50 protein-coding genes and 1 tRNA gene (1 of these 51 only partly in view) are annotated in these 57671 nt (G+C 50.6%); 27 read left to right on the top strand and 24 right to left on the bottom strand.

The features are described from left to right. The 4 genes in view from rsxG to gloA are tightly spaced (at most 44 nt apart) and all read left to right on the top strand, a layout consistent with a single transcriptional unit that may run on beyond the window. Nucleotides 1–185, top strand: partial view of an electron transport complex subunit RsxG gene (gene rsxG, locus BZG74_RS03790; protein ID WP_077771415.1) — the final stretch only. 454 nt of this gene lie to the left of the window's left edge; only the last 185 of its 639 coding nucleotides appear in the window; its start codon lies beyond the left edge, outside the window; it ends in the stop codon at nt 183–185. Beyond that, nucleotides 182–880 (top strand): electron transport complex subunit E, encoded by a 699-nt coding sequence (locus tag BZG74_RS03795; protein WP_077771416.1) that lies wholly within the window; start codon nt 182–184, stop codon nt 878–880. The genes rsxG and BZG74_RS03795 overlap by 4 nt, the downstream gene beginning before the upstream one ends. Before the next feature lie 17 nt (nt 881–897). Next, nucleotides 898–1539, top strand: a complete 642-nt coding sequence (gene nth / locus BZG74_RS03800; RefSeq protein ID WP_077771417.1) for an endonuclease III — start codon at nt 898–900, stop codon at nt 1537–1539. 44 nt (nt 1540–1583) lie between these two features. Beyond that, nucleotides 1584–2000 (top strand): lactoylglutathione lyase, encoded by a 417-nt coding sequence (gloA, locus tag BZG74_RS03805; protein WP_046075308.1) that lies wholly within the window; start codon nt 1584–1586, stop codon nt 1998–2000. Nucleotides 2001–2121: 121 nt separating this feature from the next. Here gloA and motY read toward each other — a convergent pair whose 3' ends face one another. Then, nucleotides 2122–3030, bottom strand: coding sequence for a flagellar protein MotY (gene motY, locus BZG74_RS03810; protein ID WP_077771418.1), 909 nt, complete (start codon nt 3028–3030; stop codon nt 2122–2124). A gap of 209 nt (nt 3031–3239) precedes the next feature. On the opposite strand from motY, the gene rnt reads away from it, so the two are divergent. The 3 genes from rnt to BZG74_RS03825 all read left to right on the top strand — a co-directional run bounded on the left by rnt (nt 3240) and on the right by BZG74_RS03825 (nt 7459). After that, the gene (gene rnt / locus BZG74_RS03815; protein ID WP_077771419.1) at nt 3240–3908 is read left to right on the top strand and encodes a ribonuclease T; all 669 of its coding nucleotides are present in this window, start codon (nt 3240–3242) and stop codon (nt 3906–3908) included. Nucleotides 3909–4408: 500 nt separating this feature from the next. Then, entirely contained in the window at nt 4409–5728 is a 1320-nt protein-coding gene (locus BZG74_RS03820; RefSeq protein ID WP_077771420.1) for a porin, read from the top strand. Nucleotides 5729–6136: 408 nt separating this feature from the next. Further along, nucleotides 6137–7459, top strand: coding sequence for a Na+/H+ antiporter family protein (locus tag BZG74_RS03825; RefSeq protein WP_077771421.1), 1323 nt, complete (start codon nt 6137–6139; stop codon nt 7457–7459). 104 nt (nt 7460–7563) lie between these two features. On the opposite strand, the gene grxD is transcribed toward BZG74_RS03825, so the two are convergent. Beyond that, a complete protein-coding gene (gene grxD / locus BZG74_RS03830; RefSeq protein ID WP_077599178.1) occupies nt 7564–7902 on the bottom strand; it encodes a Grx4 family monothiol glutaredoxin in 339 nt (112 codons plus the stop codon). Between the two features lie 282 nt (nt 7903–8184). Between grxD and sodB the strand changes: the two genes are divergently transcribed. Then, nucleotides 8185–8769: a superoxide dismutase [Fe] gene (gene sodB / locus BZG74_RS03835; protein ID WP_069362010.1), complete on the top strand. Its 585-nt coding sequence runs from the start codon at nt 8185–8187 to the stop codon at nt 8767–8769. Between the two features lie 151 nt (nt 8770–8920). Here sodB and asd read toward each other — a convergent pair whose 3' ends face one another. After that, on the bottom strand, nt 8921–10042 hold the full coding sequence (gene asd / locus BZG74_RS03840) for an aspartate-semialdehyde dehydrogenase (protein WP_077771591.1): 1122 nt from the start codon (nt 10040–10042) through the stop codon (nt 8921–8923). Between the two features lie 546 nt (nt 10043–10588). On the opposite strand from asd, the gene nhaC reads away from it, so the two are divergent. Next, a complete protein-coding gene (gene nhaC / locus BZG74_RS03845) occupies nt 10589–12028 on the top strand; it encodes a Na+/H+ antiporter NhaC (RefSeq protein ID WP_077771422.1) in 1440 nt (479 codons plus the stop codon). A 127-nt stretch (nt 12029–12155) separates the two neighbouring features. On the opposite strand, the gene yejK is transcribed toward nhaC, so the two are convergent. Next, nucleotides 12156–13175, bottom strand: coding sequence for a nucleoid-associated protein YejK (gene yejK, locus BZG74_RS03850; RefSeq protein ID WP_077771423.1), 1020 nt, complete (start codon nt 13173–13175; stop codon nt 12156–12158). A 77-nt stretch (nt 13176–13252) separates the two neighbouring features. Between yejK and BZG74_RS03855 the strand changes: the two genes are divergently transcribed. The 3 genes from BZG74_RS03855 (at nt 13253) to BZG74_RS03865 (ending at nt 15603) form a co-directional block, all read left to right on the top strand. After that, nucleotides 13253–13471, top strand: a complete 219-nt coding sequence (locus BZG74_RS03855; protein WP_069362013.1) for a YejL family protein — start codon at nt 13253–13255, stop codon at nt 13469–13471. A gap of 42 nt (nt 13472–13513) precedes the next feature. Further along, nucleotides 13514–15391, top strand: coding sequence for a DUF3413 domain-containing protein (locus BZG74_RS03860; protein WP_077771424.1), 1878 nt, complete (start codon nt 13514–13516; stop codon nt 15389–15391). Between the two features lie 135 nt (nt 15392–15526). Continuing rightward, nucleotides 15527–15603 (top strand) — tRNA-Pro (locus BZG74_RS03865). Nucleotides 15604–15664: 61 nt separating this feature from the next. On the opposite strand, the gene BZG74_RS03870 is transcribed toward BZG74_RS03865, so the two are convergent. Further along, complete coding sequence (locus tag BZG74_RS03870) at nt 15665–17731, bottom strand: alpha-amylase (RefSeq protein WP_077771425.1); 2067 nt, start codon at nt 17729–17731, stop codon at nt 15665–15667. A gap of 157 nt (nt 17732–17888) precedes the next feature. Next, entirely contained in the window at nt 17889–20834 is a 2946-nt protein-coding gene (locus tag BZG74_RS03875) for a bifunctional diguanylate cyclase/phosphodiesterase (RefSeq protein WP_077771426.1), read from the bottom strand. 225 nt (nt 20835–21059) lie between these two features. Here BZG74_RS03875 and BZG74_RS03880 point away from each other — a divergent pair, with 225 nt between their 5' ends. Beyond that, the gene (locus BZG74_RS03880) at nt 21060–21818 is read left to right on the top strand and encodes a sulfite exporter TauE/SafE family protein (protein WP_077771427.1); all 759 of its coding nucleotides are present in this window, start codon (nt 21060–21062) and stop codon (nt 21816–21818) included. An 88-nt stretch (nt 21819–21906) separates the two neighbouring features. Here the strand turns inward: BZG74_RS03880 and BZG74_RS03885 are convergent, their stop codons facing one another. The 3 genes from BZG74_RS03885 to BZG74_RS03895 form a co-directional block, all read right to left on the bottom strand. Continuing rightward, nucleotides 21907–23910, bottom strand: a complete 2004-nt coding sequence (locus tag BZG74_RS03885; RefSeq protein WP_077771428.1) for a DNA topoisomerase III — start codon at nt 23908–23910, stop codon at nt 21907–21909. A 112-nt stretch (nt 23911–24022) separates the two neighbouring features. After that, entirely contained in the window at nt 24023–24571 is a 549-nt protein-coding gene (locus tag BZG74_RS03890; protein WP_077771429.1) for an NAD(P)H nitroreductase, read from the bottom strand. 94 nt (nt 24572–24665) lie between these two features. Beyond that, nucleotides 24666–26678, bottom strand: a complete 2013-nt coding sequence (locus tag BZG74_RS03895; RefSeq protein WP_077771430.1) for an NADPH-dependent 2,4-dienoyl-CoA reductase — start codon at nt 26676–26678, stop codon at nt 24666–24668. A gap of 216 nt (nt 26679–26894) precedes the next feature. Between BZG74_RS03895 and sppA the strand changes: the two genes are divergently transcribed. The 3 genes from sppA to BZG74_RS03910 all read left to right on the top strand — a co-directional run bounded on the left by sppA (nt 26895) and on the right by BZG74_RS03910 (nt 30729). Further along, on the top strand, nt 26895–28781 hold the full coding sequence (sppA, locus tag BZG74_RS03900; RefSeq protein WP_077771431.1) for a signal peptide peptidase SppA: 1887 nt from the start codon (nt 26895–26897) through the stop codon (nt 28779–28781). Nucleotides 28782–28912: 131 nt separating this feature from the next. Then, nucleotides 28913–29926 (top strand): asparaginase, encoded by a 1014-nt coding sequence (gene ansA / locus BZG74_RS03905; protein WP_077771592.1) that lies wholly within the window; start codon nt 28913–28915, stop codon nt 29924–29926. Nucleotides 29927–30045: 119 nt separating this feature from the next. Beyond that, entirely contained in the window at nt 30046–30729 is a 684-nt protein-coding gene (locus BZG74_RS03910) for a glutathione S-transferase family protein (RefSeq protein ID WP_077771432.1), read from the top strand. A gap of 35 nt (nt 30730–30764) precedes the next feature. Here the strand turns inward: BZG74_RS03910 and BZG74_RS03915 are convergent, their stop codons facing one another. After that, on the bottom strand, nt 30765–31061 hold the full coding sequence (locus BZG74_RS03915) for a YeaC family protein (RefSeq protein WP_077771433.1): 297 nt from the start codon (nt 31059–31061) through the stop codon (nt 30765–30767). Nucleotides 31062–31214: 153 nt separating this feature from the next. On the opposite strand from BZG74_RS03915, the gene BZG74_RS03920 reads away from it, so the two are divergent. From BZG74_RS03920 to BZG74_RS03930, 3 genes are all read left to right on the top strand, one after another. Continuing rightward, entirely contained in the window at nt 31215–32081 is an 867-nt protein-coding gene (locus BZG74_RS03920; protein WP_077771434.1) for a DUF2989 domain-containing protein, read from the top strand. 360 nt (nt 32082–32441) lie between these two features. After that, nucleotides 32442–33437 carry a type I glyceraldehyde-3-phosphate dehydrogenase gene (gene gap, locus BZG74_RS03925; protein WP_077771435.1) on the top strand — a complete coding sequence of 332 codons (996 nt, stop codon included), beginning with the start codon at nt 32442–32444 and terminating at the stop codon, nt 33435–33437. A 138-nt stretch (nt 33438–33575) separates the two neighbouring features. Beyond that, a complete protein-coding gene (locus BZG74_RS03930; protein WP_077771436.1) occupies nt 33576–34460 on the top strand; it encodes a D-hexose-6-phosphate mutarotase in 885 nt (294 codons plus the stop codon). Between the two features lie 52 nt (nt 34461–34512). On the opposite strand, the gene BZG74_RS03935 is transcribed toward BZG74_RS03930, so the two are convergent. Beyond that, nucleotides 34513–35271, bottom strand: a complete 759-nt coding sequence (locus BZG74_RS03935) for a MipA/OmpV family protein (protein ID WP_077771437.1) — start codon at nt 35269–35271, stop codon at nt 34513–34515. A gap of 276 nt (nt 35272–35547) precedes the next feature. Between BZG74_RS03935 and BZG74_RS03940 the strand changes: the two genes are divergently transcribed. From BZG74_RS03940 to BZG74_RS03950, 3 genes are read left to right on the top strand one after another with little or no spacing between them, the layout of a single operon-like run. Further along, on the top strand, nt 35548–37482 hold the full coding sequence (locus tag BZG74_RS03940) for a PrkA family serine protein kinase (RefSeq protein WP_077771438.1): 1935 nt from the start codon (nt 35548–35550) through the stop codon (nt 37480–37482). Nucleotides 37483–37515: 33 nt separating this feature from the next. After that, on the top strand, nt 37516–38790 hold the full coding sequence (locus BZG74_RS03945) for a YeaH/YhbH family protein (protein WP_077771439.1): 1275 nt from the start codon (nt 37516–37518) through the stop codon (nt 38788–38790). 41 nt (nt 38791–38831) lie between these two features. Continuing rightward, on the top strand, nt 38832–40379 hold the full coding sequence (locus BZG74_RS03950) for a SpoVR family protein (RefSeq protein WP_077771440.1): 1548 nt from the start codon (nt 38832–38834) through the stop codon (nt 40377–40379). A gap of 78 nt (nt 40380–40457) precedes the next feature. Here the strand turns inward: BZG74_RS03950 and fadR are convergent, their stop codons facing one another. After that, complete coding sequence (gene fadR / locus BZG74_RS03955) at nt 40458–41309, bottom strand: fatty acid metabolism transcriptional regulator FadR (protein ID WP_077771441.1); 852 nt, start codon at nt 41307–41309, stop codon at nt 40458–40460. A 397-nt stretch (nt 41310–41706) separates the two neighbouring features. On the opposite strand from fadR, the gene nhaB reads away from it, so the two are divergent. Together nhaB and dsbB are read left to right on the top strand one after the other, a co-directional pair. Next, the gene (gene nhaB, locus BZG74_RS03960) at nt 41707–43299 is read left to right on the top strand and encodes a Na(+)/H(+) antiporter NhaB (RefSeq protein ID WP_235605703.1); all 1593 of its coding nucleotides are present in this window, start codon (nt 41707–41709) and stop codon (nt 43297–43299) included. Nucleotides 43300–43387: 88 nt separating this feature from the next. Next, entirely contained in the window at nt 43388–43927 is a 540-nt protein-coding gene (gene dsbB, locus BZG74_RS03965; protein WP_077771442.1) for a disulfide bond formation protein DsbB, read from the top strand. A 5-nt stretch (nt 43928–43932) separates the two neighbouring features. Here the strand turns inward: dsbB and BZG74_RS03970 are convergent, their stop codons facing one another. The 8 genes from BZG74_RS03970 to BZG74_RS04005 all read right to left on the bottom strand — a co-directional run bounded on the left by BZG74_RS03970 (nt 43933) and on the right by BZG74_RS04005 (nt 50477). Continuing rightward, entirely contained in the window at nt 43933–44388 is a 456-nt protein-coding gene (locus tag BZG74_RS03970; protein WP_077771443.1) for a (deoxy)nucleoside triphosphate pyrophosphohydrolase, read from the bottom strand. 4 nt (nt 44389–44392) lie between these two features. Further along, entirely contained in the window at nt 44393–45031 is a 639-nt protein-coding gene (locus BZG74_RS03975) for a YecA family protein (protein WP_077771444.1), read from the bottom strand. After that, nucleotides 45019–46020: a tRNA dihydrouridine(16) synthase DusC gene (dusC, locus tag BZG74_RS03980; protein WP_077771445.1), complete on the bottom strand. Its 1002-nt coding sequence runs from the start codon at nt 46018–46020 to the stop codon at nt 45019–45021. Before dusC ends, BZG74_RS03975 begins: the two co-directional genes overlap by 13 nt. A gap of 116 nt (nt 46021–46136) precedes the next feature. Next, nucleotides 46137–46868, bottom strand: a complete 732-nt coding sequence (locus tag BZG74_RS03985) for a DsbA family protein (RefSeq protein ID WP_077771446.1) — start codon at nt 46866–46868, stop codon at nt 46137–46139. Nucleotides 46869–46894: 26 nt separating this feature from the next. Continuing rightward, nucleotides 46895–47416 carry a protein disulfide oxidoreductase gene (locus BZG74_RS03990; RefSeq protein ID WP_077771447.1) on the bottom strand — a complete coding sequence of 174 codons (522 nt, stop codon included), beginning with the start codon at nt 47414–47416 and terminating at the stop codon, nt 46895–46897. Next, nucleotides 47413–49536 carry a protein-disulfide reductase DsbD family protein gene (locus BZG74_RS03995; RefSeq protein WP_077771448.1) on the bottom strand — a complete coding sequence of 708 codons (2124 nt, stop codon included), beginning with the start codon at nt 49534–49536 and terminating at the stop codon, nt 47413–47415. Before BZG74_RS03995 ends, BZG74_RS03990 begins: the two co-directional genes overlap by 4 nt. Nucleotides 49537–49585: 49 nt before the next feature. Then, complete coding sequence (locus BZG74_RS04000; protein WP_077771449.1) at nt 49586–49945, bottom strand: hypothetical protein; 360 nt, start codon at nt 49943–49945, stop codon at nt 49586–49588. A gap of 91 nt (nt 49946–50036) precedes the next feature. Further along, nucleotides 50037–50477, bottom strand: a complete 441-nt coding sequence (locus BZG74_RS04005; protein WP_077771450.1) for a YcgN family cysteine cluster protein — start codon at nt 50475–50477, stop codon at nt 50037–50039. Between the two features lie 162 nt (nt 50478–50639). On the opposite strand from BZG74_RS04005, the gene BZG74_RS04010 reads away from it, so the two are divergent. Further along, nucleotides 50640–50906 (top strand): YkgJ family cysteine cluster protein, encoded by a 267-nt coding sequence (locus tag BZG74_RS04010; RefSeq protein ID WP_077771451.1) that lies wholly within the window; start codon nt 50640–50642, stop codon nt 50904–50906. A 60-nt stretch (nt 50907–50966) separates the two neighbouring features. On the opposite strand, the gene BZG74_RS04015 is transcribed toward BZG74_RS04010, so the two are convergent. After that, nucleotides 50967–51827: a Tim44 domain-containing protein gene (locus tag BZG74_RS04015; RefSeq protein ID WP_077771452.1), complete on the bottom strand. Its 861-nt coding sequence runs from the start codon at nt 51825–51827 to the stop codon at nt 50967–50969. A 187-nt stretch (nt 51828–52014) separates the two neighbouring features. On the opposite strand from BZG74_RS04015, the gene BZG74_RS04020 reads away from it, so the two are divergent. Continuing rightward, nucleotides 52015–52410 carry an NINE protein gene (locus tag BZG74_RS04020; RefSeq protein ID WP_046075271.1) on the top strand — a complete coding sequence of 132 codons (396 nt, stop codon included), beginning with the start codon at nt 52015–52017 and terminating at the stop codon, nt 52408–52410. A 110-nt stretch (nt 52411–52520) separates the two neighbouring features. Beyond that, entirely contained in the window at nt 52521–54383 is a 1863-nt protein-coding gene (locus tag BZG74_RS04025) for an MFS transporter (protein ID WP_077771453.1), read from the top strand. On the opposite strand, the gene BZG74_RS04030 is transcribed toward BZG74_RS04025, so the two are convergent. From BZG74_RS04030 to menB, 3 genes are read right to left on the bottom strand one after another with little or no spacing between them, the layout of a single operon-like run. Further along, entirely contained in the window at nt 54380–55780 is a 1401-nt protein-coding gene (locus BZG74_RS04030; protein WP_131825619.1) for an AMP-binding protein, read from the bottom strand. The genes BZG74_RS04025 and BZG74_RS04030 overlap by 4 nt on opposite strands. Next, entirely contained in the window at nt 55777–56766 is a 990-nt protein-coding gene (menC, locus tag BZG74_RS04035; RefSeq protein WP_077771455.1) for an o-succinylbenzoate synthase, read from the bottom strand. The genes BZG74_RS04030 and menC overlap by 4 nt, the downstream gene beginning before the upstream one ends. A gap of 8 nt (nt 56767–56774) precedes the next feature. Then, a complete protein-coding gene (gene menB / locus BZG74_RS04040; RefSeq protein ID WP_077771456.1) occupies nt 56775–57641 on the bottom strand; it encodes a 1,4-dihydroxy-2-naphthoyl-CoA synthase in 867 nt (288 codons plus the stop codon). Nucleotides 57642–57671 lie beyond the last annotated feature (30 nt).

Below are 57671 nucleotides of genomic sequence, written 5' to 3' on the forward strand. Positions count from 1 at the left end.
CGGTCACCAGTGAGGATGATGCACGTTGGGCGGTGAAAAAAGACGGCGGACAGTTTGATCAGTTTACCGGTGCCACCATTACCCCGCGTGCGGTTGTCGGTGCCGTCAAAAAAGCGGCTTGGTTTGTGAGTCAACATCAAGAAGCATTGGTCAACCAACCGGTGAATTGCGGAGGAGCGTCATGAATAGCGCCCACAAAGAGCTAATGAAAAATGGCTTATGGAGTAATAACCCAGCGTTTGTGCAGCTACTGGGCTTGTGTCCACTATTGGCGGTATCCGCTACCGTCACCAATGCACTTGGCCTGGGGATCGCCACCTTGGCCGTCCTCGTTGGCTCTAATTTAATTGTGTCACTGATTAGGGATTGGGTACCCAAAGAGGTACGGATTCCCATTTTCGTGATGGTCATCGCCTCACTGGTAACATGCGTGCAATTGGTCATGAATGCGTATGCTTACGGCCTTTATCAATCACTGGGGATTTTTATCCCATTGATTGTCACCAACTGTATTATCATCGGCCGCGCCGAAGCCTTTGCCTCCAAAAACCCTGTTGGCTTGTCGGTGAGCGATGGTTTTTGGATGGGTACTGGTATGACAGCGGCCTTGGTGGTACTTGGCGCTATTCGCGAAATTATCGGCAATGGCACCTTGTTTGATGGCGCCGACCTCTTGCTCGGCGACGGGGCTGCCGCATTGCGGATTGAAATATTTCAATTCGACACCAAGTTTCTGTTAGCGATATTGCCACCGGGCGCGTTTCTCGCGGTCGGCTTTCTGATCGCATTAAAGAACATCATTGATACACACCTTGCCAGTAAAACAGAAAAAGACGACAAGCCGGTGATTGAGCGCGCACGGGTGACGGGTAGTCAGTGATCCACAGGATAGGGTAAATGAATAAAGAAAAACGACGACACATTCTGGAGCGCCTGCGCGATAACAACCCAAATCCGCAAACGGAACTCAACTGGTCAACCCCTTTCGAGTTACTGATCGCGGTGTTACTGTCTGCGCAAGCGACCGATGTCAGTGTCAATAAAGCGACCGACAAGCTGTATCCGGTGGCCAATACGCCCGAGGGGCTACTGGCATTGGGCGTGGATGGGGTGAAGTCCTATATCAAAAACATCGGCCTGTTTAATTCCAAAGCCGAGAACGTGATTAAAACCTGCCGCGCCTTGATTGAGCAACACCATGGCGAGGTACCAGAGAGCAGAGAAGCGTTGGAAGCTCTGCCTGGGGTGGGACGAAAAACCGCTAATGTGGTGCTTAACACCGCGTTTGGCTGGCCAACCATCGCCGTCGATACCCATATTTTTCGCGTGTCCAATCGTACTAAGTTCGCGATGGGTAAAAACGTCAATGACGTGGAAGAGAAACTAATTAAGGTGGTGCCGAAAGAATTTAAGGTCGATGTGCACCACTGGTTAATTCTGCATGGACGCTACACCTGCCTGGCACGAAAACCTCGCTGTGGCAGTTGCATCATTGAAGATTTATGTGAGTACAAAGAAAAAGTTTACCCAGATAGCTAACGCCATCGGAGGCGAGCACTGGCAAGCAAAAAAGGAGCAACGTCATGTCAAACGGCAGAATTCTACACACCATGATCCGCGTCGGTGATCTAGACCGTGCTATCAAGTTTTATACCGAAGTAATGGGAATGCGTTTGTTACGCACCAATGAAAACGAGCAGTATAAATATAGCCTCGCGTTTGTCGGCTATAGCGATGAATCAGAAGGTGCCGTGATTGAGCTGACCTACAACTGGGGCGAAAGCGAGTACGACCATGGTAACGCCTTTGGTCATATCGCCATTGGAGTAGATGATGTTTACGCAACTTGCGATCAAATCCGTCAAGCAGGCGGCAACATCACCCGTGAGCCAGGCCCAGTCAAAGGCGGTAGCACTGAAATCGCCTTCGTCACCGACCCTGATGGCTACAAATTGGAGCTTATCCAAAACAAAAGTGCTTCTGCGGGTCTGAACGGCTAACACAACAAGACACGTCACAAAGAAAAGCCCGGCATCGAGCGTATGCCGGGCTTTTTTGTACTGTCTTTGTATTATCGGGGGGGGGGTAAACGCTGTCTGTGATAACCTCTGTGGCCACCGCCTACAACAAGGTTCTTCCCAACGAAATCACCACACGGCGGTTTTTACTGCGTCCAATCGGGTCGTCGTTGTCAGCAATCGGGCGACGTTCGCCATAGGCCTCAACGGTAATTCTATCTTCAGGGAGGCCCAGCGAGGTGAAGTAGTCGCGCAATTTCTTCGCCCGCCGCTCTGACATTTGCTGATTGGCTTCACGTGTGCCACGTGCATCTGAATATGTCGCCACTAACACAAGGTCGATATCATCACTATAACGAACAAACTCCGCTATCTGTGTGAGTCGCTGGCGGCTGGCTTTGGTCAACTCATCGCTATTTTCTTGATAGCGCAACACCGTAAAAGAAATATCCTCAAACGCATAAGGCAATAACTTATTCAGGCACTGGCTGAATTCATTATATGGCGCGCCAAATGCCACCGCTGACAACGCCACATCTACTTGTCGCTGCTGACGCTGCCAATCTTTAAAGCTAAATGTCGGAAACCGACCTGCTTCTAGCTCACTCAGCATCGCCCACGCAGTTTGGCCGCCCACATAACCATCGAATTGCTTGAAAAACTTGAGCTGATCCATATAGCGTGCGGGTTCACCAGGCATCCAATCCGCTGGCATGGAAAGCAGTGACACCTGCGCGGTCTCACCCATAGGTCGCTGCATGTCGAGTGAGAAGTCAAGATTCATATCTTTGCTCGCGCGAGAGGTAAACGAGGCCTGCCCGTACCCTGGCACGTCATGCTCTAATCGGCACTCAATGGGTGTATCAATCGTCACAGTCCAGCTCGACTTTCCCAACGATGCCACGTATTGCTTGTTGGCAGACGCTTGGCTGGGCAAAAGCAGACCAACACATGACAACACCACCACTGGGGTAAAGCGCCATTTTATTAAATCAACAGGACAAAACGCCATTACAGACTCCGTACGTCGCGTGATTCTGTCTTCACGCACAGTTTACTGCTTGCAAGGTTGCGCACGCCACCGCTGGGACAGTGACCGAAACATGACTAAGACACAAACAAATGATTATAAAGTTATCGACGCGTTACACGCCGACTTTAGCTTAACGCCACTATTTGCGATAATCACGCTTTTCTTATTGTTAGTAAAGTGACATCAGCATGAGCCAAGCAAATGATCCAAACAGTCTCAAAGCCCGATTCCGTGGTTATTTCCCTGTCGTTGTCGACGTTGAGACAGCCGGCTTCAATGCCCAAACCGATGCACTACTAGAAATATGTGCCGTGACACTAAAAATGGATGAGCAGGGCTGGCTAATGCCAGACAAAAAACTGCACTTTCATGTCACCCCCTTTGAAGGCGCTAACCTTGAGCCAGCCGCCCTAGAGTTCACCGGCATCCGCGACCCTTATAGTCCACTGCGCGGCGCGGTTGATGAGGGCGAAGCCTTGCGGGAAATCTTTAAACTGATCCGTAAAGAGCAAAAAGCAGCGGAATGCCAACGCACCATTATGGTCGCTCACAACGCCAACTTCGATCATAGCTTTGTGATGGCCGCCGCCGAGCGTGCGCAATTAAAGCGTAACCCGTTCCACCCTTTCGCCACCTTTGATACCGCCGCACTAAGCGGACTGGCGCTCGGGCAAACGGTATTGGCGAAAGCCTGCCAAACAGCGCAAATCCCGTTCGATAATAAAGAGGCACACAGTGCGCTTTATGATACCGAGCGCACCGCTGAGCTATTCTGTGAAATCGTCAACCGTTGGAAACGCTTGGGCGGTTGGCCGCTTCCCTCTACTTCGGAGAGCACAGCGTCCCCCTCTACCTAATCACGCTAATGTAAAGGCTAGGGGCGCACCGTTAGGTCGACAACAACGCAACCTTTGCGTTGCTATCGACCCTGCATGATTGACACCAAACGTGCTCACTAACCACAAAAAGTTCCGCTTAGGCTTGTTAACAATTTGTTTGCGGTCACATTTTTGTGATCTTATTTTGGCCTTTATCTGGCTATCAGACTAACCACTATTAAACAGGCACATAAGGAGTGAGCGACAAAATATAAATGTAAAAATCACGTTAAATAGGGGCTGAGCATAGTGATTACTCAAATAGAGTTTTTACTTAAAACAACCGATAGAAACAATGTCAGCCTAACCAGGTGAAATACCGTGTTACCAGTTTTGAAACCAACCTTTAACAAACGGGAAATTGGTGCCACTATTGAACCTGTAGAACATCCGACCACTTCTCTCGCCCACGTAAGATGGGCACTGAAGCGGCGGCCCCAAAGAACAAGAAGCTAATTAACAAAGGAGTGAGGCGCGTTATGTCATCACTATTTAAGAAATCGCTAGTGGCAACCAGTTTATCTTTGTTAGCCGTGCAAGCACACAGTGCCGGCTTTCAAGTATCAGAAACCTCGGTATCCGGTTTGGGGCGTGCTTTTGCCGGTGAAGCCGCTATCGCAGATAATGCCGCAGTGGGTGCACGCAACGCCGCTGCCCTAACCCGTTTTAACACCACCGCTTTCTCGGGCGGCTTGAGCATCATTGACCCAGATGTGCATGCGGACGTGGAAGAGAGCGCTAGCCCAGGGTACGCTCAAGGCTCAACATCACTAGACGCCAAAGATATTGCCCCCACTGAATATGTACCTAACATTCATATTATTCAGCCGATTAATGACAAACTAGCGGTGGGCTTCTCTGCCTTCTCGAATTTTGGTCTATCAACCGACTATCCGAAAGACTTTTACGCGGGGTCTATTGCGGGGTCAACTGAACTCGTGACCATGAACTTTAACCCTAATATTGCCTATAAGCTTAACGATCAATGGAGCATTGGTGCGGGTATTAGCGCCATATATGCAGACGCAGAACTTAAGCGACAATCCGGCCCCTTATTTGCTGCTGTTTCTGCATTAGACAGCGCCACAGATCAGACAGCTAAGCTGACTGGCGATGGCTGGGGATTTGGCTGGAACCTCGGCGTGCTTTGGGAGGTTAACGAGGATAACCGTTTTGGCCTAACCTATCGTTCTCAAACCGACGTCACCCTTGATGGTAAGTTTACAGACGGTACAGGGGCGAAAACAGGTAGCCCGGGTTCCACCGTCGATGGCGAACTAGAACTGAACCTTCCTGATATTATTGAGTTCTCCGGCTTCCACCAGCTAAATCAACAAATCGCCCTTCACTATAGCGCCATGTACACTGGCTGGGATAGCTTTAAAGAACTCAAAGCAACAGGTTCTGGCTGTTCAGCAACTGATGGTGTGTGTTTCCAAAAAGAAGAAGGTTGGGACAACAGCTGGCGTTATGCGTTGGGTGCCACTTATACCATGAATGATAACTGGGCGTTCCGTGCTGGTTACGCTCACGATGAGAGCCCAGTACCGGCGGAAAAACGTACGTTAAGTATCCCAGACTCTGATCGCCAGTGGTGGAGCTTAGGTGCCACTTATACTGCTAATGAAAACCTCTCTATCGATGCGGGTTTCGCGTTCCTTGATGGTGAGCAAGTAGATGGTAGCGAAAAACTGACTGAAAACTCCTCTATTGAGGGCGCTTTGGGCGACTCAACTGTAGACTTCTCAGCCGGCGGTGATGCTTACATCTATGGTTTGCAGCTGAACTACTTGTTCTAAGCCCTGCAACTTAACCATAACCCAAAAGCTGGCCCACATAGGCCAGCTTTTTTCGATCTAGTGTCCCGCCCTGAAATACATTAGAAGCGATGGCTGGCCGCTAAGCAGGCCCTCCGCGCTAAGGGCGGCGCGGCGGAGCCCCCAGGGATGGGTTAATAGCGTGCCTGCGTGTGGCCTGCAATTGCTTTCCTCTTTCCCTCACACCACCAACATTTCCATCGCCCCTATTTGTCTACTTTACTGGTCGCGACTTTTAGCAAGGCTGACAAGCATGAAAGAAAGTAACCAAAAAAGCCGATTTCCCCTCGACATGGGCAAAATTTTGCGCAAACTGGGTAGCTTAATTACAAAACCATAGATATCCCTGCAGTGAAGCTGCAGTCACAACACCCATAACAGGAATGTTTAATGAACCCGGTAGTCATTTCAGTCTGCGTCATGCTGGCATTGGCGCTTATGCGTGTGAATGTCGTTGTCGCACTCACGTTCAGTGCCGTCCTCGGCGGTCTTGTCGGCGGCCTCAGTATTTCCGACACCATCAGTGCCTTTGAGGGCGGGTTGGGTGGCGGTGCCACCATTGCGCTCAGCTACGCGATGCTCGGCACCTTTGCCGTCGCCATTAGCCGCTCAGGAATTACGGATGTGCTGGCGCACTCGGTGATCCGCAAGTTAAATGCGCGTCCAACCGATGCCAATACCGCCACCTTTAAATACGTTGTTTTAGTCCTTTTAGGGCTGTTAGCGATTTCGTCGCAAAATGCGATTCCGGTCCACATTGCTTTTATCCCTATTGTGATCCCCCCACTATTGCATGTGTTCCAACGCTTAAAGCTCGACCGTCGATTGGTCGCTTGTGTGCTTACTTTTGGCTTGATCATGCCGTATATGGTGTTACCCGTCGGCTTTGGCGGCATCTTTTTGAACAATATTTTGCTCAAAAATCTCAATGACAATGGTCTTGATGTGGTCGCAAGCCAGGTTCCTACCGCCATGTTATTGCCTGCAGCGGGTATGGTCGTTGGCCTGTTGATCGCCACCTTTATTAGCTACCGTCAGCCGCGCCAATACAGTGAAAAAGAGGTCTTAAGCGCTGAGCCAGAAAACCATGGCATTCAGTCGCGCAACTTGTGGGTCGCCGCCATTGCGATTGTTGCCGCGCTAAGTGTTCAGCTAATGGCCGGCTCAATGATTGTCGGCTCGCTGGCTGGTTTTATGGTGTTTACCTTTGGTGGCGTGATCCGCTGGAAAGACACCCAGGATGTGTTTACCAAAGGCGTGCACATGATGGCGATGATTGGCTTTATCATGATCACTGCCGCGGGCTTTGCCGCCGTCATGAAAGCGACAGGTGGCGTCGAATCCTTGGTCGCGTCCCTGTCTGGCTCAATTGGTGAGAATAAGCCACTGGCGGCTTTTCTAATGTTGGTGGTGGGTCTACTGGTCACCATGGGGATTGGCTCGTCATTCTCGACCATTCCCATTATCGCGACGATTTATGTGCCACTTTCACTGGCATTCGGCTTTTCACCGATGGCAACGATTGCGTTGGTGGGCACAGCCGCTGCGCTAGGTGATGCAGGCTCACCGGCCTCTGACTCCACCTTGGGCCCCACGTCCGGGCTTAATGCTGACGGTCAGCACGAACACATTTGGGATACAGTCGTCCCCACCTTTATTCATTACAACTTGCCCTTGATTGCCTTTGGTTGGCTTGCCGCTATGGTGCTCTAAGCGGACGCTCTAAAGACGTAAAGTGCGCTTTAACGCATTGATGAATACTAAAAAGCCACGTCTAAGACGTGGCTTTTTCAATACCTGTCACATCAGTAACAGCGTTATTCGTTTTCGCTCGCATCACGGCGTTCGGCCGCTTCTTTGACCAGTGGCTGTAGCTCACCTTTTTGGAACATTTCCAAAATGATGTCACAACCGCCAACTAATTCACCTTCAATCCAAAGTTGTGGGAAGGTTGGCCACTGCGCGTATACAGGCAGCTCTGCGCGGATATCTGGGTTTTGTAGTACATCCACGTATGCGAACTTTTCACCACACGACATAAGCGCTTGAGAGGCTTGTGACGAAAAACCACAGCTTGGCAGTTTTGGCGACCCTTTCATGTAAAGCAGAATCGCATTTTCTTCGATTTGCTGCTTGATTTTGTCCGTTGTTTCCATTGCTTCCTCGAACACTGTCTGTGAATCTTGCCTTGATTCTACTGGTTAACAAGCCGGAAAAAAATGCCTAAATCTTTTGTGGGATTAGGCATAAAAATTTTACTGCGATCCTTTTAATAAAGTAAAAACTTGCTAAACTACACTCAGCAAAACGAAAATAGTAGCCACACCCGATGCTTAGGTGCTGAGTTGTTCGCGTGAGCATTCATGGCCAACAACACACACGAGCGCCGGTGATGGACTACAGGAAGCACTCTCACGATAAAAACGGAGATATAAGCAATGTCATTCCAACTACCAGAACTCCCTTTCGCAAAAGATGCACTAGAACCACATATCTCAAAAGAAACCTTGGACTATCACTACGACAAGCACCACAACACCTATGTTGTGAAGCTTAATGGTCTGATTGAAGGGACTGATTTTGAAGGTAAGTCACTCGAAGAGATCATCAAGAACTCTTCAGGCGGTGTATTCAACAATGCCGCGCAAGTGTGGAACCACACCTTCTACTGGCACTGCCTAAGCCCTAACGGTGGCGGTGAGCCAACTGGTGACGTTGCGGACGCAATCACTAAAGCGTTTGGCTCTTTCGACGAGTTTAAAACTCAATTCACCAACGCAGCAGTTACCAACTTTGGCTCTGGCTGGACCTGGCTGGTGAAAAAAGCAGATGGTTCAGTGGCGATCGTCAACACATCAAATGCCGAAACCCCACTGACTCACGACGGTGAAACGCCACTACTGACTGTGGACGTTTGGGAGCACGCTTACTACATCGATTATCGTAACGTACGTCCAGACTATCTGGCTGCCTTCTGGAAGCTGGTTAACTGGGACTTCGTCGCGAAAAACTTCGCAGGCTAAGTCAACTGACGACAATAAGCTAAAAGCTAGGAGGCGTTTATCGCCTCCTTTTTTATGCACGCTTGATAGACAGAGATTAAGCGACAAAGAAAATCGGACACAAAAAAGCCGCCAACTCCGTTGACGGCTTGCTACGGTTAGCGCTCGGTGATTAGTCTTGCGCTTTTTCCGACAAGATAATACGCAACGTACGACGCAGAGGCTCTGCCGCGCCCCACAACAGCTGGTCACCCACGGTAAAGGCATTCAGGAAGTCGCCACCCATTGCCAGTTTACGTAAGCGACCTACCGGCACAGACATGGTGCCTGTCACTTTGGCCGGACTCAGATCCGTCATGGTGACATCGCGCTCATTGGGAACCACACTGACCCAATCGTTATGTGACGCAATCATGTCTTCAATTTCATCCATTGGCACCGCTTTTTTCAGCTTAATGGTCAGTGCCTGGCTGTGACAACGCATTGCCCCCACACGGACGCATGTGCCGTCGATAGGGATCGGGTTGTTGTCTAGCCCTAAGATCTTGTTGGTTTCAACCGAGGCTTTCCACTCTTCTTTGCTTTGACCATTGTCACGCTTCACGTCAATCCAAGGGATCAGTGAGCCGGCAAGCGGCACGCCAAAGTTGTCACTTGGGAAGTCGCCTGAGCGCATGGTTTGCGCGACTTTGCGGTCAATGTCTAAAATAGAAGTGGCAGGGCTGGCCAAATCAGTATTAACGGCATCGTTGATCACCCCCATTTGGCTGATCAGCTCTCGCATATGTTTAGCGCCTGAGCCTGACGCGGCTTGGTAAGTCTGGGCGGTCATCCACTCAACCAACCCGTTTTGGTATAAACCACCCAAGCCCATTAGCATCAAACTAACAGTGCAGTTACCACCAACAAAGGTACGCGTGCCTTTATGAATTCCCGCTTGGATTTGTTTGAAGTTAATCGGATCCAAGGTGATGATACTATCATCTGCCATTCGTAGTGATGACGCCGCATCAATCCAATAGCCTTTCCAACCTGATTCACGCAGCTTCGCGTAAACATCGTTGGTGTAGTCTCCGCCTTGGCAGGTGATAATAGCATCGAGGGTTTTTAGCATCTCAATGTCGTAAGCATCTTTTAGGGTACCTGCATCCTTACCGTAGTTCGGTGCGTCGATACCAACCTGAGAGGTACTAAAAAATACAGGTTCGATATGGTCGAAGTCTTTTTCTTCTACCATACGCTGCATCAGCACAGATCCCACCATGCCTCGCCAGCCAACTAAACCTACTCGCATCATAATTTTCACACTCCATGTTGTGTGACCGCCGTTTAAAGCACATTCTTAGTTCGACAGTCAGTGAAAAAACGTTTTTGATACTAACACGTCTTTTCACAGTCGTCAGGTTAGCCCCTTTTTCTGCTCAATTATCCACCATTTTTTAAACCTTCCGTCACGAATACCTAACGTGGTTTAACGTACATACGCCGAAAAACACCGCCTTCATACACATAAAATCCATTAATGAAAAACATATGACTAACCTTAATAAAACAAGATACCAACAAGTCACAGCGACAATTAACCCAGCTCGCGTTTGACTCACATAAGCGACAAAAATGTTTCCCATCTCATTGTTCTGTTAGCTAGAGTATGACGCCTCACAAATGGAACAAAGGATACTGACACACGGACAGTGATGTGAGTTTGGTTGTTGCTAGTTGCATCGCTAAATCGCGCAGGGAGTAGTCGCGCAATCACAGACGATCCACCTTCCGATAATGATATTGATACGTTCGCCATATCGGTTGTCACCGAGTGCGACGTGAAGAAGGTTCAGTTATGACAACACATCAAATTCGATTACCATCCATCGTTCAGGTCATTCTCGCGCTTGGTGCATTTTTGGCGCTCGCGTTTTCGTTTACCGCAAAGCTCGATTTACCTATCCAACTAGCATTGTTTATTGGCTGGTTCGTGATCATGGGCTTGGGACTCAAATTAGGCCATCAATACAAAGATCTTGAGTCAGCAGCGACCAAAGGTATTTCCAACGGTCTTGGGGCGGTGTTAATTCTCCTTTCCGTTGGCGCACTTGTGGGCACCTGGATTGCTGGCGGCATTGTTCCCACTATCATTTACTATGGTCTGAAAGCTATCCATCCTTCTATCTTCCTTTTAGCGACCATGTTGATTTGCTCGTTAACCGCTTTGGCGACAGGAACCTCTTGGGGCGCGGCGGGTACCGCGGGGATTGCAATGATGGGTATTGGCCAAGGCCTTGGGATCCCAGCGCCGATGACAGCGGGTGCGGTGCTATCTGGCTGTTATTTCGGCGACAAAATGTCTCCGCTGTCTGACTCGGTGATCCTGGCTTCATCCATGTCAGGCGTGGAAATTGTCGAGCATATTAAAGGTATGCTTCCAATTGCGCTTATTAGCTACATCATTACCGGCATTTTGTTTACCCTGGTCGGCTGGCACTATGCTGGCAATGTCGATATGAGCCAGGTGGAAATGGTGAAACAAGCGATGCAGGATCAGTTTGTGATCACCCCGATGTCATTTATCCCTGTGCTCATCGTACTCGCGCTGCTCGCCATGCGCCTGCCATCGTTCCCGGTGATTAGCTTTGGCTCATTACTCGGGGTTGTTTGGGCAGTGATGTTGCAAGATATGGCCCCTGTTGCGGCGATTAACACCGCCTGGGCCCCCTTCTCTGTCGCATCAGGGGTGGATTTTATTGATGCTATCCTCAATCGCGGCGGTATGTCGTCCATGCTTGGGTCTGTGGCAGTGATTGTATTTGGTCTCGGTTTTGGTGGCTTACTGGAAAAAGTGGGCGTGCTGCATACTATCGCGAGCCTCTTTGAACGTCGCGTCAACAGTGCTGGAAGCTTGGCCACCTCCACGATCGGCACGGCCTTTATGGGGAATATTTTTGGCTCAGCGATGTATGTATCACTGATCTTAACCCCCAAAATCTGCGCGAAAAACTACGACCGCTTGGGTTATCAGCGCAAGAACTTGTCCCGTAACGCTGAGTTTGGTGGCACGCTGACATCCGGTATGGTGCCTTGGAGTGATAACGGCATCTATATGGCAAGCATCTTAGGGGTCGCTACCTTGTCGTATGCGCCATTTATGTGGCTAAGCTTTGTTTGTATCGCTGTGACTATTGTTACCAGCTACATGGGTTGGTTTGTTGACAAAGTCGATCCAGCACAAGCCGTGCCCACTGATGACGCAACGACCCTAGACGCCGAGCCTGAGCGCGCGTAAAACGCAAATAACACAGTATAGCGAGCGCTTCTCTACGCAACCTAAAGAAAAAGCGGGACACCTGATGGTGTCCCGCTTTTTTATCATACAGATCAAACTGACCCAGCCACGATCAATGGTCTAAACCCTAGTCGTCATCACGGCTCGACAAGCGGCGCTGAAGCTGGTCGCGCAAGTTCGGCGGTGTGCCTTTTATGGTCAGCGTATCTGTCTCTGGATCATAAAAAACACGTTCCCCCAATAACATGGCGTCAAAGTTTACCGACAAGCCACCGCCTGCCCCAACAAACTTGGTGAGCTTTCTCATCGTGGTTCTGTCAGCCGGGAATTGCTCTTCAAGCTCATACCCTTGCTGGTTAGCATACTGATAAAAGTCAGTGCCTTCGGGCGTGGCCGGTAACTCGCCCGCAAGCTCTTTTACCACCACTTCATCGCCGGCTTTAAGCTGATCATTACAATAATCAAAAACTTGCTTGCGGTAGTTGTTCTTTTCCTCCTTGTCGAGACGGGCATCGTCGCAATAGTCTTCTACTGCTTGCATCAGCACCTGGTTTTGCTGCTTACTATCCATCCCCACTTCCGCTTGTAGAAAGTCGAGGAAAAAGTCAGCGACTTTGCGCCCCACGCGACCTTTGATAAAGGAAAGGTAGCGATTTGACTCGGCATCCGTCTCCCAAGTCGATAAGTCAATGCGCGCAGCGATATCCATCTTGCTGACATCGAGATACTCGGTGGCATTCACCTCCAATTCATCGGTAACGCGTAAACTGTGCTTAGACTCGACAACACCGATAAACAGATAATCCGTCGCTAGCGCTCGGTAGTGTGCCATCACCAAGGTGCCGTTATCGGCAAAAGGATATTTTGCGAGTTCGGCACGCAAGCGCTCCACCGCCTTTTCCGACAATGTTTGAAAGTCGAGCTCACCAGTACGATAGGCCTTTAACCACTGCTGGAAGTCACTCTCGGTATCAAACAAAGCAAACCCCTTGCCTGCTTTTGCATGATAAACCCGATGAATGTCTCCCATCAGGTTTTCGGTTTGCTCAGTCAGCGGCAACGGGCCGTCTCGAAGGTGAACGTTAAGCGAATCATCATCTTGCTTAACGATTTGATGCAATATTACGTTAGAAAGCGTGAGGGTCATGATTGAAAAGATTTTCAGTAAGACTAAAGTGTGAGTTATTATACGCTGCTTTGGTTTTAAGAAGAAAAGACGAATTTATGCCTGTAACTTCAAAATATGACGACGAGCAAGTGGAACGTATTATCAACGATGTTGTCAACGTGTTAGAGCAACACGATGCCTCAACGGATTTATCGCTGATGGTGATCGGGAATGTCGCCACCAACATCCTTAATCACAATATCCCTGCCGCCCAACGCCAGGCATTTGCCGACAAGTTTGCCCAGGCATTAATGGCATCTATCGATAAGCAATAATGCATAAAGCAGCAGACGCTACTAAGAGAAGAATTAATTTGTATGGTTGATAGCGGAACATCGTATCGTGACAAAGTATCCCAGCTAATCAGTTGGGGGCATTGGTTTAGCTTTTTTAACATCATTGCCGCTATGTTGCTGGGCACGCGCTACATCAGCCAATCAGGATGGCCTGAAACGCTATTAGGGCAAAGCTACTTAGTGTTCAACTGGGTTGGGCACTTTGGCTTTCTGGTGTTTGCGCTGTATATTCTGATTATTTTCCCGGCCAGTTTTCTTATCCCCTCCCAGCGGTTAATGCGGCTGTTTGCCGTACTGGTTGCCACCGTTGGGATGATGGTGCTGCTGCTTGATATTTACGCTTACCAAACCCTGCACCTTCACCTTAACCCATTGGTGTGGGAGCTGCTGTTAAGTGGCGAAAAAACCGATATGAATGCGCATTGGCAGTACTTGTTTATTGCCGTGCCCGCCATTTTTATCTTAGAGCTGATTATTGCCGAATGGGTGTGGCGCAAACTGCGCAAACTGACGCGCAAGCGTATTGGTATCCCGGTTGCTGCCGCCTTCGCGCTTTGCTTTATCTCTAGCCATCTTATCCATATTTGGGCGGATGCCTTTATCTATAGCCCGGTCACCGCACAACGCTCCACCTTCCCGGTCTCCTATCCGATGACCGCGAAAACCTTTATGGAAAAGTATGGCTTGCTCGACAGGCAAGAGTATCAGCGCTTACGTGAACAACGCGGGCAGGAAACCAGCGAAGTGATTCGCTACCCTCTCAAGCCACTTGCGTTCGCTCCGGATGCCAACAAGTATCAGAAAAACTTACTGATGGTGATGGTAGAGGGGCTACGCGCGGACATGGTAAATCCAGTGACCATGCCTCACCTTCACCAGTTTGCTAACCAAAACCTGTGGTTTAAAAATCACTTTAGCAGCAGCAATGATGACATGGCGGGATTGTTTGGCTTTTTCTATGGCCTACCTGGCAGTTATGCGCAAAGCGCCCGTACCGAGGGGCTGCGTCCGGTACTGATAGAAACCCTCAAACAGCGTGATTATCAACTGGGGCTGTTTAGTGGCGATCATTTCGCCAACCCCATTTATTATCAAAGCATTTTCAGCCAAGCGCTTGAACGCGATAGCCAATCGGATGCACCCGCTTGGCAAGCCGATGCCAATGCCGTCAGCACGATGCAAAATTGGCTGGGAAGTCGCGAAACCGACAAGCCATGGTTTGGTTACCTGGAATTGGCAACCGTGAATGAATATGAGCAAGGTGGTGGCTACCCACAGCCTTTTCAGCCGGCGCTGGATAGTGCCATGGCAGGGGTCGATACCCAGACAAGCTTGGTATTGAAAAACAGTTATAATAACGCCGCACATTATGTTGACGATCAACTTGGCCGCTTGCTTAAGCACCTAGAGCAGTCAGGCCAGTTGGACAACACCGTAGTGATGATCACTGCCAATCACGGGATGGAGTTTAACGAAACCGGGCTCAACAGTTGGGGCTCAAACTCAAACTACAGTCGATATCAGTTACAAGTGCCCATGATTATGCATTGGCCCAACCAAGATGCGGAGCAAATTGAGCACTATAGCAGCCATCTTGATGTCGCTCCTACGCTGATGGAATCCATGCTATCGGTCAGCTCTCCGGCGGAGACGTATAGCAGTGGAACCAACTTGTTCGAGCTTAAAAACCGTCCACGTAAATGGGTGCTCGCTGGCGATAGCCGAGATATCGTGGTGGTGCAACCGCAAAAAACCACCGTGGTGGATAAATTTGGCAACTATAAAGTGTTTGATAAACACTACACGCCGCTGCCAGAAGGGAAACCGCAATTGTCACTGCTGATGCAAGTGATGCATGAACTGAAACGCTTTTATTATCCCGAAGAGCCGTCGTCGTGATAAGAAAAGCGCAGAGGAAAGCGTCACTTCACCTCGCTATGTTGACGCTTTAATAGCCAAACGGTTGAAAAACCGAAAAACAATTCCCCTTGGCAATTGACACCCACCAGGCCGATTCGTAATATAGCGTTTAGTCGGTCTGTAGCGCAGCCTGGTAGCGCACTGTCATGGGGTGTCAGGGGTCGCTGGTTCAAATCCAGTCAGACCGACCACTATTTAAGCCCACCGTTCATCGAACGGTGGGCTTTTTCGTATGTGCGCATAAAGGACAAGTTACTTCGCTTGTCGCCCGACAAACGCCGCAACCACGGTATCGTCGCCAAGTTGGCGAGAAAACACATAGGCACCCGCTTGGGGGATGGCTTGATGCTTGCCTGCACCAATAGCCGGGTGATCTTGCCTAAACTGGCCCACTTTACGCCAATGGTTTAGTAAGTCCGCTTGCATAGCGTTGCGCTGCCATATCATGTCTGAACGAGTGCCTTGATGGAAATCGTCCCCGTAAGGGCCCAAGTCACGTCCGACTTCATCACCATAGAACACTTGTACCGCACCGGGCGCTAGCAACAGTGCATTGGCAGCCCCCCGCTGCATGCTGGCGTCTTTAAAGCGACTGAAAAAGAGCTCAGTATCATGGGAAGACATATAACTTACCGGAATGAAATCGGCCTCTTTTGCCATAGTGTCGGCATATGCTTGATAAGTGTCTTGCATTTCACTGAGGCAATACGCTCCCTTGTCCATCTGCTTTTGCAAATCGAAATTAATCAGCGCATCAAAGCCTTGGTCAAAATACGGGCTGCGATAAGCACGGTGGCCCCATACCTCTCCCATCATCCAAAACGGCTCTCCCGTTTTGTCATGTTCACGCCGCCACGTCTCTAACGCCGCCGAGGCTTGCGATTTCAATGCTCGCCAAACCTCGCCATCGACATGCTTGACCGTATCCACCCGAAAACCATCAATACCGAAACGCTCTACCCATTGGGTTTGCCATTCAAGTAAGTAATCACTCACGGTATAGTTATCGCGCGCTTCAACACGGGTACCTGGGTTGTTGAGTAGCCATTGCGGTGGCGTCACTAGCTGATCGGATTCCGTTTTAAAATCCGGTAGCCCTGCTAGTGTCAGGGTTTTATCACTGCTGCCGGGCTGATCATAACCAGGTAACCCAGCTCGCACCCAGTCTTTGCCCCACCACTGGTGCCAGTGGGTGCTCTTGTAGTCAATTGCCTGATGGAAGTCATGCCAACTTTGCCCCTTATCGGGCTGCCAATCTTGCCACCTTTCTGGCAAGTCAGCGTCATTGACGACATTAATCCCGTCTTGCTGTAAGTCCGCCAGCGTGGCATAACCTGGGTGGTTGACCACAGCGTCAAGAAACACTTTTAGGCCGCGCTGGTGCGCTTCATCCACCAGGGTTTTGAGCACGGCGTCATCACCAAAGTTGTTGTCTACTTGGGTAAAGTCACGTGACCAGTAACCGTGGTAGGCATAAAAAGGAAAACTACCTTTGCTTCCGCCTCCAACAAAGCCATGGACTTGCTCGACAATCGGCGATAACCAGATCACATCTGTGCCGAGCGACTGGATATAATCCAGTTTATCGATTACCCCTTGCAGATCCCCACCATGAAAAGTGCCGATGTTCCGTGCATCATCTTGATGACGCCCATAACTGTGATCGTTGCTCGGATCGCCATTGTTAAACCTGTCTACCATCACAAAATAGATATTGGCATTCCGGTAACTAAACGTAGAAGAAGGCGCGTCAACGGGGGCCAATAACACCAAGCCACCGCTGTTCGCTGCCGGCGTCAGTGTGACACGTTGATCTTTTACACTCACCACTTGGCCACTGAGCGCCTCTTTTAGCTGGGTACCTTCAGCAAAGCTATCGCCAAGTTGCAGAGTGACAGGCCCGCCTTGATACTGCTGGCATTGCACATCCGGCAAAGGCCGTTTAAAGGTGGAGGCCGTCTTTTTCGGCTCACGTTTTACGCGTAATGTGCGTGTATCTGATTGATAATAAAAGCCATAGTCACCAGCAAAACGAATAGTGAGATCAAAGGTGCTGGCAGTGTCGCACTTAAGCGGTATCGGCGTATTAAACTTAGCCTTCGAGGGGGTATTCGCTTGGCACTCACCGTCAACACCGTCCACCGTGACTTGGTACGTGTTTTTTCCCAATGCGAAGACCGCAGGTGCGTCTGCGCTGAGTGGCTTATCGGCTTGTGTGGTTGAGGTGGTCACCGTGATATGAGGAGAGGCTGCGGCTGTCATTGAAAGCGAAGCGGCTATCGCGATAGCGAGCCGCTGCCAAGTAAATACAGGGGTCATGATCGTACTCCTTGCGATTTTCTTATAGGATAAAAAACCCGCAAGCGGTTGACATCATTCCCGCTTCTGCGCCCTAAAACTGTGAGCGATGACCATCAAAGGATGAGCCTAATCCATCATCCATTGCTCGCTTTATTGGCAACAGCATGGTGAAACATCAATCATTCTCCACCCCCAAAAGCTCGCCAATATCGGCAGCAGGAGCTGGACGACGATATAAATAACCTTGTCCAAAGGTGCAGCCTAGCTCATGCAGTATGGTCTGTTGATGTAGCGTTTCAATCCCTTCCGCCACCACGCCAATCCCCAAGCTATCTGCCATCGCAATCATTGCTGAAACAATGGCAACCTCTTCTTCATCGGGCGACTGGCTTTGAATATCTTTGATAAAGTGACGGTCAATTTTTAGTTTCGAGATCGGATAACGTTTTAGGTACGCCATCGAAGAATAGCCCGTACCAAAGTCATCAATTGCTATCCCAACCCCCTTTTCACGCGGCTGTTCGAGAACACGTAACGCATTGGCTTGATTTTCGATCAAAGTGTTTTCCGTGATCTCCAGCTCTAAAAAGCGTGGATCTGCGCCAGTTTGCTCTAATGCCTCGGCTACCACTTGGGTAAAAGTAACATCCGCGAGATTGCGCGGCGAAATGTTCACGGCCATGGAGATCAGCGCCCCCGCATCATGCCACGCTTTTAATTGGCGACAGCCGGTTTCCACCACCCATCGGGTAATATCATGAATGATTGAGCGCTCTTCAGCGACCTCGATAAAATGAAGGGGAGACAGCAAGCCGCGTTCAGGATGATGCCAACGCAGTAATGCCTCGACACCTACAATTTGCCCTGTCACCAGATCCACTTGCGGCTGATAAAAGAGCGCTAGCTCTTCATTTTGCACGCATTGTCGCAACTCCACCGCTAAACGTAGCTTGTGGTTGGCATCAATGGTTAATGCATCATCATAGAACGCATAAGTATTGCGGCCCGACTTTTTGGCATGATACATGGCCGAATCGGCGAACGTGAGGAGCTCTTCGGTACTCGACGTATCGTCTGGGTATTGCGCAATACCAATACTTACCCCAATTTGCGCATCAATGCCGCCGTCGAGGACAAACAAGCGGTTCATGGCGTGGATCACGTCTTCCGACAAGCGAATGCAAGCTGCGTTATCAGTATGAATCAAGCGCAGGATGACAAACTCGTCGCCCCCCAAACGCGCCAAAGTGTCACCCTCAGCAAGCAAGCCATGTAAGCGCTCACTGACCAACTTCAACAACTCATCGCCCACCGCGTGGCCATGGCTGTCATTGACGAACTTAAACTGGTCAAGGTCCAGAAACATCAAGGCTATCTGATTGCGCTGAACCGACTGCATGCTCATCGCTTGACGAACCCGGGACGTTAACAACAGACGATTTGGCAGCCCGGTTAACGAATCATAATGGGCTAAATCAATCAGTTTTTTCTCTGAATCTTTAAGCTTGGTGATATCCGAGAACACCCCAATATAATTAACCACATTATCAGCCTCATCTTTCACCACGCTGATAGAGAGTCGCTGGGGGTACACTACGCCATCTTTGCGTCGATTCCATATTTCGCCTTTCCACCGCCCGTGGTCGACAATTTGCTGCCACATTTCAGTGAAGAACGATTTGTCATGGCGACCAGAGTTCAAAATGGCCGGCGTGGCACCAATGACCTCGCTTTCTTGATAGCCAGTAATGGCACTGAACCCGCCATTCACTGCGACAATTTTCCCTTCCGCATCGGTAATCAGCACCCCTTCACTGGACTGCTCGAAAATTTTTGCATTGAGCATTAGCTTTCTTTCTACTTCAAGACGTTCTGACACATCATGAATCACAGAAAAAAGCAGCTTGGCATGGCCAATGGTAATCGGTGAAGAATGGACTTCCACTTGCCGCACCTCACCACTTTTAAGCCGATGCGAGAAGATAAAACAGTTTTTCGCACGCTGTTGCGCCTGCGAGAGGCTTTCTTTAAGGGTATTACCGGTTTGAGTATTGATATCACTGATCCGCATCGACGTCAGTGAGGCATGGTCATAGCCATAAAACTGCTGCGCACTGTCATTGGCATCAAGAATATCGCCCGTTTTCGCATCGAGGAGCATCATCACAGCGTCGTGACGTTTAAAAATGCTTCTGAAGCGGTAGCTATCATCCACCACTCGCCCTATCGATTGGGCAAAGCTGCGCCCCGCGTTGTAACGGCCATAAAGCCCTCCCAGCCAAAAAAGCAAAATAATCGTACCGACAACCCACACCGAGGGGTGAGGATGTAGCCCTTTCCACCCCGACTGAGGCACTCCCAGTAAACGCCAATCCCCCGACGGCAAATTGACCGTGACCGTCTCAGGCGACTGGCTCAGTACCGACGTGTCACCATAAACCGTGGTAAATAGTTGCTCAGATTCGCGTTTTTCCTGTAATACCGCACGGACAGGATAGTTTTCTCCTTGCTTAAAACTGGCGGAGAACAAACTATCGATATCTAACACCGTAGATAACACCCCCCAAGGCAGACCGGTGTTTTGGTTGACTATCGACTGCCTGGCAATCAACGCTGTCCCACCTTGTATGAGCTCAACAGGTCCGGATATAACAGGCTGTCTTGAGGCATAAGCCGCACGAACGCTCTCTAGTTGTTCGGGAATATCATGATAATGGGTGCCCAATAAGGAGGACTCTAACGTGTTAGGGTAAACGTGGCTGATCACCCAGTTTCGCGCCGCGCCAAAATTAAGAATATAGGGCGTTTTACCTCTAAGCTGGCCGGCAAAGCGGGAAAATTCATCCTGGTCAAGCTCAGGGTTCAAGCTGATATAGGTGGCAAGTCCGTGACTTAAATCCAAATTCTGTGTCACTTTCAGCTCAATACGAGAGCGATAGGCCAGCAGCGCCCGTTGCACCTCTTTCACTTCTTGATCATGCGCTTGTTGGTACAGCCAAAACTCCACTGAGGCCACAGAGAAAGCAAAGACCAAAATGGAAATAAGCACATTATAAACAAACCCCACTCGCGCGGAGCGGCGTGCAACTTTATCAAGCGCTGAAGGAACAGCTTGCTGCATGACGTGATATAACCTTATTTCGCGCGGCTAGCGGAGCGAAAAATAACCAAATTTCAGATGTAGCTCGTGATTATAAAGGGCGTGAACAGATTCGCCAGTATTACTACTAGGTTTCACAACATCGCGCATAAACAGTATGCTTAAAGTGGTTTTGCTATCAAGCGGTTACACCACTCATCAGGCGTAGCCAAAATCACACGCAGCGATTCCAGACAAGGAGCGTACATGGCAATCACCATAGAGTATGGCCTGCTACTGGTCAGTTTGGGGCTTGTCGCCGGGATAATTAATACATTGGCAGGCGGCGGCTCTAACTTAACCTTACCCGCCTTGATGGTGATGGGCATGCCGGCTGATGTCGCCAATGCCACCAATCGCGTGGCAGTGTGGTTACAATGTGCTTCAGGCATGGCGGGCTTTCGCCAGCACAATAAACTCGACACCCAAGATATTATCCCTGTTTTAGTCCCTAACTTAGTCGGCGGGTTATGCGGTGCTTTAGCGGCTGCGTGGCTGCCGGCAAGCTGGGTAAAACCCTTGTTGCTTGGCACCTTGCTAACCATGACGCTGGTGATGCTTATCAAGCCGGCGACGTTTGGTTCTCCCGAAGGCACGCCTATCAAAAAAGTCTCGTCAACTCCCTCTGCCTGGCTGGGCTTATTACTCGCAGGGTTTTATGGTGGCTTCGTGCAAGCCGGGGTCGGATTTGTGTTGTTGGCAGCCCTGTGTGGTACGCTTAACTACGATCTAGTCCGCGGTAATGCTCTGAAACTGGCTTGTACACTCGCTTTCACCACCTTGTCCTTAATCGTGTTTATCGCTGATGATCTTGTGCGCTGGGTGCCAGGGCTGATTTTAGCCGTTGGCACCATGTTGGGCGCTCGAGTGGCCGTTCGCTTTGCCATTTCAGCTAACCCCAAGGTGCTTAAAGGCTTCCTGTTTGTGATGACACTGGTTGGCTGTATTGCCGCTTATGCGTTCTAACATCTCACCTTGTATGTTTGCTCGCCGCATACTTCACGTGCAAGTTGTCGCCACCCTGGTGGTAATATGGCGTACCGCACCAACAACATTATTTTGCGGTTTTGCGTCTCGCTTTCGTGGTACGCGTTGATGTCGCGGTTGACGTTGGATTAGCCGCCGGCTTTGCTTTCGCTGTCCGCTTTCGGTATCCGGACGTGCTCCGCCCTTTACGTGCGAACGATTTAGTAGGGGCGGCGGGCAAATCGCTTAACGACGCCGGCGGTGGCGATGTCTTCACGGTTTCAATTAAGCCTGTCACTTGTGCCGTTAACCCTTGCATAAAGGGATGATAGGCGCACTGACGATCCGCCATATCTTGCAGTTGTCGCTCCCAATCCGCGGTCATATCTGGATAGGTGGCACTGTCTGGCAACGCCGCGATGAGCCCTTTACCACTGGCGCTGGCGTGCAATGTTTTCCCTTGTCGCGTTAATAAGCCACGTTTCACCAATAACTCAATGATACCGGCACGGGTTGCTTCGGTGCCTAAACCGTCGGTCTCACGCAATATCTCTTTCAACGCTTTGTTTTGCACGTAGCGACCAATCCCGGTCATTGCCTGCAACAAGGTAGATTCCGTAAACGCTGCCGGCGGCTCTGTCATACAGTCTTTTATATCGCCTCGCTCACACCGTCTTTGCTCGCCCTTTTCCATTAGCGGCAGCGGGGCTGCGTCGCTGTCTGCGGTGTTATTTGTCGGCAACAAAGCACGCCAGCCAGCGTGTGTCAGCACCTTCCCTTTAGCAATAAAACATCCGCCTGCGATATCAAAGATGAGCTTCCCTTCCGCGTACTCAGCGGCCGGGTAAAACTGCATCACGTATTGGCGCGCGATGAGCTGATAGATCTTGGCTTCATCGGCTGACAAGCTTGCTGGTGCAACTTTTGCCGTGGGAATAATTGCATGGTGAGCCCCTACTTTACTGTCGTTCCATGCCTTCCCTTTACGCTTGGTGTCAGCCCCCTCACATGCTTGGCCAAGCGCCTCACAACCTTGCTTAATGGCACCGAGTATCTTATTCGCCTCGGCGAAATGGCCTTTGGGCAAATAGCGACAGTCTGAGCGTGGGTAAGTGATCAGTTTGTGGCGTTCGTAAAGCTGCTGGCACACATCCAGTGCTTTTTGTGCACTAAAACCAAATCGCTTTGAGGCATCAATTTGCAGTGCGGACAAGTTGTACGGTAACGGCGCGGCCTGTTTGCGTTGTTGACGCTCCGCTTCAGTGACGGTCGCTGTTTGTCCTGCGATGCGTTGTGCGACGTTTTCTGCCAAGGGGCGAGACAGCACGCGACCCTGTTCATCTTGCCACTTTGCGCACGCTTCACTGGGCTGCCAGCGTGCCCGTATCTCACCTTCTGGATAGGCAATGATTGCATCTAATTGAAAGTACGGGTGTGGCACAAAGCTGTCTATTGCCTGATCACGGCGCACCACCAGCCCTAACACTGGCGTTTGCACGCGTCCGACCGACAACACCCCTTGGTAGCCAGCCTGTTTGCCCAATAACGTATAAGCACGGGACAGGTTCATGCCATACAGCCAATCAGCTCTCGAACGCGCCAACGCGGACACCGAAAGAGGCATGTATGCTTTGTTATCTTGCAGTTGCGCAAGGGCTTTCTTCACCGCAGAGAGGTTTAAATCACTGATTAAAAGGCGCTTAATGTTGGCTTTTTTATTGGCACTGACCTTTGCGTAGTCAATCACTTCATCAACCAGTAACTGCCCCTCTCGATCGGGGTCGCCTGCATGAACCAGTTGGTCAAATTGCTTGATCAGTTTTTTGACAACAGCAAGTTGCCCGGCTGCCGCTTTGCGGGGACGAAGTTGCCATTGCTCAGGTACGATAGGCAGATCGGCAAGATCCCATTTTTTATAACGGCTGTCATAGGCGTCCGGCTCAACCTGCTCGAGCAAATGGCCGATACACCAAGTCACCACGTCGCCTTGTGCGGTCTCGATGTAGCCTTTTTGGTTTTTATGCGGTTTAGGCAGCCCTGCCGCAATTGCGCGCCCAAGGCTGGGTTTTTCCGCTATGAATAATCGTGCCATGACAAAGCCTTTTTACTGTCTCTGGCGCATGGTATGCAAAGGCCGATCGAGGCGCAATAAAAAACCTGTACATATGCACAGGTTTTTCGAGGTGAACGCGATTTATCCTAATTTACAGGTAGGTCACAAACTTACTGGTATCTCGCTTCGGAGCATTGGCTGGGGCGCAATCAGGCGTCCCTAAGTACAAAAAGCCCACAATCTGATCGTCACCTTCTACCGACAGTGCTTCACGCACTGCAGGGTGATAGGCAAATGCCCCCGTACGCCAAAATCCTTGGAAGCCTTGTGCCACCGCTGCCATCTGCATCGCTTGCGTGGCGCAACCCGCAGAGATATGTTGCTCAATGGTTGGTACCTTATCGTGCGGACGCGTGCGCGCAATCACTGCCACCACCATAGGCGCTCGAAACGGGGCGTTACGCGCTTTTTCAATCGCCGCCTCATCCGCGCCATTTGTTTGTGCGGCCTCAGCAAGAATGGTGGAAAGCCGGGTAAGGCCCTCACCTTCGCAGATCACAAATTGCCACGGTGTTAACGCGCCGTGGTCAGGGGCGCGTAAGCCTGCTTGAATAATGTTTTCAAGCGCCTCGCCACTCGGGGCAGGCGCGGCGAGACGCGGTATCGAGCGGCGCTGTAAGAGCAAATCAAGTGCATCCATGACTTATCCTTTTTACCGTTAAACGGCCATGTATAGTTTATTTACCACAGGTTAACACAGCCGTGAACGGATAAAATCGTGCAAATCGTATGGGTTAAAGCGCCAACGCCGTTTCAATCCCTTGGCGGATCGCTCGCTTCGCATCCAACTCGCCAGCATGCTCTGCCCCACCAATTAAGTGATATGACAAATTGGCTTCTTTCAACTGCTCAGCGAGCTGGTTGACGGACTCTTGCCCAGCACACAAGATAATTTCAGTGGCAGGAATCAAGTGCGCCTCATCTTTGATACTGACGTGCAGCCCCTCATCATCAATTTTGTGATACGTCACGCCACCACAAAGGTTCACACCACGTTTTTGCAAGGTTTTACGATGGATCCAACCGGTGGTTTTACCCGGCCCTTTGCCAACTCGGCCCTCGCGGCGCTGTAGCACCCACACCTGCTTATCGCTGTGACTATCGTGACCAGGATACAAGCCGCCTTCGTGGCTTATGGTTTTATCGATGCCCCATTCATTTAGCCAATCATCCAGGCTTTGATCCTTGGGCTCGGTGATCATGGTGGCAACATCGACCCCAATGCCTCCTGCGCCAATGATGGCAACATGGCTGCCAAGGGCTGGCTTCTCGCGAATAAAGGTTTGGTAGTCAATCACCTTTGGATGCTCGATACCTTCAATGGCAGGACGACGTGGTTTGACCCCTGTTGCCACGACAACCTCATCAAATGCACGCAGTGTATCCACATCCACTGTTTGATTGAATTTGACCGTCACCCCCGCTTTTTCCAACCTTCGAAGGTAATAGCGAATCGTTTCTTTAAACTCTTCTTTTCCTGGAATCGTCATCGCCAAATTAAATTGCCCGCCTAGACGATCCGACTTTTCGAATAAGGTGACATCGTGGCCACGCTCGGCCGCTTCAGTGGCACAGCTAATCCCCGCCATTCCCCCACCTATGACGGCTACTTGTTTAACTTGCCGGACAGGCGTGGCGATCAGTTCGGTTTCATAACAGGCTTTCGGGTTCACCAAGCAACTTGCCCGTTTTCCTTTAAACACGTGATCAAGACAGGCTTGGTTACAAGCAATACAGGTATTAATATCATCCGGCTGCCCCGCCTTAGCTTTGGCAACAAACTCAGCATCAGCCAAAAATGGTCGCGCCATCGACACCATGTCCGCTTGCCCGCTTGCCAAAATCGACTCGGCGACCTCCGGCGTGTTAATTCGGTTGCAAGTGACCAGGGGCACCGATACCTCACCTTTTAGTTTTTCCGTCACCCAGCTAAATGCACCGCGCGGCACCTGGGTGGCGATAGTAGGAATACGAGCTTCATGCCAGCCGATGCCTGTATTAATGATGGTGACGCCGGCTTGTTCAAGGCCCTTCGCTAAAGCAATCACATCCTCGAACGTGTTGCCTTGTTCAACCAAGTCCAGCATCGATAGGCGGAATATCACAATAAAGTCATCGCCAGCAGCCTGACGAACCGCGCGCATGACTTCAACGGCAAAGCGCATGCGATTTTCAACCGCCCCGCCCCATTGGTCATACCGGCGGTTAGCACGATGACAGAAAAACTGATTAATGAGATAACCTTCCGATCCCATAATCTCAACGCCATCATAACCCGCTTCACGGGCGAGTGCGGCACTGCGACCAAAGGCTTTAATGGTTCGCCAAATTGCCCGCTCGCTCATTTCAAACGGTGTAAACTTGCTGATAGGTGCACGAATGGCAGAGGCACTTTGCGCGAAAGGGTGAAAGGCATAACGCCCTGCATGTAATAATTGCAATGCGATTTTACCACCATGGGCATGGACGGCTTCAGTTATCGCCCGATGGGCGCGTGCAGCGCGTCCCGAACTAAATTGAGCACTAAACGGCGTTAAACGCCCGCGGAAGTTGGGTGAGAACCCGCCGGTTACAATCAGCCCTACATCGCCCTTCGCTCGTTCTGCGTAAAAAGCCGCCAGTTTTTTAAAACCATCGTTCGCTTCTTCAAGTCCAGTATGCATCGAGCCCATCAGTACGCGATTTTTTAGGGTGGTGAACCCCAGATCGAGTGGGGCTAGCATGTTGGGATAAGGGTGCTGTTCCATCGCTTGCTCACTTATTATTTGTGGTCTGACCAGACTATAGCCTTGTTGCACACGTGATTTCAAACATTCGTTTACAATCTGGCAACATGGTGTCGCGATTTATGATCTGGGTAGGACTTTCACCCAGTAATACTGGTTATCCACAACCGTTTAGCACCTATCGCTCTTGGCTCTTATCAGCTAGGATATCAACGACATGCACCGATGGACTCAAGTATGAAAAAACTGTTCCGCTTTATTGCATCCCTTTTTAAATGGCTGTGGCGTGCGCTAAGTTTCGCACGGCAGCTTTTGTTGAACGTCATTTTTATCGGCGTCATCGTCGCCATCTACTTGGCGATCACATCAGATACACCCTTGACGCCAAAGGACGCTGAGTCGGTCAAGGTCGCTCAATCTGAGCCCGAACCACGTGCCCTTTTACTCAATATTGACGGTCCGATTGTCGAGCAGCGTCAGCGACTTAGCCCAATTGATACCTTATCACGCAACGCGCTAGGCCAGCCGATTGAAACAGAAAATGTGCTGTTTGATATCGTCGACACCGTGCGCCATGCCGCCTCCGACGAGCAAATCAACGGCCTGGTATTAAGCTTGGGTGATATGCCGTCTACCAGCTTGACCAAGCTGAGGTATATCGCCAAAGCCATCAATACCTTTAAAGAGAGCGGCAAACCCGTCATCGCCATCGGCGGAACCTATAGCCAAAGCCAATACTATTTAGCCAGCTATGCCGATGAAGTGTTGATGTCACCAGATGGCATGGTGATGCTGCAAGGCTACGGCAGCTATAACCTGTATTGGAAAGATCTGCTCGATAAGTTGGATGTCTCTACCCATGTGTTCCGCGTGGGAACGTATAAATCGTTTGTCGAGCCTTATACGCGTAATAATATGTCTGATGCTGCCCGCGAGGCGAATCAAGCTTGGCTCTCTCAGCTGTGGGACGCGTATGTCGGTGATGTCGCCGAGAACCGCGGCATCCAAGCGGATATGCTCTCGCCTAGTGCTGAGCAATTGCTCACACGATTACGCCGCTTCGAGGGGGACTTCGCCGCGTTGTCTAAAGATGTGGGGATCGTCGATCAGTTAATGACGCGCCAGCAAATCCGTCGCTATCTCGCTGAAAAATTCGGGAGCGATGGCAAAGACAGCTTTGAGTACACAGGTTATTACGATTACCTGCCGAAGATACAAAATAGCTTTAGCTTGCCGGGCGACAATAACATTGCTGTCGTCGTCGCCAGCGGCCCCATCATGGACGGGCAACAACGTCCGGGTACGGTGGGTGGTGATACCACTGCGGCCTTACTTCGCGATGCACGCCTAGACCGCAGTGTTAAAGCTGTGGTGCTACGTGTTGATAGCCCGGGTGGCAGCGCTTTCGCCTCTGAAGTGATTCGCAATGAAGTGGATGCATTGCGAGAGGCCGGCAAACCTGTGGTGGTGTCGATGTCGAGCGTGGCCGCCTCGGGTGGGTATTGGCTATCAGCCAGCGCCGACCAAATCATTGCTCAACCTACCACGATCACCGGCTCCATTGGCATCTTTAGCCTGTTCACCACCTTTGAGAACACGCTCGATGATTTGGGTGTTCAGTCGGATGGTGTGGGCACCACGCCGTTTGCCGGTGTGGGGCTGACTCGCGCGCTCCCTGACGAGGTAGGAGACATCATGCAACTCGGCATCGAGCACGGTTACCACCGCTTCCTCTCCGTTGTCAGCAACCACCGTAACATGTCGATGGAACAAGCCGATCAGGTCGCGCAAGGCCGCGTTTGGACGGGACAAGACGCATTGAATCTCGGCTTAGTAGATAAGTTGGGTGACTTTGACGATGCGGTATCAACCGCTGCCGAGCTCGCTGGCATTGAGGACTACCAGCTCGATTGGATGCAACAGCCACTCACTCCCTTTGAGCAGTTTATTAACGACATGCTCGGACAAAGTGCGAGCGTGCTTGGCAAAACGGTCCAGGCGAATATGCCATCGATAGCTCAACAACTGGCGTCCTCACCACAGTGGCAGTCACTGACCTTATTGGAGAAATTCAATGACCCTCAAGGCCGTTACTTGTTCTGTTTGAACTGTCAATACCAATAAAATCGACTGGCCCTGACCATACAGTCAGGGCTTTTTCCTGTTTTTCTTCTATTCTGTGTGCCGCTCGGTGTTATCGATGCAACCGTTACATGTATACTGTGCTCACGCTCATTTAATGCAGATTTGACATGATGGAACGTAAACACATTTATATCGCTTACACCGGTGGCACGATCGGTATGCAAAAGTCCGATCATGGGTATGTCCCTGTGTCTGGTTTTCTGCAACAACAGTTGGAGAAAATGCCCGAATTCCATCGTCCAGAAATGCCGCTTTTTACTATTCATGAGTACGAACCACTCATTGATTCATCGGATATGACGCCAACGGATTGGCAACGGATTGCGGACGATATTGGCGAAAATTATCACAAATATGATGGCTTTGTGATCTTACATGGCACCGACACCATGGCTTACACCGCGTCAGCCCTGTCGTTCATGCTTGAAAACTTAGAAAAGCCAGTGATCGTGACCGGCTCGCAAATTCCAATCGCAGAGTTGCGCTCAGACGGGCAAGCCAACCTATTAAATGCACTTCATATTGCGGCCAATTACCCGGTAAATGAAGTCACCTTGTTCTTCAATAACCAGTTATTACGTGGCAATCGCAGTACCAAATCCCATGCCGATGGCTTTAATGCCTTTACCTCGCCCAACCTACCCGCGCTGCTTGAAGCCGGCATTCATATCGAGGTAAAAGCAGACAAGCTCAATCAACCCTCAGCAGGCCCTTTTAAAGTGCATACCATTAATGATCAGCCGGTTGCAGTGATCATGATGTACCCCGGCATCTCACCGGATGTGGTAAGAAACGCACTTAAGCAGCCAGTGAATGCCATGATTTTGTTAACCTTTGGGGTGGGCAACGCGCCCCAACAGCCCGATCTGCTGGACTTGCTTAAACAAGCCACCGACCGAGGTGTTTTGGTGCTTAACTTGACCCAATGTTTGGCAGGACGCGTGAATATGGGCGGTTATGCGACGGGCTGTGCATTAGCAGACGCCGGCGTATTAAGCGGTTACGACATGACCCCTGAGGCGGCGTTGGCCAAGCTTCACTTCTTGCTGAGCCAATCCCTGCCATTTGAGACCCTACGTACCTTGGTACAAAAAGACCTCCGCGGTGAGCTCAGTTATTACTAGCTTGTTACTATTTCACGAATCTTTCAGTGTGTGACGCCGGCAAGGTTGCCGGCGTTTTTATTTGCTAACGTATACGAGAGGGCAATCATACTGTTGGTAGTCATTAAAAGGAGCGCATTATGAGGGTATTACATGGTGACTCGCTGTCGCCCCATACGCGAAAGATCGCACTGGCGCTGAGATTGAAGTATTTAGACTATCAACTCGCCCCCACCTCCCCTTTCGAGGCACACGAGCGAGTTATTCACCACCCGCCCATGCAAACCGTGGTCGCCCTGTCCGATGAGGCGCAAACCATTTACCAAGACACTGTGATTACCGCCTACTTGGATGATGCGTACCCAGATCCACTCCTATATCCAGGTAATGCCGCCTATCGCGCCGAGCTCCGCTGGATTGAATGGTTCTGCCGCTACCAGCTTGACCCGTTAATCACGGATACGCTGTTCTACCAGCGCGTGGTACGTGGCCATATTTTAGACAAAGACGTTGATCACCAAGCCGTGAACCATGCGCTACAAACCTTGCCCGCTTATTGCCATTACTTGGGTGACCGTGTCGAAGCACTGCCTACACAGACGATAACGATCGCCAGTATCAGCATATGGAGTCTCTTCCGTTGCGCCAAAATGGCCGGTTTGGTGCTCGACGATCGGTTTTCAGCACTCAACCAATATCTTGACGCACTCGAGCAACACCCTATGCTCAACAGTTACGCGCAAGAAGAAAACCATCAGCTAACGCCGTTTTTTGCCAGCCCGATCAGTTTAGCCACCACTTCAGTGCTACCCCCTCATCGGTAACACCAAGACGCAAGGACTTGGTTTCGGATTGATGGCTAGTGCTTGGTCTCATCACTTTGTGTGGCGATATCAATCCGAGCTTCATCTGGGCGCGCAAACTCGCGTTTGAGTTCAGCTTTCGACTTCCACGTCACATTGCCGCCTTTCGCGACGGTCATGTGTTGGGGTTGGCTATTGTGACGCGATTGATAAAGCATAACCGCTTGTAACGCTTGGTCACGCTGGGCTTGGTTCAACGTCGTGCCGTCCGGCCATTTGCCCGTCTCTACGGCATAACATAACCGATCATATACTTCAGGCGTCATTGCCTTTAACACTTGTTCAATATCCATGATTACCTCTTGGCGATCCTCATTGGGCTATTATGCCTGAACTTGGTAGGTGGACGGCATGCTTGGTTCAGTGCGCTGTATCACGCTTTAGGCCATCAACTACACTAAAAGATCACGTATACTCATCGCAACTGACTCAGGATACGATAAACCATGGATTTACGATTACTCACGCGTTATTTTTACCCGTTGGGTCTGATTGCGAGCTTACTGCTACTCGCCGGCTGTGAAGGTGAACCCACCACGAATCAAGTCTGCGAAACTCACCCAGAGCTATGTGCAGGACTAAACACCGGTGATGGGCAATGCCGATTTGAACGCTCCGATTTGATTTTCGATCGCTTATCTGTCTATCAAAACCCCAGTGATTTGAATAAGCTTGCCGAGCTTAAACAAACCAAAGTCTACCTGCGCTGTATGGAACTGGTTGCGGAAATAGAGCCCACTACCCTAAAAGAGCGCAAAACCAAGCGTACCGAGGCGGTATATCACGCTTACGACGCCATTGAGCGCTTAGAAGGAGAGCTGAAAGAATCTTACCAACCGCCCGTGATTTACTATCGCTGGTCGCAAGGCGATAACAGTGCGTTACCACAGTTTTTAAAGCTAGAGGGAACACGCCACCTCGAAACGCCACAATTGCAGCTGGGACTTGCCACCTATTATGTGTCACGCAACAAAGCGAAAACGGTGGAGATCCTACTCCATGCGTTAGAACTTTATGACGGTGACAATGACACGGTCCGCAAAGAGGTGATCCCAGAGGCGATAAAATCTCTGGCAACCACTAACCATGCATTGAAACGCTTCGAACATGCTTATTTATGGGCAAAAGTGGGGGAAAGTTACAACCTTCCGATCGCACGCGCTGATCGCCTCGCTCGACTCTATCCATTGACAGAACAGCAGCAAGAGTCGCTACAACGCCTTGCGTTTGAGATCGCGGCCGCCATCGGAGACGGTGAGTTCGAAGCCACCTTGCTACAAGCTATCGATACAGAGACTCAAGCCTCCTCGTAAACAAGTCACCTCAACACTTCCGTGCGGCTCTTGTACCCGCGAGCTGCACGGATAGCGCCACCTTCATTCCTGTCCATCGCTTGTCATACCAGTTTAACTTTCACGATCGCGGTTCTACTTCTACGCTAACAATTACCAGCAGTCGCTCCGTGTTTGTAGCCAACGCTTAAATCGCTCGCGGTTAAAGCGCATACAGACATGGCCGCAAGGGAGCCAAATGTTTAGGCGATGTAAAAAAAATCCGTACTTTTTTTTGACTTTAAACAATTTTGGCTGCGATTACCCTTGCATGGCGGGGTCCTATTCTGTAATTTTACTACCAGTTTCATCTCACTAGAAATTAAGTTGTGGAGCAACATAATGACTATCAAAGTAGGTATTAACGGTTTTGGCCGTATCGGCCGTTTCGTATTCCGTGCATCTGTCGAGCGTAACGACATCGACGTAGTCGCAATCAACGATCTTATCGACGTTGAGTATATGGCTTACATGCTGAAGTACGATTCAACCCACGGTCGCTTCAACGGTACTGTTGAAGTAGAAGGTGGCAACCTAATCGTTAACGGCAAAACTGTACGCGTAACTGCAGAGCGCAACCCAGCAGACCTTAAGTGGGATGAAGCTGGCGTTGACGTTGTTGCAGAAGCAACCGGTATCTTCCTAACTGACGAAACAGCACGTCAACACATCCAAGCGGGTGCGAAGAAAGTTGTTCTAACTGGCCCATCTAAAGACGCAACGCCAATGTTCGTTATGGGTGTTAACCACAACGACTATGCAGGTCAAGACATCGTATCTAACGCTTCTTGCACCACTAACTGCCTGGCGCCAATCGCAAAAGTACTGAACGACAAGTTTGGTGTTGAGTCTGGCCTGATGACCACTGTTCACGCAACCACTGCAACGCAGAAAACCGTTGACGGCCCTTCTGCGAAAGACTGGCGCGGTGGCCGTGGTGCGTCTCAGAACATCATCCCATCTTCAACTGGCGCAGCGAAAGCCGTTGGTAAAGTATTGCCAGAGCTTAATGGCAAACTGACTGGTATGGCGTTCCGCGTACCAACTGCCAACGTTTCTGTTGTTGACCTGACTGTAAACCTTGAAAAAGCAGCGTCTTACGAGCAAATCTGTGCGGCGATGAAAGAAGCGTCTGAAGGTGAGCTGAAAGGTGTTCTAGGTTACACTGAAGATGCAGTTGTTTCTCAAGATTTCATCGGCGAAGTACAAACGTCTGTATTCGATGCTAAAGCAGGTATCGCACTGACTGACAACTTCGTGAAAGTGGTTTCTTGGTACGACAACGAAATCGGCTACTCAAACAAAGTATTGGACTTGGTTGCACACATCGCTAAGTAATGCGCATGTAACCCTATCCAACGTAAAGGCGGCCATTGGCCGCCTTTTGTTTATCAGGCCCCATGACTCGGGGCCTCGCTTTCTGTGAACGTGTCTTCGATAACTGATTAAGGAACACTTACCCAAGAGGATCAGGCTATGACTTCTTCCACTGTGCATGTTGAGCGTCACCTTTCTGCATCTGTCGACTTATGCTACCGCCAGTCCGTTCCTATTTTGCGTGTCTCGCATCCAGCTTGCTCGGCGACCATCAGCTTATTTGGTGGCCACCTCATCACGTTCGCTCCTACGGGCGAAACCTCCCTCACCTGGATGAGTGACAACGCTATCTACGATGCCAAGACGCCACTACGAGGTGGTGTCCCCATTTGCTGGCCATGGTTTGGCAATACGGGACAACCCTCACATGGCTTTGCTCGCCGTCAAATGTGGCAGTTAGCACACATTGAAGAAGCGCCTGCGGGCGTGACTATTCAATTGCAGTTGACAGACTCAGCAAGCTCTCGAGCACTCTGGCCTCATCGCTTCCAGGCGACAGTGACCTTTACGCTTACTCATCACGCCGACATCGCCCTAACCGTGACCAATACAGACCACCACCCTTGGACCATGGGCGGTGCTTTGCACAGTTACCTTGCGGTAGAAGATAGCGAACAAGCTAACGTGGAAGGGCTCGGTTGTCAGTATCTTGATAACTTTGCGGCAGGCAACGCCGTGCCAGCGACGGGAAAAGTGACCTTCGAGGAGCCAGTTGATAGGATTTATACGGGGGCTAACAACACCCTCACCTTAACCGATCCAGTGGGAAACCGCCGTCTCAAGGTCAACAACCAAGGGGCAACCAGCGCCGTCGTCTGGAATCCAGGCCAAGCGGCGTCCATTCAGATGGCGGATATGGACGATAACGGGTACCTCAAGTTTGTCTGTGTTGAAGCGGCGATTGAACAGCCCACACAAGTTGTCCACCCAGGCGAAAGCTACACGTTAGCAACCCAGTTAATGGATGAGCGCCACTCAAGCTAAGTGCGCGTCACAGGCCGCTTTACACCCAAGCGGCCTGTTTTAATGGGTAAAACTACATAAAAATATAGTTTACCCCCAAGTAGCCCGAGGCGGCGGTGGATTGATCCACCATTGGGCTATCGGCAATATCATCATCCAAATTGGTGTAGCGCACACCACCCATGAGCTGAATACGCTCGGTCAGCATAAAATAACCACTGGCACCAATAAAATAATGGCCAGCCGAACCCGGCTCATAAGCGGACAATCCCGACCGTGCCGCTTCGTCTTCGCTGATCCCATACAAATGCTGATTGAGCTCATGACTGTTATAGGAGTAACCCACTTCCGGTGATACGCCCCAGCGAGGATGGTTGAACGCGTATTTCCAACTAGCCTCGCCATAGACTCCGTCTCTGTCATGCGTGACGCCTTCCCCAGCCAGCACCTGGAAACGACCTATCGGAGAATGGTACTGATAAGCTAACGCAGCAACGATGGATGTATCACGTTTATCGAGCTGGCTCAGTTGTGGGTCATCAGTGTCTGCGGGATCAAAGCGACGTGGATCATAAGTAGCAGACAAAACAAGGTTATGGGTCGAGCCTTTCGGCGCCAGTCGCGCGCCCGCAGTCAGGCCACGAAAATAAAAATGGTCGGTATCAACATTGACTGTGGGCACCACTAGCGGGTCGGTATCCGTGTCTTTATAAACCTGAGGTGAAAATGCGCCTATCACACCAGCAGAAACACGCGTTTCAGCGTAAGCACTGCTGGTGGTTAGCATGAGGGCGCAAGCGACCCAAGCCGTTTCTCTCGCTATGTTCATCATCTATTCCCTTCTTGTTTGACGGCTGGCAACCGTCAGCCTAATCGCCCTAACTGGTAAAACTATCACTGTTAGCATACCTCACTAGCTTGAACGCCAGCTGTCAATATCTTGACAAGACAAGTGTACGGATACGGCAACAAAAATTATCGAAAAAACAAACAATTCTTTCACGCAAAATCGGCAAATCAGGTCTAACCTTATTACAAGGAAAGGGACTATTCAGCCAATTTTGCACCTTTTCTTTTTGAGTTATTAGACGATTTAGGGGGCAGGACCATGACTATTTTCGATCACTATCGTCAGCGTTACGAAGAAGCGAAAGACGAGGAAATGAGCCTTCAAGAATTCTTGGATCTGTGCCGAGAGGATCGCGGCGCTTATGCCAATGCGGCAGAGCGTTTGCTGATGGCCATTGGCGAGCCAGAAAAGATTGATACCTCGCTTGATCCTCGACTCAGCCGTATTTTCTCCAACCGAGTGATTTCCCGCTATAAGACCTTTGAAGACTTTTATGGCATGGAAGACTCGATTGAGCAAATCGTCTCTTATCTCAAGCACGCTGCCCAAGGCTTGGAAGAGCGTAAACAAATTCTCTATTTACTGGGCCCGGTCGGGGGCGGTAAGTCGTCCTTGGCTGAAAAGCTGAAGAGCTTGATGCAGCAAATGCCTATCTACGTGCTGACGGCAAACGGCGAACGTAGTCCAGTGAACGATCACCCATTTTGTCTATTTGATGCCGAGGAAGACGGCCATCTACTCGAGAAAGAGTACGATATCCCCAACCGTTATATTCGCCATATTATGTCACCTTGGGCGGCGAAGCGGTTAAAAGAGTTTGGTGGCGATATTAGCCAGTTTAAAGTAGTGAAATTGCGCCCATCGATTCTCAACCAAGTCGGGGTGGCAAAAACTGAACCTGGGGATGAGAATAACCAAGACATCTCGTCACTGGTGGGTAAAGTTGATATCCGTCAGCTCGAACACTATTCACAAGACGATCCTGATGCCTACTCTTACTCCGGTGCGCTTTGTCGCGCTAACCAAGGGATGATGGAGTTTGTGGAGATGTTTAAGGCCCCTATCAAAGTGCTCCACCCACTGTTGACCGCCACCCAAGAAGGTAACTATAACGGCACCGAGGGCCTGTCAGCACTGCCGTTTGATGGCATCATTCTCGCGCACTCCAATGAGTCTGAGTGGCAATCGTTCCGCAACAACAAAAACAACGAGGCCTTCCTTGACCGTGTCTATATCGTCAAAGTGCCCTATTGCTTGCGCGTGTCGGACGAAATTCGAATCTACAATAAGCTGCTGTCTTCCAGTGAGCTACGCCACGCACCTTGTTCGCCCAGCACCTTAGATATTTTGGCGCGCTTCTCGGTGCTATCAAGATTAAAAGACCCTGAAAACTCGAGCATTTATTCAAAAATGCGCGTGTATGATGGCGAAACCTTGAAAGATACGGATCCCAAAGCGAAGTCCTACCAAGAATACCGTGATTTTGCCGGTGTTGATGAAGGCATGGACGGGCTATCAACCCGTTTCGCGTTCAAAATCTTGTCACGGGTGTTTAACTTCGACCATGCGGAAGTCGCCGCGAACCCTGTTCATCTGTTCTACGTATTAGAGCAACAGATTGAGCGAGAGCAGTTCCCGCAAGAAGTCGCTGAACGCTATCTTGAGCATCTTAAAGGCTACCTGATCCCCAAATACATCGAGTTTATCGGTAAAGAGATCCAAACCGCCTATCTCGAATCGTACTCCGAATACGGGCAAAACATTTTTGACCGTTACGTCACCTATGCTGACTTCTGGATCCAAGATCAAGAATTCCGCGATCCAGATACGGGCCAGTTGTTTGACCGTTCAGCACTCAATGCTGAATTGGAAAAAATCGAGAAACCGGCGGGCATCAGTAACCCGAAAGATTTCCGCAACGAAATCGTCAACTTTGTCCTCCGCGCGCGCGCTAATAACGAAGGCAAAAACCCAGCTTGGACCAGCTACGAGAAACTGAAAACCGTCATTGAGAAGAAAATGTTCTCCAATACCGAAGATTTGCTTCCAGTGATTTCCTTCAATACCAAAACCTCGAGCGAAGAGCAGAAAAAACACGACGACTTTGTCGCTCGTATGATGGAAAAAGGCTATACCCGCAAGCAAGTTCGCTTGCTCGCAGAGTGGTATTTGCGCGTGCGTAAATCATCGTAGCCCTCGGGCTGACGCAGATGACGGGAGAGAGATATGGCGCATTTTATTGATCGTCGTCTCAATGGCAAAAATAAAAGCACTGTCAATCGACAGCGCTTTTTACGCCGACACAAACGGCAAATTAAAGAGTCCATTGCTGACGCCGTCAACAACCGCTCGATCACGGATGTCGAAAGTGGAGAGGATATTTCTATCCCTTCTCGCGATATTCGTGAACCGACCTTCCACCAAGGTAAAGGGGGACAGCGTGACGCTGTCCACCCAGGTAACGACCAATTCAGCCCCGGTGACCGTATTGCTCGCCCACCTGGCGGCGAGGGAGGTGGCGGAGCCGGAGAAGGACAAGCCAGTCCTGATGGCGAAGGCCAAGATGAATTCGTCTTTCAAATATCAAAAGACGAGTATTTGGATCTCTTGTTCGAAGATCTTGAGCTTCCGAACCTGAAGAAAAACCAAATGAATAAAATGGTGGAGTACAAAACGCATCGCGCAGGATATACCTCAAATGGGGTGCCCTCGAACATTGCCATTGTACGTTCACTGCAAAACTCACTGGCACGACGCACAGCAATGTCAGCCGGCAAACGCCGAGAACTGGCAGAGCTTGAAGAAGCGCTTGATCGCGTGCGCGAGGCCGAGCCTGCACAACCGCTTGAAGTGAAACGACTCGAAGAAGAAATCACGGTATTGAAGCGCAAAATCGCCGCGGTTCCGTTCATCGATACCTTTGACTTACGGTATAAAAACTACGAAAAGCGGCCACAGCCAAGTAGCCAAGCCGTGATGTTTTGCTTGATGGATGTGTCTGGTTCGATGGACCAAGCGACTAAAGATATCGCCAAACGGTTTTATATCCTGCTTTATCTTTTCCTTACACGCACTTATAAAAACGTGGAAGTAGTCTTTATTCGCCATCACACGCAGGCGAAAGAAGTCGATGAGCACGAGTTTTTTTACTCACAAGAGACGGGCGGCACGATTGTATCCAGCGCTCTGCGCCTAATGGATGAAATCATCAAAGATAGGTATGACCCGACAGAATGGAACGTCTATGCGGCACAAGCCTCGGATGGCGACAATTGGGCCGATGACTCACCCGGTTGCCGAGAGCTACTGCAAAACACTCTGTTGCCGGTCAGCCGCTATTACGCCTATATCGAAATCACCCGCCGCGCGCATCAAACACTGTGGCGTGAATATGAGGCGTTGGCGCAAAGCCATGACAACTTTGCAATGCAAAACATTCGCTCAGCGGAGGAAATTTTCCCCGTGTTTCGCGAATTGTTTAAGCGTCAGGTCGAAGCCTGACGCCATACCGGCATAGACGTATTTTATCAGGGAGACATGGTATGGCTGTCACCAAAGGTAAACGTAACACTCCACTTCATGATGGACCCGATTGGACCTTTGACCTGCTCGAGCAGTATCACAAGGAAATCAAACGAGTCGCAGAACACTACAAGCTGGATACTTATCCAAACCAAATCGAAATCATTGCCGCCGAGCAAATGATGGATGCTTACTCAAGCGTCGGGATGCCCATCAATTACAATCATTGGTCGTTTGGTAAAAAGTTTATCGAGACCGAACGCAACTACAAACACGGGTACATGGGGCTCGCTTACGAGATAGTGATTAACTCCAATCCGTGTATTTCTTATTTGATGGAAGAAAACACCATCACCATGCAAGCGCTGGTGATGGCACATGCCTGTTATGGCCACAATTCCTTTTTCAAAGGCAATTACCTGTTTCAAACTTGGACAGACGCAGGCTCCATTATTGATTACCTGCTGTTTGCAAAAAATTACATCAGTGAATGTGAAGAAAAGTACGGCCTGGCAGAAGTAGAAAACCTGATCGACTCCTGCCATGCGCTGATGAACTATGGGGTCGATCGCTATAAGCGGCCGCAAAAGATCTCTCTTGCTGAAGAAAAAGCACGTCAAAAGGCCCGAGAGGACTACCTGCAGACGCAAGTCAATGAACTCTGGCGTACCATTCCGGGCGGTAAAAAAGAGCAAGAACAAGAGAAGCGTCGCTTCCCTGCCGAGCCACAAGAGAATCTTTTGTACTTTTTTGAAAAGCACTCTCCACTGCTTGAGCCATGGCAGCGAGAAATCGTGCGGATAGTGCGTAAGGTCAGCCAATATTTTTATCCGCAAAAGCAAACCCAGGTCATGAATGAGGGTTGGGCGACATTTTGGCACTACACCATACTCAATCATCTGTATGACGAGGGTTTGGTAACTGACAGCTTCATTATGGAGTTTTTACATAGCCACACCAATGTGGTGGCACAACCGCCTTACAACAGCCAGTTCTATTCCGGCATTAACCCATACGCGCTCGGGTTTGCCATGTTTCAGGACATTCGCCGAATGTGTGAAAACCCCACGGAAGAAGACAAATACTGGTTCCCTGATATCGCGGGAAAAGACTGGTTAGAAACCGTGCATTTTGCCATGGCAAACTTTAAAGATGAGAGCTTTATCAGCCAGTTTCTATCGCCCAAAGTGATGCGAGATATGAAGTTTTTCGCCGTCAATGACGATGACCGACAAAGCTATATTGAAGTGACCAGTATTCACAACGAGCAAGGGTACCGCCAGTTACGTGAAGATCTCTCTGCGCAGTACAATCTCAGTAATCGTGAGCCGAACATTCAAGTGTTTGATGTCGATTTACGCGGTAATCGTTCACTCACGCTTCGCTACGTCCCTCATAACCGGATCCCGCTCGCCAAATCTTATGAAGAGGTACTCAAGCACGTCCACCGACTATGGGGGTTTGAAGTGATCCTTGAAGAGGAAACAAGCGAAGGGAGAGGAAAAATACTGAGCAGCTGCCCCAAACGGCCGCAGTTTGACCCTGACATGCTAATGGGCAGTCACTAAGACACTACTGTGAACCAAACAAAAAGCCGCCATGAATCCTATTCACGGCGGCTTTTCACGTTTTGAGTATCGAGCGCGTTAAGCTTCTTCTTCGGCCATGTGCGCGGCAATCGTTTCACGATTACTAAACCACAATCCGCCACATTCGCGACCGTATTGTTTCACCCGATCGCCAATCATGGGGTGCTGGTTATTGGCCACCATCTCCCGTAAATCACTGTAGAAACTCAATGCGTTCTCACAGGCACGGCGATCCATAAAGTAATATCCGCCCACACGCGAATAAATCTGACGCATGCCATTAATGGTTAACACATACACCTTGTTGCCAGAAAAGTGCGCCATGCCTTGGAACAAACGATAGTCAAAGTGATTAAACGCGCGCCCCATACATATGCGCTCACACAAGGCGGGATCTTGCTTACCGTATTTGTCCTGGATCTTTTTAACGTCTTTTAAAACTTCACTTTGTTCATCAATAAGCTCCAAGAACTGCTCAAAGCTCTCGCATTCGAGCACTTGCTCACAGCGCTTGATCACATAATCGATAAGGTTCAAGCAGTCGTCGGGGCGGTTTTTCGCCGCATAACGCATGTACACGCCGCTGATATCGGTGCGCGCCGCAAGTAAGTCCTCAAGTACGCCATGGACATCTTGCCCCTCTAGGGTGACCAGGGTATCAAGAATACTCAGCCCCGACGTACGCATATAATCATTCACGCGTGTGGGTTTGCCATGTTGAATGGTTAACCAGCCATCACGCGCCAAGCGTTGCAACACTTCACGTAAGGTGGTGCGAGTGACCCCAATCAGTTCAGACAGTTCACGCTCTGCAGGTAAAATGGAGCCTTTAGGAAAGTGATTATTCCAAATACTTTCAATTATATATTTTTCAGCAAATGTTGCTGGGCTATCCGCCTTTATAACCATTGAATCTAAATTCCAATTTGCTTCTTGCTCTGATTAATAACTCATCATACCACCAGACGCCACCAGCAGAAACCGCTGAGTGAGATCACCGGATATCGCGTGACATCTGCTATCTTTTTGTACCAGATCAATGAAAAACTGGGCATAAATCGCAAAACTAACCCATACAAGATGTAACAAAATATGTCTGAGGCAAACTAGCGCACACTTATGCGTGACAAGGCTATCCATCCACGCGTTATGGTTACACGACGCGTCCTGATAAGCCTTGATCACTGATATCTGTCACCCTCTTACTGTGCCCATGCACTCGGTCGCCCATTGTGCGTTTGTGTCGGTGCACGTTACTCGCCCATCCGCGCGCTAGGTAGGCATAGATAACAATGAGACTTTCACTATGGCGAAGACCATGACACTCAGCACTGCGTTTCTTAAAAACTTTCTCGGCAAAGCGCCTGATTGGTATAAATTAGCCATTGTCGGCTTTTTAATTCTCAACCCTGTCATTTTCGCGATCGACCCTTTTATCGCTGGCTGGCTACTGGTGGTCGAGTTTATTTTCACCCTCGCGATGGCCTTGAAATGCTATCCGCTGCAACCCGGTGGCTTGTTGGCGATCGAAGCGGTGGCAATCGGGATGACCAGTCCTGCGCAGGTCAAACATGAGCTGGTTGCCAACGTTGAAGTCCTACTGCTGCTGGTCTTTATGGTGGCGGGGATTTACTTTATGAAGCAGCTTCTGCTGTTTATTTTCACCAAAATCCTGTTGGGCATCCGCTCCAAAATTGCCTTGTCATTGGCCTTTTGTGGCGCGGCGGCGGCACTCTCTGCCTTTTTGGACGCCTTGACCGTGATTGCCGTGGTGATCAGTGTCGCCGTGGGCTTTTATTCGATTTACCACCGTGTGGCATCGGGCAAAGAATTTGGCGCTAACCATGATCATACCTCGGATGAAAGCTTAAGCGACGAGCTTAGCCGCAACGATTTAGAAAACTATCGAGCGTTTTTGCGCAGCCTACTAATGCATGCTGGCGTAGGCACCGCCCTCGGGGGCGTGATGACCATGGTTGGCGAACCACAAAACTTGATCATTGCCGATCAAGCCAGCTGGCATTTCGGTGAATTTATTCTCCGTATGGCTCCCGTCACACTGCCGGTATTCGTCGCCGGCTTACTGACCTGCGCTCTGGTCGAAAAGTTTGCTTGGTTCGGTTATGGCGCACATCTGCCTCAAAATGTATTAAAAATCTTGGTGGAGTACGATAAAGCACAGCGGGCAAAACGTACGCCGCAGGATATCGCCAAGTTGGTGGTACAAGCACTGATTGCGGTGTGGCTGATCACCGCATTGGCTTTACATTTGGCCGCCGTCGGCTTAATTGGCTTAAGTATCATTATCCTTGCCACCGCGTTTACGGGCGTCGTCGATGAGCACCATATCGGCAAAGCCTTCGAGGAAGCGCTTCCGTTCACCGCGCTATTAGCGGTCTTTTTCTCTGTGGTGGCGGTGATCATTGACCAACACTTGTTTGCGCCTGTCATCGATATGGTGCTATCGCTGGAAGGCCACCTGCAACTGACCATGTTTTATATCGCCAATGGCCTGCTTTCTATGGTGTCAGACAATGTATTTGTCGGCACCGTATATATCAACGAGGTAAAAACCGCCCTACTCAATGGCGTCATTAGCCGCGAGCAATTTGATATGTTAGCCGTGGCAATCAATACAGGGACTAACTTGCCCTCAGTGGCCACGCCCAACGGCCAAGCCGCTTTCTTATTCTTGCTGACCTCTACGCTGGCGCCACTACTGCGTCTTTCATACGGTCGCATGGTGTACATGGCGTTGCCATATACCATTGTGATGGGCGTATTGGGTGTGATTGGCATTGAGTTTTTCTTGGTGCCTGCCACCGAATGGATGCTGCACCAAGGTTGGATTTCCGAGACCATACATATGACTCAGCAAGCAATACCTAGCGCTCACTAACACACTTCTACCATTGACCTTAGTCTCAACAAACGATTGAATAGCAAGGCTCTAAATATAGAGCCTTGTTTTTTATCAGGAGTGAGTTATGTGGCGCGCCTTAAACCAGTTTTCTCGCAGCCGAGCGTCCTGGCTGTTGTTGCTTCTATGTGTTGTCGGGTTAGAAGCCACAGCACTTTATTTTCAACACCATCAAGGGCTTGCACCTTGTGTAATGTGTATTTATGAACGCGTCGCGTTATTGGGTATCGGTGTCGCCGCTTTACTTGGATTGATCGCGCCCAACGACCCTTTTTGGCGTACTCTCGGCTTAATTGGCTTTGGCGTCACAGCCGGGTGGGCGCTAAAGCTCTCGTTAGAGCACGTAAGTTATCAATTTCCTGATCCGAACCAGTTGTTCGGTGCCACCTGCGATGTGGCGGTGAACTTCCCTTCTTGGGCGCCACTCAACCAATGGCTGCCATCCGTCTTTGAAGCCTACGGTGATTGCAGCAAAGTGATGTGGCAGTGGCTGGGATGGTCAATGCCACAATGGCTAGTGGGGATCTTTACCGCGATGTTGTTTGTCTGGGCGTTAGTGGTCATTGCCCAATTTATTGGCCGCCCCCCACGCCGCATTTTTTCGTAACGACGCTACATCATAGCGTCGGCTTTATCGGCGCCTGTGCAGGTCAACTCAGTGTCAAACTGATGACGTAATTTTTCAATCAAAGGACGATCAGCGGCACTGAACACTCCAGCATCGAGGCGACGAGGCTCACTCCAATACATCGCCTGATGCTGGTTGAGTGCTAACGTTCCATCAATTACGTCACACCAAAAGCTGCAAAGTACGATCACTTTATCGCCGTAATCGAATTCGGTTTCCAAAATTGGGGCGCCAACTTGGATATCTACCCCAAACTCTTCTCGCCACTCTCGCGCAAGTGCTTGCTGGTCGCTCTCGCCTTGCTCGACTTTGCCACCCGGAAATTCCCACCAACTAATAAACTGCGCATCCGGTTGGCGTTGAGCCACCAACACTTGGTGATCTTGGGTCGCAACACCGGCGACAACACGAAGGGAAGAGCATTGTTTTGACTGCTTCATCTAATTAACGCCCACAACATTTTTTAAATTTTGCGCCACTGCCACATGGACAAGGATCGTTGCGACCTATCGACTTAAATGGATTAACCTGGTGCGCACCATGCGTGCCTTGTTGTGCTTCATCCGCCGCTTTTGCCACTTCTTGGATCATTAAATCCAGTTGCTCCATATATTGCCCGGGCTCAACGTCAATGCCGACCTCTTTCATTTGCGCTAACGTGCCTGCTTCATCGTGCAGCAGCAACATGCTGGTGACTAAGGCGGATAGCATCCGGCGACTGCCATCATTGAGCGTCACCTCGTGCCAGTGCGGCTCAACATAGGGCCACACCGCTAAAAACCCCTCGGCGAACGCTTGGGCGTGCTCACCGCGCATCGACAACATTAAGCTATCCGGCAATAGATAATCATTACGCATTAGGGCGTGATATTGCTGCTCAAGGTGCGCCAGTACTGCCTGCTTATCGTCTTGATTGAGGCTAACGACCTCATCCTCCTCTTCAATGCCTGCAGTCACTAACACCGACAGCCAGGTATCAGGATCTAAAGGAGCCGGACATATATTCGCGGCCAGGAGGGCACCTTCAATAAAACTGGCGGGCATCCCCTCCCAGTGCTCAGAGAGTGTTACTAGTGTTGACATAAGCTTTCCTGTGTCATGAATTCTGTTTGTTGACGTGCTTTATCCAGCTCTCGAACGATTTCATCAGCGCGATTCAATACACGAATCGCTTTGAAACACGCATCTGCTTGCGGGTAATACTGACGCAAATACTTAAACCATTGCTTGATGCGGTTGGGGAAATACTGTGCCTTATCCCCTTGGCGCTCTTGCTCGGCATAGCGAATCAGCAATGCGAGCACGGCAGGCCAAGGCATCGGTGCGGCATCATCACGGATATGCTGACCGAGATTCGGCATGTTTAACGCCCCACGGCACACCATTAAGGTATCGCAACCGGTCATGGCTTGGCAGCGAAGTGCATCGTCACGGTGCCAAATATCGCCATTAGCCGTCACTGGAATAGCCACTTGTTGATTGATATCGGCAATTAAATCCCAACGAATGGTCCCCGCTTTGTAGCCATCTCGCTTGGTACGTCCGTGAACCACTAACTCATTCGCCCCCGCATCGGCCACCGCTTGGGCAATACTCAGATAGTCATCAAGATCGTTAAAGCCAAGGCGAATCTTAGCGCTTACCGTATGAGCCGGGTCAACCGCATCTCTCACGGCTTTGACCACATCAAACATATGCTCTGGGGTTTTAAGCAGCGCTGCCCCACCACGGTTGCCGTTGACGGTTTTCGATGGGCAGCCAAAATTAATATCAATTCCTTGCGAGCCCAGTTCGATGGCACGCACCGCGTTACCCGCCATCGCGTGGGGGTCTTGTCCTAAAAGCTGCACCCGGACCGGCGTGCCCGCGGTGGTGAAGCCCCCTTGCGCTAGTTCCGGACAAAAGCGATGAAAGACTTTTTCTGGCAAGCGTTGGTCGACCACGCGCACAAACTCGGTGACACAGAGGCTGTAGTGATTAATCTCGGTGAGCAACTTGCGCATTAACGGGTCGAGTACCCCTTCCATCGGGCCCAAGACGATACGTGGTGGTGATTGATGTGTTTGACTCATGCCATACCTTTGCGATTAAGGCGCGCTATTTTGCCAGCTTTTTCGCCAAAGCGCAGCTAACAAAAAAGCCAGTCAAAAAATGACTGGCTTTCATATCGTTAGCGACACCGGTGGCGTTAGCCGTCGGCTCTTGCCGCGTCAACCATGGCTTCTAGCTGTGGGTAAGGCAAATAGCCAGGTGCGACCTGCTCGCCGATGATCATTGCTGGAGTGCCTCTGAGCCCCAGCTCAACAAAGGCGCGATAGTTTTCTGCAACCGCTTTCCCGGTCACCTCTTTGCCTTCTAGTAACGCCTCTGTGTCGGTTTTCTTGGCAATTTTCTCTAATGAGCGGGCATCATGCATACCGCGTTTATTCATCAATAATTGATGAACCTGCGCAAAGGCCTCAGGTTTTTCCAGCCACACATTCATCGCATACACCGCTGAATTGGTGCCGAGTGATTCGATACTCTGCTGTTTGAGTGGTACGGCAATATTGATCACCTTGACATCATCATGCGCGGCGACCAATTTCTGTAACTCTTCTTCCAGCTTTTTACAGTATGGGCAGTTGTAGTCCATAAAGTTCACCACTGTGACGTCAGGGTTCTCAGCACCAATCCAACTGTGGGTGTCCGATTCAAACCAATCACGGCGTGCAGCAAGGTTTTCCTTTAACGTTTTTTGTTGTTCAACAAACTTTTGCAAACTCTGGTTGAGGTTGGCAATCAGTTTGGGGTTCTCTTCCAACAAGCTAACAATTTCGTCCAGTTGCGCTTGCTCAGTATCCGACAACGTATTCGCACTGACAGGAAGAGCCAGAAGCAGTAGAGCCCAAAAAGGGGCGATATAGCGAGATAAGGACATTGGGTTTCCTTTTGATAAATATAAAGTCATAACACCAGCCTTAACCATAGGCCAAGCGGTGTCGTGAAGCCTGTTGTGATTGACGTGATTTTTCCTTGCTCGATCACCATCACGGTGGGCGTCACTTTCACCGCAAATGCGTTAGAAAGCGCCCCGCTTTGATCGTTCACTACAGGAAAATCATAACCATGATGAGCAAGGTATCCCGCAACGTGTTTATCTGAGCCTGAGCGTAACGCGATCGAGACTACCTGCGCATGACCACTTAACCAATCTACCGAGGGTGTCACAAAACGGCAGACACCGCACCAACTTGCCCATACATAGACAAGCACGGGCTTTTGCTGCGACATGACGATCAAATCCTGCTGGCGGCCATCCAGCAAACGCATCGACTCGACCGGCATCTGACTGGTGTCGATATCGCGGCTTCGCCACCAATCCATCGCGGTACTCGATATCAGCACAAACACGATGAGCCAGCAAATGTCACGCGCACCGCGTTTGACCCGTTGACGCCAAGACCGTTTCATTTGCTTGGCTGTCATGGTGTTTTCGCCTGCTCAATCGCCGCCATCACCGCTCTATCAGTCAAAATAACCGGTAAGGCGATCCCTTCAGGCGCACCGGGGCCATAAACAATGTTGAACGGTACCCCATAACGCTGGTGCTTTTGCAAATACTGCGTCACGGTATCGCTCGGGCGCGTCCAATCACCTTGCATTGACACCACATTCGGTGCGGTGATGGCGTCATACACGGGGGATTGTAAAATCACACCCACTTTGTTGGCATGGCAGGTAATGCACCAATCCGCCGTCACATCAACAAACACCAATTTACCCTGATCCACCGCTTGATCGATCGCGGCCTCATCAAGACTCATCCAGTTTGGTTCCGAGTTTAATGGCGTTGCCCATCGCTGCGCGGTCAATGACGCACCAATCAGCCCAAGCACCACCACCACTAGCAACCCAGCCGTGCCTTTAATCGCCGCTAGTTTTCCAAGGGTGCGATATGTTAGCCACACACTGGCAACCAGCAGCAGCGTGCCCACTGCGATAGCGCCAGCAACGCCAAGATATGGCATCCACAACCAGAATAACCACACCGTGGTACCGGCCAGCAATAACGCGAATACCCGTTTGACATGATTCATCCAAGGGCCAGGTTTGGGCAATGCACGCGTCAGCCCAGGAAAAGCCGCGACCAATAGCCACGGCAGTGCCATGCCAACCGCCAGAGCGGTAAAGATCAACCACAAAGAGGTCAAGGACCCACCCAGCGCGTACGCCACGGCCGTACCAAGGAAAGGGGCCGAACACGGTGTGGCCAGTAAGGTGGCAAACACGCCTTGAACGAAGTGGCCGCTGGTGGTGTGGCCGCCGCGTGTCGCTAGCCACGTCTGCCAACTGGGCGGTAAGTCAAGACGCAGCACATCAAATAAGCTCAGGGCGAACAGCCAAATCACCAGCGTCATCACCCCAATAAATATCGGGCTTTGAAACTGGATCCCCCAACCGACGGCTTGCCCGGTGAGCTTTAATGCCATTAACAGACCCGCAATCGCCCAAAAGGACACCAGGATCCCCACCGCTGAGGCCAAAAACTGGCCGCGAATAGCGCCACGTGTGGCACTTGGATTGGCCACGATACTGTTGAGCTTGAGCCCAAGTACGGGGAGCACACAGGGCATTACGTTGAGAATCAAGCCACCCAAGAGGGCAATCCCGCCAATCATCCAAATCGATAATCCGGCTTGCGAAACCACACTGCCCGCCTGCACGATAGTGGCATGCTCAGCCAGCAGTTGCTTATCCATGACCGTCACTTGAACCGGTTTATCGGTAAGGTTGGGCGTTTCAATCCAATTGGTGACATCAAAGGTCGCGGTCAAGGTATCGCCATCACGCTGGATACTCGGCACGCCAAAGGTATCATCGATAACCGCATCACCATCCACCAGCATATCGGGTTGCTGCCAAGCTTGGCTCCCAGTCACAGTGACCGCGAGCTGTTGCTGATTGGTATCCCACACCGCGGACTCAATCTGTACACTGGGTAGCGGCTTAGGCACTTGGCTCATCGCTTGGTTGAACTGATACATCCGCTCACCATCAGCCTCAAGCGTGCTCGGGGTAAAATCGAGAGAGAGCGGATAGTCAGTAATCACACACACAGTGGTGCACGAAGATAAACGTAAGGTGGCATCCAGCGATACCGGCTGTTGCCACGTATTAACCTCAAAGGTCAGCGGGAAAGTCACCTGCCCTTTGTAGCCCAACATGGTCAGGCCAAGTAGCTCATGGCGACTAGGGGCCGGCCAATGCCAAGTAATATCGTCCAGGTTTTGGCTGTCGTTGATGATAAGTTCCGGCGCCACCCCGCCCTCGCCTGGCGAGCGCCAATACGTTTTCCAATGGCCTTGTAACCGGATAGAGAGCAACCCATCGAGGTGTTGAGTCTCTGGATGACCTTGTCCAGTTAATGCGAGGCGCGCCTCAACGGGCGGATGGTCGGGGTTACTGAGCCAACCTGTATCAGGCGCAGTGGCTCGTACCGCCGGGCTGAGTAGCAGTAAGAACAAAAACAAAAGCGGCAGTAAAGCAAAACCTTGCCAAACATAGCCGTGTTTAACAAAGCGCCAATAGTTTTTGAGTCGATTCATAAGTCTGTTCCTTGTTAAGAATAAATACGCTATTTAGGAAGCTGGCGCTTTATTCTCGGAACACACAAAAGCAAAGGTGCCGTCGTCGATAGGTGGGTGGGTCGTGAGTGGGTAAGGTGATCGATACACTAACGGTCGCCATCACCGCAAGTAGCACAATCAGCCACCAAAGTGGTGACGGTAGCCAGTCTAATGCCAACGCAGACGGATGCATCAACTGCTCAGAAAGCGAACACTTTTTACCCAGTGCGCTTTTTGCTCCCTCGGCGTCACCAATACTGACTGCTTGGCAAACCGCTTGCGCCCCTGATTGCCAGCTCAGTTGGTTTTGCAAGGCACACACTGCTAGAACCCATAACGCAATCGCGAGGGCCCAGCCAGCTTTTGAACGACGCGTGTACCTTTGCATTCCACCTCCTGTCGAGTTGGCGATCATTATGCCCAACAGCAGAAAATAAACAATGGGTTAGTCTGCACCACGGGGTGATAACGCTTTGGCGTTATCGCGGTTGCTGAGTCAACTGGATATGATCCTCCCAATCAATCACATCGATTTCGTACACCACGCTCTCTTTGACCGAGATCCCCGCTTTATGCATCGCCGCTTTTGATCCTGTGATCAGAGGGTGCCACTCAGGCAGCGGTTTATTCTCCGCCAACAAGCGATACGCACAGGTTTCCGGCAGCCAATAAAACTCATCAATTTTATCGCGGGTAAGCTTCAAACATGACTCTTCATACGAAAAGCGGTTGGGATAGTCTTTGCACGAGCAGGTTTTATCATCGAGCAAACTACAAGCGACATTGGTGTAGTAAAGCTCGTCTGTCTCTTCATCAATCAATTTGTGTAGGCAGCAACGGCCACAACCGTCACATAAAGATTCCCACTCCTCATCGCTCATTTGCGCTAAGGTTTTTTGTTGCCAAAACGGCGTGCTCATGATGTTTAATCTCTTTTTTATTGCCGCCTTTTCACGGCAACGACATTGCGCGCTTGTTATAACCATCATAGCCCTAAAGTGCAAGCAAGGCTTTTGTGGGTTGGATAGTGCAAAAGTGAGTGGTAGAGTGCCCGACTTTGCACGTTGACGGAGGCCATGACTATGCCAACTGCATCGCCATTTTCGTGCCGCCTTGGGTGTGGTGCTTGCTGTATCGCGCCTAGCATTTCGTCACCGATCCCCGGAATGCCAAACGGTAAGCCCGCTGACACCCGTTGTGTGCAGCTGGATGATCGCAACCTATGTAAGCTATTTGGCTCTGACAACCGCCCCGATGTGTGTGCCGCATTCGATGCCGACCCTGATGTGTGTGGTAATACCTATCAGCAAGCGCTCGACAACCTTATTTATCTGGAAGCGGCGACATAAAAAAACGCTGGCTTACCCTAGCCAGCGCTTGATCTCTCCGGTTGTTTTCAGAGCAACGGATTAGCTTTGAATACCCACGATTAGCCAAGGTGCGTTCGGCTGGCGTAAGTCACGCTCTAGGTGCCAAATATCGGTAATGTCCTCTTCCACGCCTTCAACACGGTCACAATAACGGCCGGTGAACTTCAGGCTCAGCTGGGCGGTGCGGCTGTCATAATCGGCGCGGACAATCTCTGCATCCACATACATGACCTCCGTATGCTGCTCTTCATCCAGTCTCGCACGCTCTGCCGCTAAATCATTATAAAGCTCGGGCGTCACATATTCTTGGATTTTATCCAACTCATTATGATTCCAAGCGCCTTGTAAAATACGATAATGTTCACGAGCACCACTTAAAAAGCTTTGCATATCGAACTGCGGAGGGAAATTAAACGGCACATCATTGTTTGCAGCACCAAACCCACCAGACGCCGCGCCTGTATCTGCCGCGTTTTGTCGGAAGGCATGAGGCTGTTCATGGTAATAGCCTTTATTTTGTCCCGCGTACGCTGGCCCTTGCGCTTGTGCGCCCGCTTTGGCTTGGGTAAGCCCGCGAAGAAATTTCATCGCAAAGTAAGCAATGACACCTAAAATCAAGATGTCCATGAACTGGATACCTTCAAAGGCACCGCCGAAGAAAGCGGCCAGTAAACCACCGGCGAGCAAGCCACCGAGTAGACCACCGGCGAGTCCTTTTTTGCTGGTTTTCGAGGTGTTTTGTTTGAGTGTGTTAGTATTGGTGGTGGTATTTTTGGGTGCAGGCGCGGTTTTAAAGCTTTTGCCAAACGATTTGCCGCCACCGAAGCGTTTTGCTTCTGCATAAGGTGCTGTTACAACAAAGACAAACATCAAGGCAGCAACAGAGAGTAATCTTTTCATTATTGCATCATCTGTGGTTTTAGACTGTTATCATGCTAGATTTTCGGGTGATGAAGTCAATTATCAGTGCGAGAATAATTGTTACCAAACGTCATCCTAGCCCCGCTGTTTTGCGGTCAGTAGGAACCATTTGCCTCGCCTGTACTCCAAGCCATTAGTATTCTTTTCACTGCAATAGGACCAAGCCATGAATGATACCCACAGTAAATTTGTTGGTTACTTACTCTGGATCTTTGGTTTTCTCGGATCCCACCGGTTTTACTACGGAAAACCGGTAACTGGCACCCTCTGGTTTTTCACTCTAGGCCTTTTCTTTGTTGGCTGGATTGTGGATTTGTTCTTGATTCCTTCCATGGACAAAGAAGCCGATCTACGTTTTCGCAGTGGCCCCACGGATTTTACCATTGCCTGGCTATTACTGACCTTTCTGGGTGTGTTTGGCATTCACCGTATGTACATGGGTAAATGGATCACTGGCTTTATTTACCTATTTACCGGTGGCTTTTTCTTAATTGGTGTGCTGTATGATTTTTGGACACTCAATGAGCAGGTGTCGATAAAAAACATGCAAAAATTCTCTTAGTCCTCCTTTTTGTTAACTAACTGGATGATGCGCAACGCATTCAAGGTTGCGCACACCTCGCTCGCTGCTAGTATAAGTCGCTTACTGCAACGCGAAATGGATCTGCCTACATGAGCCAACAGTTTCAGCTTTTACGCGAGCGACGTTTTTTGCCTTATTTTATTACCCAGGCATTAGGCGCGTTTAACGATAACGTCTATAAGAATGTGTTGGTGATCATGGTCGCGTTCGCCTCGGCCGATCAACTGCCGATGGATGCCACGCTGTTTATCAACGCCGCCGCTGGTCTGTTTATTCTTCCTTTTTTCCTATTTTCTGCCTTTGCTGGCGAGCTGGCGGACAAATACGACAAGGCGCTGATCATGCGGCGGGTGAAATGGTTGGAAGTCGTTATTATGTCAAGCGCCGCTGTCGCACTGTATTATCACGCTTGGAATGTGTTACTCGGCTTACTGTTTTTGATGGGCACCCAATCGGCTTTTTTTGGTCCGGTGAAATACGCATTACTACCACAAACGCTCAATGACAAAGAGCTTGTTTCAGGCAATGCCTTGGTGGAAACCGGCACCTTTTTATCGATTCTGCTCGGTACCTTGCTGGCGGGCTTTATTGCCCATCACCCTGACTCTAACCTGATCTCTGGGATAGCCGTATTAAGTTTTGCGTTGCTCGGCGTCATGTCTGCCCATGCCATCCCTCCCGCCCCCGCAGGAAACCCTGGACTCAATTTACGTTACCGGCCGGTAGCTTTAATGCGGCAAACCCTGCGCTTTGCGCGTAAAGACAAGGTCACCTTGCAAGCGATACTCGGGATCAGCTGGTTTTGGTTTCTAGGTGCCAGCTATTTAACCCAGTTTCCCAAATTCACCGCCTCGATCGGTGGCGGTGAAATTGGCGTGTCGTTTCTGCTCACCTTGTTTTCTGTTGGCATCGCTGTGGGCGCATTGCTGTGCGATAAGCTTTCTGGTCATCGTATCGAGCCCGGCATTGTCCCCTTGGGCAGTTTAGGATTAACCGGCTTTGGCTTACATTTGTTTTTTGCCACACCAGCCGCTCCAACGCTCCATACCAGCCTGCTTGCTTTTATCACTGATCCAGCCCTGACCTGGGTGTTTATCGACCTATTGATGATTGGCGTGTGTGGCGGGATTTTTATTGTGCCACTGTATAGTCTGATGCAACAACGCGCCGATAAAGCCGCGCGTGCGCGTGTGATTGCCGCCAACAATATTTTCAATGCCTTATTTATGGTGGGCAGTGCGATACTCGGTATCACACTCTTGGTGGTGGTGGAGTTATCTATTGCGCAATTCTTCTTGGTATTGGCGGTGCTTAACCTTTTAGTGGCGGTGTACGTTAGCAAACTGGTTCCCATCTTTGCGTTGCGCTTTTTTACCTGGATGGTCACCCATACCCTGTATCGAGTAAAACACCAAGACTTACACCATATTCCTGAAAAAGGCGGGGCTTTGCTGATTTGTAACCATGTCAGCTATATGGACGCGCTCTTGTTAGCTGGCGCGTGTCACCGCCCTATCCGCTTTGTAATGTTTGAAGATTTATATCAATTACCAGTGCTACATTGGTTCTTCCGTACCTCAAAAGTGATCCCCATTAGCCATCGTGGCCGCACGATCCGGGCCGCCATGAACGAGATTCAAAAGGCGCTTGATAATGGCGAAGTGGTGCTGATTTTCCCAGAAGGGCATCTTAGTTATGACGGCGAAATCGACCAATTCCGCCGCGGGATGGATATGATTTTGCAACGCTCTCCGGTGCCTGTGGTACCGATGGCGTTACAGGGCCTTTGGGGCAGCTATTTTAGCCGTCATGGCGGGAAAGCCATGTTAAAACTGCCCAAGCGGTTTTGGTCTAAAGTCACTGTCGTCGCCGGTCCAGCCGTTGAGCCTGAGCAAGCGACCTCAGAGCATATGCGCAATGAAGTCATTCGCCTGCGCGCCGACCGACCTTAGTCAATCGCTTGGCGTTGCGCCCATTGGGTTAATTGCGCTCGAGACGGTTTAATCCCCGCCTCGGGCGATAAAGGTGGCCAAGGTAAAAACGCGACCGGGCGTTGATAAGCGGGCAAGCGCCGACAATAGTCAGCCAGCTGCTGGGCGTTGAGATGGCACCGACTCTGGATAATCGCCAACGGACGCGCCCCGAATTCGCGATCGTCAACCGGAACGACCATGGCCTGACGAATCTCGGCACACTGTTGCAAATGTGCCTCAATCACCTCGGGCTGAACGTTCTCCCCACCGCAGATAAATTGATTATCCTTCCGCCCGATGATGCGCAGTGTCGGCGGCTGAACGTCTGTACACCAGCTGGCTAAATCGCGCGAAGCCAGTCCTGTAGAAGCATCAATTGGATGCAGGGCACCCGCTTGCCAAACCCCTAAAGCTAACGTCTCTCCGCGGTGGATTACCTCACCGTCATCCGCCACCATCAGATCGCGATAAGGCAAGGTGGTGCCCACATCATCCCGTCCATCGGCTCGCTTTAAGGTGACCGTCGATGCCGTTTCCGTCATCCCATACCCACACCAACAGCTTATCCCTTGTTGTTCTGCCTGCTCCGTCAGTGCACTTGAAATCGCAGCGCCACCGAGCAACACGTGAGATAAGGTGGAAGTATCTGGGAATTTTCTCAGTGCAGGCAACACGCGATAGAGCTGCGTGGGCACTAACGAGGCGTGGCTAACATGTGTGAGCGCCGATGCCATGCTTTCCCCACGACATGGATAGATAGCCAGCTGTGCGCCTTTATACAACCAACGCCATACAATGGCTAAGCCGGAGATATGAAACAGTGGCAACGATAAGAGCCAACGATCGACGCGGTTTTCTAGAGGTGTCGTCTTATCCGCCAAGCCCAAAAAAGGCAGCATTTGGGTTAAACCGGCAGCACTGGCGAGATGCTGGTGAGCCGCGTGAGCAATCACCTTAGGACTCCCCGTTGACCCGGAAGTTAAGGTTAACGTCAAAGGCTGATCGGGTTGCCAATGGCTCATCGTTGGCAGCACATTGACACGTGGTTCACACGAACGGTCAGGCAAAAATTGATAGACGCCAAGTTGACTCAGCACTGTGGCTTGCACCTCGTCACTTAAAGCTTGATTCAATACCAGCGTTTTTTTCCCTGCCTGCCAAGCGGACAACAACCCTATCACGAGATCTTGTGGCGCCAAGGTGCTGTCAAGCACCACAATGGGCGCCTCACCCTGTCGAGCTTGTTGGCCAGCCACGAGTGCGGTGAGTTCACCCCAAGTGAGCGGCATCTCGCTATCAATGGCTTTCGCATTCGGTGCCACAGCCGCCCAGTGCTGCCATGGCCACGTATCAAACCCAAACATGCATTGACTCACAAGGTGTTTATCCACACGAGTGGCTGGTCGTGGAGCGGGATCAATGGCTGCGACGCCCCTGGCCAGGTGCGATCGAGTTGATGCTGATAAATCCCCAATGTATCGAGTCCTGGCACGACACCAGGGGTCAACCAATCGGCCAATCGTGATAATTGCGTTAAGCCCAAACTGGTTTCTAATGCCGAGCTAATCACCGCCGTTTTCCCCAGCGCTTGCGCCCGGCTCACCCATTGCTCAATGGTGGCCAGATCGCCGAGTAAGCTGGGCTTAATCACCCAGGCAGATGCCAAATCGTGTTCAAGCAACGCAATGTCGCGTCTATCTGTTAAGCTTTCGTCCCACGCCAAAGGAAAGCCTAATGCCTGCGCTTGTAAGAGCGACTGGTTAGGATCGGGGCAAGGCTCTTCAATCCAGTGAATTCGTGCCTGGTGCGCCTCACTGAGCCCATTCCAAAAGCTGGCAAGTTGCTCAGGTTGCCAACGACGGTTCGCGTCAAGGCGCAACCTCAAGTCCGGCAACGCCTCTAACAGGGTCGCGATCATTAACCGATCGCGGGCGACCTCATACTCCCCCACTTTAATTTTTGCCTCATAAGGCTGGCCCGCCGGTTGTTGTCCCAGCGTCACCAACAAGGCATCAGGATCCCCCGTACACACGGGCACATGACGAAAGCCTGACTGAGTGGGCAAACGCTTGTCTAACTCGGCTTGCGCGATACTTAGCCCCCATGCCACGGAAGGAGGCAGTTGTGGCATGGCAATATTACGATGATCACACCAAACCGCGGTGGCAGCAATTAACGCATGACGTGCCTCAGCAAAGGTTTCTTGGCTAAAACCGGGGAGGGGCGCTACTTCGCCCCAACCACGTTGTGCTCCCTCGCTTAATTCAACCACCAAGCCCTCTCTCTCCGTTAACGGCTGATCACGGACAAATAAACCGGCATTGACTGGCAAGGTGTAGTGATAAATCCGTGCCTGTCTCATAGTAACCTCTATGGATTACGTGGGAAACGATCAAATTCAGGGCGGCGTTTTTCATTAAAGGCATTGCGCCCTTCTTGCCCCTCATCGGTCATGTAAAACATCATGGTGGCGTTACCAGCAAGCTCTTGTAGCCCTGCTTGGCCATCGCAGTCTGCATTTAAAGCGGCTTTTAAGCAGCGCAGTGCCATAGGGCTGTGCTGGAGAACTTCCCGGCACCATCGCACTGTCTCACGCTCAAGCTCATCCAGCGGCACGACGGTGTTCACCAACCCCATATCTAGCGCTTCTTGCGCATTGTAGAATCGACACAAGAACCAGATCTCTCGCGCTTTTTTCTGCCCTACGATTCGGGCCATATAAGACGCCCCCCAACCACCGTCAAAGCTGCCGACCTTGGGACCCGTTTGGCCAAATTGAGCGTTGTCGGCGGCAATGGTTAGATCGCACATCATATGCAACACATGCCCACCGCCGACAGCATAGCCTGCAACAGCGGCGATGACGGGTTTGGGGCAGGTGCGGATCTGGCGCTGAAAGTCCAGCACATTCAAATGATGCGTACCTTCATCATCTTGATAGCCGCCGTAGTCGCCCCGCACGGATTGATCGCCACCAGAACAAAACGCCTTCTCTCCCAACCCAGTAAGGATAATCACGCCCACTCGACTGTCGTAACGCGCATCAGCCAACGCTTGCATCATTTCTTTAACGGTTTGTGGCCGGAATGCATTGCGCACCTGGGGGCGGTTAATGGTGATCCGAGCGATGCCGTCGGCTGATTTATGGTAAAGGATATCGCTGAACGTCAGCGCAGTCGGCACCCACTCGATAGGGGCATAAAGTTCTTGTTCGGTCATTCCCGGCGTGACAGCCATAGTGTCTCCCTTTTCTCGGTTGCTTGGGAC

The organism is Salinivibrio sharmensis, from assembly GCF_001995985.1.
In the GTDB taxonomy this organism is placed as follows: Bacteria; Pseudomonadota; Gammaproteobacteria; order Enterobacterales; family Vibrionaceae; genus Salinivibrio; species Salinivibrio sharmensis.

Bases quoted from the DNA above. Each gene is read 5' to 3' on its own strand.
- ansA (WP_077771592.1), top strand. From the start codon at position 28,913: ATGGAACGTAAACACATTTATATCGCTTACACCGGTGGCACGATCGGT.
- BZG74_RS03985 (WP_077771446.1), bottom strand. From the start codon at position 46,868: ATGTCCTTATCTCGCTATATCGCCCCTTTTTGGGCTCTACTGCTTCTG.
- dsbB (WP_077771442.1), top strand. From the start codon at position 43,388: ATGTGGCGCGCCTTAAACCAGTTTTCTCGCAGCCGAGCGTCCTGGCTG.
- yejK (WP_077771423.1), bottom strand. From the start codon at position 13,175: ATGACCCTCACGCTTTCTAACGTAATATTGCATCAAATCGTTAAGCAA.
- BZG74_RS03875 (WP_077771426.1), bottom strand. From the start codon at position 20,834: ATGCAGCAAGCTGTTCCTTCAGCGCTTGATAAAGTTGCACGCCGCTCC.
- BZG74_RS03795 (WP_077771416.1), top strand. From the start codon at position 182: ATGAATAGCGCCCACAAAGAGCTAATGAAAAATGGCTTATGGAGTAAT.
- BZG74_RS04020 (WP_046075271.1), top strand. From the start codon at position 52,015: ATGAATGATACCCACAGTAAATTTGTTGGTTACTTACTCTGGATCTTT.
- BZG74_RS03940 (WP_077771438.1), top strand. From the start codon at position 35,548: ATGACTATTTTCGATCACTATCGTCAGCGTTACGAAGAAGCGAAAGAC.
- grxD (WP_077599178.1), bottom strand. From the start codon at position 7,902: ATGGAAACAACGGACAAAATCAAGCAGCAAATCGAAGAAAATGCGATT.
- BZG74_RS04005 (WP_077771450.1), bottom strand. From the start codon at position 50,477: ATGAGCACGCCGTTTTGGCAACAAAAAACCTTAGCGCAAATGAGCGAT.
- BZG74_RS03975 (WP_077771444.1), bottom strand. From the start codon at position 45,031: ATGTCAACACTAGTAACACTCTCTGAGCACTGGGAGGGGATGCCCGCC.
- asd (WP_077771591.1), bottom strand. From the start codon at position 10,042: ATGCGAGTAGGTTTAGTTGGCTGGCGAGGCATGGTGGGATCTGTGCTG.
- BZG74_RS04015 (WP_077771452.1), bottom strand. From the start codon at position 51,827: ATGAAAAGATTACTCTCTGTTGCTGCCTTGATGTTTGTCTTTGTTGTA.
- BZG74_RS04010 (WP_077771451.1), top strand. From the start codon at position 50,640: ATGCCAACTGCATCGCCATTTTCGTGCCGCCTTGGGTGTGGTGCTTGC.
- BZG74_RS03870 (WP_077771425.1), bottom strand. From the start codon at position 17,731: ATGACCCCTGTATTTACTTGGCAGCGGCTCGCTATCGCGATAGCCGCT.
- BZG74_RS03880 (WP_077771427.1), top strand. From the start codon at position 21,060: ATGGCAATCACCATAGAGTATGGCCTGCTACTGGTCAGTTTGGGGCTT.
- menB (WP_077771456.1), bottom strand. From the start codon at position 57,641: ATGGCTGTCACGCCGGGAATGACCGAACAAGAACTTTATGCCCCTATC.
- BZG74_RS04025 (WP_077771453.1), top strand. From the start codon at position 52,521: ATGAGCCAACAGTTTCAGCTTTTACGCGAGCGACGTTTTTTGCCTTAT.
- BZG74_RS03920 (WP_077771434.1), top strand. From the start codon at position 31,215: ATGGATTTACGATTACTCACGCGTTATTTTTACCCGTTGGGTCTGATT.
- nhaC (WP_077771422.1), top strand. From the start codon at position 10,589: ATGACAACACATCAAATTCGATTACCATCCATCGTTCAGGTCATTCTC.
- BZG74_RS03910 (WP_077771432.1), top strand. From the start codon at position 30,046: ATGAGGGTATTACATGGTGACTCGCTGTCGCCCCATACGCGAAAGATC.
- BZG74_RS03930 (WP_077771436.1), top strand. From the start codon at position 33,576: ATGACTTCTTCCACTGTGCATGTTGAGCGTCACCTTTCTGCATCTGTC.
- BZG74_RS03895 (WP_077771430.1), bottom strand. From the start codon at position 26,678: ATGGAACAGCACCCTTATCCCAACATGCTAGCCCCACTCGATCTGGGG.
- BZG74_RS03820 (WP_077771420.1), top strand. From the start codon at position 4,409: ATGTCATCACTATTTAAGAAATCGCTAGTGGCAACCAGTTTATCTTTG.
- dusC (WP_077771445.1), bottom strand. From the start codon at position 46,020: ATGAGTCAAACACATCAATCACCACCACGTATCGTCTTGGGCCCGATG.
- BZG74_RS03970 (WP_077771443.1), bottom strand. From the start codon at position 44,388: ATGAAGCAGTCAAAACAATGCTCTTCCCTTCGTGTTGTCGCCGGTGTT.
- fadR (WP_077771441.1), bottom strand. From the start codon at position 41,309: ATGGTTATAAAGGCGGATAGCCCAGCAACATTTGCTGAAAAATATATA.
- gap (WP_077771435.1), top strand. From the start codon at position 32,442: ATGACTATCAAAGTAGGTATTAACGGTTTTGGCCGTATCGGCCGTTTC.
- nhaB (WP_235605703.1), top strand. From the start codon at position 41,707: ATGGCGAAGACCATGACACTCAGCACTGCGTTTCTTAAAAACTTTCTC.
- BZG74_RS03990 (WP_077771447.1), bottom strand. From the start codon at position 47,416: ATGACAGCCAAGCAAATGAAACGGTCTTGGCGTCAACGGGTCAAACGC.
- BZG74_RS03855 (WP_069362013.1), top strand. From the start codon at position 13,253: ATGCCTGTAACTTCAAAATATGACGACGAGCAAGTGGAACGTATTATC.
- menC (WP_077771455.1), bottom strand. From the start codon at position 56,766: ATGAGACAGGCACGGATTTATCACTACACCTTGCCAGTCAATGCCGGT.
- BZG74_RS04000 (WP_077771449.1), bottom strand. From the start codon at position 49,945: ATGCAAAGGTACACGCGTCGTTCAAAAGCTGGCTGGGCCCTCGCGATT.
- BZG74_RS03935 (WP_077771437.1), bottom strand. From the start codon at position 35,271: ATGATGAACATAGCGAGAGAAACGGCTTGGGTCGCTTGCGCCCTCATG.
- BZG74_RS03860 (WP_077771424.1), top strand. From the start codon at position 13,514: ATGGTTGATAGCGGAACATCGTATCGTGACAAAGTATCCCAGCTAATC.
- motY (WP_077771418.1), bottom strand. From the start codon at position 3,030: ATGGCGTTTTGTCCTGTTGATTTAATAAAATGGCGCTTTACCCCAGTG.
- BZG74_RS03890 (WP_077771429.1), bottom strand. From the start codon at position 24,571: ATGGATGCACTTGATTTGCTCTTACAGCGCCGCTCGATACCGCGTCTC.
- sppA (WP_077771431.1), top strand. From the start codon at position 26,895: ATGAAAAAACTGTTCCGCTTTATTGCATCCCTTTTTAAATGGCTGTGG.
- BZG74_RS03995 (WP_077771448.1), bottom strand. From the start codon at position 49,536: ATGAATCGACTCAAAAACTATTGGCGCTTTGTTAAACACGGCTATGTT.
- BZG74_RS03825 (WP_077771421.1), top strand. From the start codon at position 6,137: ATGAACCCGGTAGTCATTTCAGTCTGCGTCATGCTGGCATTGGCGCTT.
- sodB (WP_069362010.1), top strand. From the start codon at position 8,185: ATGTCATTCCAACTACCAGAACTCCCTTTCGCAAAAGATGCACTAGAA.
- nth (WP_077771417.1), top strand. From the start codon at position 898: ATGAATAAAGAAAAACGACGACACATTCTGGAGCGCCTGCGCGATAAC.
- BZG74_RS03885 (WP_077771428.1), bottom strand. From the start codon at position 23,910: ATGGCACGATTATTCATAGCGGAAAAACCCAGCCTTGGGCGCGCAATT.
- BZG74_RS03950 (WP_077771440.1), top strand. From the start codon at position 38,832: ATGGCTGTCACCAAAGGTAAACGTAACACTCCACTTCATGATGGACCC.
- rnt (WP_077771419.1), top strand. From the start codon at position 3,240: ATGAGCCAAGCAAATGATCCAAACAGTCTCAAAGCCCGATTCCGTGGT.
- BZG74_RS03915 (WP_077771433.1), bottom strand. From the start codon at position 31,061: ATGGATATTGAACAAGTGTTAAAGGCAATGACGCCTGAAGTATATGAT.
- gloA (WP_046075308.1), top strand. From the start codon at position 1,584: ATGTCAAACGGCAGAATTCTACACACCATGATCCGCGTCGGTGATCTA.
- BZG74_RS03945 (WP_077771439.1), top strand. From the start codon at position 37,516: ATGGCGCATTTTATTGATCGTCGTCTCAATGGCAAAAATAAAAGCACT.